The organism is Pelagicoccus sp. SDUM812005, assembly GCF_031127875.1.
Taxonomy (GTDB): domain Bacteria; phylum Verrucomicrobiota; class Verrucomicrobiia; order Opitutales; family Opitutaceae; genus Pelagicoccus.
Window position 1 is genome coordinate 1 of the sequence record NZ_JARXIA010000031.1, and the last position, 48,147, is coordinate 48,147.

The 48,147-nt window shown below is 58.9% G+C and carries 39 protein-coding genes and 1 tRNA gene; 19 read left to right on the forward strand and 21 right to left on the reverse strand.

Features of this window, described 5'->3' with window-relative positions:
* The 3 genes from QEH57_RS23220 to QEH57_RS23230 all read left to right on the forward strand — a co-directional run.
* The coding region (locus tag QEH57_RS23220; RefSeq protein WP_309009194.1) for a hypothetical protein at nt 1-216 on the forward strand (216 nt) is incomplete at its 5' end.
* A gap of 369 nt (nt 217-585) precedes the next feature.
* Nucleotides 586-1,947, forward strand: a complete 1,362-nt coding sequence (locus tag QEH57_RS23225; RefSeq protein WP_309009195.1) for a replication-associated recombination protein A — start codon at nt 586-588, stop codon at nt 1,945-1,947.
* Between the two features lie 241 nt (nt 1,948-2,188).
* Nucleotides 2,189-2,665 (forward strand): YhcH/YjgK/YiaL family protein, encoded by a 477-nt coding sequence (locus tag QEH57_RS23230; RefSeq protein WP_309009196.1) that lies wholly within the window; start codon nt 2,189-2,191, stop codon nt 2,663-2,665.
* A 237-nt stretch (nt 2,666-2,902) separates the two neighbouring features.
* Here QEH57_RS23230 and QEH57_RS23235 read toward each other — a convergent pair whose 3' ends face one another.
* The 5 genes from QEH57_RS23235 to QEH57_RS23255 form a co-directional block, all read right to left on the reverse strand.
* Nucleotides 2,903-3,649: an FkbM family methyltransferase gene (locus QEH57_RS23235; RefSeq protein WP_309009197.1), complete on the reverse strand. Its 747-nt coding sequence runs from the start codon at nt 3,647-3,649 to the stop codon at nt 2,903-2,905.
* A gap of 334 nt (nt 3,650-3,983) precedes the next feature.
* Complete coding sequence (locus tag QEH57_RS23240) at nt 3,984-6,014, reverse strand: TonB-dependent receptor (protein WP_309009198.1); 2,031 nt, start codon at nt 6,012-6,014, stop codon at nt 3,984-3,986.
* Between the two features lie 103 nt (nt 6,015-6,117).
* Nucleotides 6,118-6,927 (reverse strand): fibronectin type III domain-containing protein, encoded by an 810-nt coding sequence (locus QEH57_RS23245; RefSeq protein WP_309009199.1) that lies wholly within the window; start codon nt 6,925-6,927, stop codon nt 6,118-6,120.
* 281 nt (nt 6,928-7,208) lie between these two features.
* Nucleotides 7,209-8,399 (reverse strand): pyridoxal phosphate-dependent aminotransferase, encoded by a 1,191-nt coding sequence (locus tag QEH57_RS23250; protein WP_309009200.1) that lies wholly within the window; start codon nt 8,397-8,399, stop codon nt 7,209-7,211.
* A gap of 114 nt (nt 8,400-8,513) precedes the next feature.
* Nucleotides 8,514-9,062 carry a peroxiredoxin-like family protein gene (locus QEH57_RS23255; RefSeq protein ID WP_309009201.1) on the reverse strand — a complete coding sequence of 183 codons (549 nt, stop codon included), beginning with the start codon at nt 9,060-9,062 and terminating at the stop codon, nt 8,514-8,516.
* A 366-nt stretch (nt 9,063-9,428) separates the two neighbouring features.
* Between QEH57_RS23255 and QEH57_RS23260 the strand changes: the two genes are divergently transcribed.
* The 3 genes from QEH57_RS23260 to QEH57_RS23270 all read left to right on the forward strand — a co-directional run bounded on the left by QEH57_RS23260 (nt 9,429) and on the right by QEH57_RS23270 (nt 13,075).
* Nucleotides 9,429-10,637, forward strand: a complete 1,209-nt coding sequence (locus QEH57_RS23260) for a methyl-accepting chemotaxis protein (protein WP_309009202.1) — start codon at nt 9,429-9,431, stop codon at nt 10,635-10,637.
* Nucleotides 10,638-10,813: 176 nt separating this feature from the next.
* Nucleotides 10,814-12,343, forward strand: a complete 1,530-nt coding sequence (locus QEH57_RS23265) for a cryptochrome/photolyase family protein (RefSeq protein ID WP_309009203.1) — start codon at nt 10,814-10,816, stop codon at nt 12,341-12,343.
* Between the two features lie 234 nt (nt 12,344-12,577).
* Nucleotides 12,578-13,075 (forward strand): glutathione peroxidase, encoded by a 498-nt coding sequence (locus QEH57_RS23270; protein WP_343224836.1) that lies wholly within the window; start codon nt 12,578-12,580, stop codon nt 13,073-13,075.
* 64 nt (nt 13,076-13,139) lie between these two features.
* Here QEH57_RS23270 and QEH57_RS23275 read toward each other — a convergent pair whose 3' ends face one another.
* The 8 genes from QEH57_RS23275 to QEH57_RS23310 form a co-directional block, all read right to left on the reverse strand.
* Nucleotides 13,140-13,439: a hypothetical protein gene (locus tag QEH57_RS23275; RefSeq protein WP_309009205.1), complete on the reverse strand. Its 300-nt coding sequence runs from the start codon at nt 13,437-13,439 to the stop codon at nt 13,140-13,142.
* A gap of 44 nt (nt 13,440-13,483) precedes the next feature.
* Entirely contained in the window at nt 13,484-14,998 is a 1,515-nt protein-coding gene (locus QEH57_RS23280) for a hypothetical protein (RefSeq protein WP_309009206.1), read from the reverse strand.
* A gap of 18 nt (nt 14,999-15,016) precedes the next feature.
* On the reverse strand, nt 15,017-15,691 hold the full coding sequence (locus QEH57_RS23285) for a DUF1080 domain-containing protein (protein ID WP_309009207.1): 675 nt from the start codon (nt 15,689-15,691) through the stop codon (nt 15,017-15,019).
* A gap of 37 nt (nt 15,692-15,728) precedes the next feature.
* Nucleotides 15,729-17,015 carry a Gfo/Idh/MocA family oxidoreductase gene (locus QEH57_RS23290; RefSeq protein ID WP_309009208.1) on the reverse strand — a complete coding sequence of 429 codons (1,287 nt, stop codon included), beginning with the start codon at nt 17,013-17,015 and terminating at the stop codon, nt 15,729-15,731.
* A 205-nt stretch (nt 17,016-17,220) separates the two neighbouring features.
* Nucleotides 17,221-17,619 carry a VOC family protein gene (locus QEH57_RS23295; protein WP_309009209.1) on the reverse strand — a complete coding sequence of 133 codons (399 nt, stop codon included), beginning with the start codon at nt 17,617-17,619 and terminating at the stop codon, nt 17,221-17,223.
* A 112-nt stretch (nt 17,620-17,731) separates the two neighbouring features.
* On the reverse strand, nt 17,732-17,980 hold the full coding sequence (locus QEH57_RS23300) for a hypothetical protein (protein WP_309009210.1): 249 nt from the start codon (nt 17,978-17,980) through the stop codon (nt 17,732-17,734).
* 755 nt (nt 17,981-18,735) lie between these two features.
* Nucleotides 18,736-19,374, reverse strand: a complete 639-nt coding sequence (locus tag QEH57_RS23305) for an RloB family protein (RefSeq protein WP_309009211.1) — start codon at nt 19,372-19,374, stop codon at nt 18,736-18,738.
* An 8-nt stretch (nt 19,375-19,382) separates the two neighbouring features.
* On the reverse strand, nt 19,383-20,654 hold the full coding sequence (locus tag QEH57_RS23310) for an ATP-binding protein (protein ID WP_309009212.1): 1,272 nt from the start codon (nt 20,652-20,654) through the stop codon (nt 19,383-19,385).
* 417 nt (nt 20,655-21,071) lie between these two features.
* Between QEH57_RS23310 and QEH57_RS23315 the strand changes: the two genes are divergently transcribed.
* From QEH57_RS23315 to QEH57_RS23325, 3 genes are all read left to right on the forward strand, one after another.
* Nucleotides 21,072-21,776 (forward strand): hypothetical protein, encoded by a 705-nt coding sequence (locus QEH57_RS23315; RefSeq protein ID WP_309009213.1) that lies wholly within the window; start codon nt 21,072-21,074, stop codon nt 21,774-21,776.
* 210 nt (nt 21,777-21,986) lie between these two features.
* A complete protein-coding gene (locus QEH57_RS23320; protein WP_309009214.1) occupies nt 21,987-23,579 on the forward strand; it encodes a hypothetical protein in 1,593 nt (530 codons plus the stop codon).
* Nucleotides 23,580-23,786: 207 nt separating this feature from the next.
* Nucleotides 23,787-27,176: an error-prone DNA polymerase gene (locus tag QEH57_RS23325; RefSeq protein ID WP_309009215.1), complete on the forward strand. Its 3,390-nt coding sequence runs from the start codon at nt 23,787-23,789 to the stop codon at nt 27,174-27,176.
* Between the two features lie 242 nt (nt 27,177-27,418).
* On the opposite strand, the gene QEH57_RS23330 is transcribed toward QEH57_RS23325, so the two are convergent.
* From QEH57_RS23330 to QEH57_RS23345, 4 genes are all read right to left on the reverse strand, one after another.
* Nucleotides 27,419-28,090, reverse strand: coding sequence for a spermine synthase (locus QEH57_RS23330; protein WP_309009216.1), 672 nt, complete (start codon nt 28,088-28,090; stop codon nt 27,419-27,421).
* A gap of 273 nt (nt 28,091-28,363) precedes the next feature.
* Complete coding sequence (locus tag QEH57_RS23335) at nt 28,364-29,437, reverse strand: Gfo/Idh/MocA family oxidoreductase (protein ID WP_309009217.1); 1,074 nt, start codon at nt 29,435-29,437, stop codon at nt 28,364-28,366.
* 104 nt (nt 29,438-29,541) lie between these two features.
* Nucleotides 29,542-31,221, reverse strand: coding sequence for a divalent metal cation transporter (locus tag QEH57_RS23340; protein WP_309009218.1), 1,680 nt, complete (start codon nt 31,219-31,221; stop codon nt 29,542-29,544).
* Nucleotides 31,222-31,502: 281 nt separating this feature from the next.
* On the reverse strand, nt 31,503-32,510 hold the full coding sequence (locus QEH57_RS23345; RefSeq protein WP_309009219.1) for a helix-turn-helix domain-containing protein: 1,008 nt from the start codon (nt 32,508-32,510) through the stop codon (nt 31,503-31,505).
* A 106-nt stretch (nt 32,511-32,616) separates the two neighbouring features.
* Here QEH57_RS23345 and QEH57_RS23350 point away from each other — a divergent pair, with 106 nt between their 5' ends.
* Genes QEH57_RS23350 through QEH57_RS23365 form a run of 4 tightly spaced genes read left to right on the forward strand, consistent with a single transcriptional unit; the run spans nt 32,617 to nt 36,205 of the window.
* Nucleotides 32,617-33,996, forward strand: coding sequence for an outer membrane protein transport protein (locus QEH57_RS23350; RefSeq protein ID WP_309009220.1), 1,380 nt, complete (start codon nt 32,617-32,619; stop codon nt 33,994-33,996).
* 40 nt (nt 33,997-34,036) lie between these two features.
* Nucleotides 34,037-35,302, forward strand: a complete 1,266-nt coding sequence (locus QEH57_RS23355; RefSeq protein ID WP_309009221.1) for an FAD/NAD(P)-binding oxidoreductase — start codon at nt 34,037-34,039, stop codon at nt 35,300-35,302.
* Between the two features lie 44 nt (nt 35,303-35,346).
* Nucleotides 35,347-35,664 carry a TusE/DsrC/DsvC family sulfur relay protein gene (locus QEH57_RS23360; RefSeq protein ID WP_309009222.1) on the forward strand — a complete coding sequence of 106 codons (318 nt, stop codon included), beginning with the start codon at nt 35,347-35,349 and terminating at the stop codon, nt 35,662-35,664.
* Between the two features lie 28 nt (nt 35,665-35,692).
* The gene (locus QEH57_RS23365; RefSeq protein ID WP_309009223.1) at nt 35,693-36,205 is read left to right on the forward strand and encodes a DsrE/DsrF/DrsH-like family protein; all 513 of its coding nucleotides are present in this window, start codon (nt 35,693-35,695) and stop codon (nt 36,203-36,205) included.
* 187 nt (nt 36,206-36,392) lie between these two features.
* Here QEH57_RS23365 and QEH57_RS23370 read toward each other — a convergent pair whose 3' ends face one another.
* Genes QEH57_RS23370 through mnmA form a run of 3 tightly spaced genes read right to left on the reverse strand, consistent with a single transcriptional unit; the run spans nt 36,393 to nt 40,123 of the window.
* Nucleotides 36,393-38,102, reverse strand: coding sequence for a GAF domain-containing protein (locus QEH57_RS23370; RefSeq protein WP_309009224.1), 1,710 nt, complete (start codon nt 38,100-38,102; stop codon nt 36,393-36,395).
* 48 nt (nt 38,103-38,150) lie between these two features.
* Entirely contained in the window at nt 38,151-39,005 is an 855-nt protein-coding gene (locus QEH57_RS23375; RefSeq protein WP_309009232.1) for a zinc-dependent peptidase, read from the reverse strand.
* Between the two features lie 35 nt (nt 39,006-39,040).
* The gene (mnmA, locus tag QEH57_RS23380; RefSeq protein ID WP_309009225.1) at nt 39,041-40,123 is read right to left on the reverse strand and encodes a tRNA 2-thiouridine(34) synthase MnmA; all 1,083 of its coding nucleotides are present in this window, start codon (nt 40,121-40,123) and stop codon (nt 39,041-39,043) included.
* Between the two features lie 174 nt (nt 40,124-40,297).
* Between mnmA and QEH57_RS23385 the strand changes: the two genes are divergently transcribed.
* The 5 genes from QEH57_RS23385 to tpiA all read left to right on the forward strand — a co-directional run bounded on the left by QEH57_RS23385 (nt 40,298) and on the right by tpiA (nt 46,949).
* Nucleotides 40,298-41,014 carry a hypothetical protein gene (locus QEH57_RS23385; RefSeq protein WP_309009226.1) on the forward strand — a complete coding sequence of 239 codons (717 nt, stop codon included), beginning with the start codon at nt 40,298-40,300 and terminating at the stop codon, nt 41,012-41,014.
* Nucleotides 41,015-41,137: 123 nt separating this feature from the next.
* On the forward strand, nt 41,138-43,582 hold the full coding sequence (locus QEH57_RS23390; protein ID WP_309009227.1) for an alpha-amylase family glycosyl hydrolase: 2,445 nt from the start codon (nt 41,138-41,140) through the stop codon (nt 43,580-43,582).
* Nucleotides 43,583-43,727: 145 nt separating this feature from the next.
* A complete protein-coding gene (gap, locus tag QEH57_RS23395) occupies nt 43,728-44,750 on the forward strand; it encodes a type I glyceraldehyde-3-phosphate dehydrogenase (protein WP_309009228.1) in 1,023 nt (340 codons plus the stop codon).
* Nucleotides 44,751-44,924: 174 nt separating this feature from the next.
* Complete coding sequence (locus QEH57_RS23400) at nt 44,925-46,127, forward strand: phosphoglycerate kinase (RefSeq protein WP_309009229.1); 1,203 nt, start codon at nt 44,925-44,927, stop codon at nt 46,125-46,127.
* 54 nt (nt 46,128-46,181) lie between these two features.
* Nucleotides 46,182-46,949 (forward strand): triose-phosphate isomerase, encoded by a 768-nt coding sequence (tpiA, locus tag QEH57_RS23405; RefSeq protein WP_309009230.1) that lies wholly within the window; start codon nt 46,182-46,184, stop codon nt 46,947-46,949.
* 258 nt (nt 46,950-47,207) lie between these two features.
* Here tpiA and QEH57_RS23410 read toward each other — a convergent pair whose 3' ends face one another.
* Complete coding sequence (locus tag QEH57_RS23410; protein WP_309009231.1) at nt 47,208-47,795, reverse strand: response regulator; 588 nt, start codon at nt 47,793-47,795, stop codon at nt 47,208-47,210.
* 272 nt (nt 47,796-48,067) lie between these two features.
* On the opposite strand from QEH57_RS23410, the gene QEH57_RS23415 reads away from it, so the two are divergent.
* Nucleotides 48,068-48,144, forward strand: a tRNA-Asp gene (locus tag QEH57_RS23415).
* Nucleotides 48,145-48,147 lie beyond the last annotated feature (3 nt).

Here is a 48,147-nt window from a genome sequence, read left to right on the forward strand (position 1 = left end):
TACGCGACCCCTGCCGGAGCAGGAGCTCAGAGCTCTGACCCCAGCCAACTGGAAGAAGTCAAGATCGGCCTAGGGGCAGATTTTGCACCGCTTACCAAGCATGGTACGCGGCCAGCGGAAGAGCAGGAGAGTGGGAGCAACAATCTCCTTATCCACCTATTGATCGCTTGCATCCTTACGCGTGCGTTTGTGCTGATCATGGTCAAGAAACGCTAATTCATTACGGTCTTGCCGAAGCCCCTCCCCAAAAACGAGGGGCTTCTTGCTCTCAAGCGACGAGCACACTCGCACAACACTTAGAGCTGGGACATAAGATGGGTTCTCTCCACAATTGACAACACGCTATTAAATGAAGCTAACACGCCAACCGGTTAGCGAACTATGTAGCAACTCCGAGGTCTGTCTTCCCTTATTCTTTGTCAGGGTATCTGGAGAAGGATTGAAGGCCGTGGGGGCCTCGGCTGAGGAAGCTAAAGGTTGTTGGTGAATGTCTGGGGAGCTCGGGGAGATGTTGCGTCCCTCTACCTCGATTTGCGGGCGATCTTGGTTTTGACGCGGGCGGAGGCGTCGCGCTAGTTCTGGACGATGGATGATCAGGCAAATTTGTTTGGCGGGGAGGAAGAGGTGTCGTTGCGGGAGGAGAGCAAGGATACGAGCTCGAGCAAGCGTCAGCCTTTGGCGGCTCGCTTGCGACCGCGTTCCCTGAGCGAAGTGGTGGGGCAGGAGCACATCTTGGCGCCGGGCAAGTTGCTGCCGCGCCTGGTGGAGGCGAACACTTTTGGCAGCTTGCTTTTCTACGGGCCTCCGGGCTGCGGCAAGACGAGCATGGCGGAGGCGATCGCGGGGGAGACCAAGAGCCGCTTCGTGCGGATCAACGCGGTGATGTCCAACGTGGCGGAGCTGCGGGAAATCCTGTCGATCGCTCGCCGTATGGAGGATAAGGATACGGTGCTTTTCATCGACGAGATCCATCGTTTCAACAAGTCGCAGCAGGACTTGCTGTTGCCGGACGTGGAGGCGGGCAACATTCGCTTGATTGGGGCCACGACCCATAATCCGGGCTTTTATGTGAACGCTCCGCTGCTTAGCCGCAGCCATTTGTTTCGCTTGAATCCCCATACGGTGGATACGACGGCGTCGACCTTGCAGCGCGCGTTGGAGGATGCGGAGCGCGGTTTGGGCGAGCGGAAGCATACGGCGGAGGAGGGGGTGCTGCGCGGCTTGGCCAAGCTGTGCGACGGGGACTTGCGGCGGGCCTTGAACGCTTTGGAGGTGATCGCCATGGGCTTGGACGAGGGCGGCGCGATCACGGAGGAGGCGATTGGCGTATTCGCTGCGGAACGACAGATCCGCTACGATGCGGACGAGGACGAGCACTACGATACGATTTCGGCGTTCATCAAGAGCATGCGGGGCGGCAATCCGGATGCGGCCTTGTACTGGCTGGCCAAGATGTTGGCGGGCGGGGAGGACCCGCGTTTTATCGCGCGGCGCTTGGTGATCTTCGCCTCGGAGGACGTGGGGCTGGCGGATTCGCAGGCCTTGCCGCTGGCGGTGGCGACGCAGCAGGCTTGCGAGTTCGTGGGCATGCCGGAGTGTCGCATCAACTTGGGGCATTGCGTGAGCTACCTGGCGGCGGCGCCGAAAAGCAATTCGGCGTATACGGCGATCAACGCGGCTCTGGCTTCGATCAAGCAGGGGCCGCTGCAGGAGGTGCCGCTTTGGCTGCGGGACAGCGGGGGCAAGGCCTCGAAGCAGCTGGGCAACGCCCAGGACTACGAGTACAGCCACAGCTTTCCGGAGAACATTTCGGGGCAGGAGTTCATGGAAAAGCCGATTCGGTTTTTGGAGCCGAAGAGCGTGGGCGAGGAGACGGAGATCGCGAAGCGTCTGGCTCGCTGGGAAAAGCTGAAGGCGGAGCGGCGGAAGAAGGGAGAGGTTCGGTGACGAGGGACAGCGGATGTTGTTCTTTTTTGCCCACGAAGGACACGAAGGTTCACTAAGTGGGTTTGCTTGTTCTTTTGTTTAATTGTGAGAGGGGCGGAGATTGGGGGGTGGGGAAATCGCGTGACTAGCACGCTCCCACGAAAGAACAGTTTGATCGCGGCACAAGGCGACTTCCCGCAATGAAGGTTGCTCGGGATTTCGGGATTGGAATCTTGGGTGAGTTGGGTGAGTTTGTGGAGCTATGATCGTAGACCACATCGACAATTGGAATCGGTACTCGCTGGGCGAGGCTTGGGAAAAGGCCTTTGGCTTTTTGGAATCTCTCTCTGCGGATGCGGAGGAGAAGGAGTATCCAATCGATGGGGACGCGATCTTTGCTCGCGTGATGAGCTACGCCACGGAGAAAGAATCGAAGCCGGGCAAGATCTTGGAGGCGCATCGCAAGTACGCCGATATCCAGATGGCCATGATCGATTCGGAGCGGATCGGGGTGTACCCGACGCATTCGCTCGAAAGCAAGGGTCCGTATGCGGACGATCGCGACGTGGAGTTTTTTGAATACAAGGAGCCGGCTCAGCTGCAGCTGTCGATGTATCCGGGTACCTTTGCCTTGCTGCTGCCGCAGGACGCTCACATGCCGGGCTTGTTCACGGAAGCGGAGGGAGCGATGGTGAAAAAGGTGGTGGTGAAGGTGCTGCTGGAGCGCTTGAAGCTTTAGTGGCGATGCCTTGGCGGGGGGCGCCTGGCGGGCGTTTGATCCTGCAACGCGGTCGCGGGCTTCCGCCTACGCTGAAGCTCCTTCCTTCGCTTTTCGCCAAGGCTTCGGCGGACGGGGGAGCTCCGCGCTACGTTTTAGAGCGTTTTTCGTTTAGTTAGTCGTACTGTGTGATGAGGGAGACGCGGCGTGCCCGGCGGTCCCGCCCTACCTTATGCGAATGATCAAACGAAAAATTCTCTAGTTGGCTCCGAAGTCGGAGTAGCGGAAGAGGTGCAGGTGGGAGCGTTCGTCGTGCTTGCTGGAGCAGATCTTCTGGTAGTAGTGGGGCAGGCCGGGGAGGTTGACGTTGGTGGATTGCGTTCGCACCAGCAGGAAGGTCGGCTTGTAGCGGTCGAAGTCCATGCCGTCGAGGGCGCGGTCTTCGTAGCCGGTGAGGTTGAAGACCATGAGTTCGAATTGCTTGTCGAAGTTGGCTCGGTCGAGGATGCCGGCGATGGAGTTGGTGCTGACGTAGTGGACTTTCTTGGGCTTGGCCTGGCCGGGAATGGGGGCTGCGATGGGGCGGCCCTGGAGGCGCTCCTCGGCTTCTTGGATCAAGGTCTTGCGCACGGAGGCGGCGGGCGGCTTGCCGACGATTTCGATATAGGAGTCGCGCAGGAGCTTTTCGGAGGCGGCGACGTTGAGGGTGACGGAGGTTTTGCGGTTCTTGCGGCAGCGTTGGAAGAGGTGGGGCCAGGGCTCGATGAGCAGGCCTTTCCAGTCGAGGGCCTTTTCGAGGTAGGGGGTGAGGGAACCTTTGAGGCCGTCGCGAGCGCCGATTTCCACGAATTTGCCGCCGGGGGAGTCGAGGTGGGGGAGGATGCTGTCCACGTGGGGACGCAGGGCTCCCAGGGTGAAGGCCCGGTGGTAGGCTCGGGTCAGGAAGTTTTTTCGTTTGGTCTGTTGCTTGCTTGCCACGGTCGAGGTGTTCTCTTGTTTGCTCATTCGACTGAACGGGGCGTCGGTTAAGCCGGAATGCGGGAAAAGCGCCTAACGGGGCGGTTTTCGGGCTAGGAAGCGCACTCTAGGGGATTAGAGAAGGCCCTTTTCGCGTTTGAGCCCGATTTACAGCAGGCGGGCGGGCGCGCTATTCTTGGCGGCGCAGGGTCGGTGGGAGCCGTCGCTGACTTTTAGAAGAAGAGAATTTCTCCAAGCAACAGTGGAACCCGTAGCCGAGAGGCTGCGGGTTCTTTGCGTGTGGAGGGGAAAAAAGGGGTGGGGACGTTTTCTGTGAAAACTGGGGGTTGGCGCTAGGCTGCGAGGGGGCGCCAGCGGGGAGCTACCATTCGAAGCTGTAGTCGAGGCTGAGGCTGCGGCCGGGGTTGGGAACGCCGCCGAGGATGATGGATTGGCTGGCGGTGTAGTATTCTTCGTCGAAGGCGTTGGTAAGGCGGAGGCTTGCGGTGTGGCCGGTGGCGATTTGGTAGCTGAGTTTGGCGTTCGCGGTCCAGTATGCGGGGAGCTTCTGGAGCTGGCTGGGGTCTGGCGTGGGGGTGCGTTGGCTGGAGTGGTAGAGGGCGCTGGCGTTGAAGTTCCAGCGGTCGGAGCTTTGGTTGATGGAGAGGGCGGCGAGCGATCGGGAGTCTCGGAAGCTGCTTTGCGGGAGGTCGAAGAAGTGGGTGGCACTGAGGCGGAGCTTCGTTTGCTCGCCGAGCTGGAGGATCATTTCCGCTTCGAGCCCGCTGCTGCTTTCTTGGGGCGCGTTTTGGAAGGTGCGCAGGTCGTTCACGAAGGCTTGCACGATGGAGTCGCGAAAGGTGTTTTCGAAGAGGCTGACGCTGGCGTAGAGCTCGCTCCAGTTTCCGCCGAAGACGAGTTCGGTGGTGGTCACGGTCTCGGGCTTGAGGGATGGGTTTCCGACTTGTAGGTTATTTGTCGATACGCTGCGTTCGGACAGGGCCGGGGCTCGGTAGGACTCTCCCCAGATGAGCTTTAGGAAGGCGGTATCGAAGAGGGGATGTACGTAGGCGATGCGGGGGCTGAGGCGGCTGGAGGCGTAGGAGAAGGTGTCGTAGCGGAGGCCGAGGGTGAGGGTGTCGTCGTCGAACCTGTTCTCGAATTGGAAGTAGGCTCCGAAGATGTCGTCGCTTTGTTTGGTGGTGGGGCCGGTGGGGCGGAATTCGCCCGCGAAGTAGGTAACGGGGAATTGGGATTGGGCGAGGGCGTTGAGATCGTAGTTGGCGAGCAGTGGGCTTGGCTCGAGCTCGGGGCTTCTGTATTCGATTCCGAATACGATGTCGTAGCTTGCGGAGGAGCGGTAGCTGCCGTCGAGCTTGAGCCAGGGCTCGTATTCGACGACGTCGGCGCGGAGGAGGACGGGGGTGTCGCTGCTGGGTTGGCTGATGGGGGCGAGGGCGCCGATGGGGCTGGTTTGGGCTTGGATGGTGAATTGGCGTCGTTTGATTCCGCCGGAGAGGTCGAGGCTTGCTAAGGCGTCGTGCTCGAGCGAGTGGGTGAAGGCGAGCTGGGAGAATTGGTTGCGGGATTGGTTGTACTGGGGGCTTAGGTTGCCGAGCACGAGGTAGGCGTCGCTTTCGCGGTCGGTGTGGAGGAGGGAGAGGGCGCTGCGCTCCGACGAGAGCCTCAGGTCGAGGTCGAGCTTTTGGTAGGGGGCGCGGGCGGAGGCCTCGCTTTGGGCGAAAGTGTCGTAGACGCGGAGCTTTTCTCCGTGGCTCTCTTCGCGGCGGGCGTGGACGTCGATGGCGAGGCCGTGGCGGTTGCTTTGGGAGAAGTTCGCTTCGGCGGCGATGGTTTGGTGGGAGCCGTAGGAGATGCGCAGGTCGTTTCTTTGTCTGCGACTGGTGAGGTTGATGACTCCGAGGAACGCGTTCGATCCGTAGAGGGCGGAGGCGGGGCCGCGCAGGAATTCGACGGTTTCGATATTTGCGAGCGAGAGGCTGGGGATGCTGGTCGATTGTCCGCCGGAGACCGCGTTGTCGATCCTGCGTCCGTCGAGCAGGACGATGACTTCGGTGGTCGAGGTGCCGATGGCTCTTCCCCTGGCGGAGTAGGGGGTGCCGAGGGAGCTGTCGCCGCGTTTGGCGGACTGGTAGCCCGGGGCGAAGTTGACGAGCTCCTCGAGGCTGGAGACTCCTAGGTTTTGGATTTCGCCGGCGGTGAAGACGGTGACGGATCCGGGGGTGGAGTTCAGCTTTTTAGGGGAGATGCTTGCCGAGACGACTTCGATCTCGAGCAGTTCGTCGAGGGAGAGTTCGAAAAGGTCGGCCGCTTGCTTTGCTGAGGTCGTGGCGACGCTTGCGACCGAGAGGGAGAGGCTCGCGCCGGCCAGAAGGTTTCGGATGGGGGACATGTCCTATGAGTTGGGCCTACTTGCTCAGTGGGGAGCAGGTGTAACCCTAGTCAAATTTGACGTGATTTCAACGCGTCTGGTTCGGTCTGCCGAGACGGTGGGCTCAGTGGCTCTGTTGGGATGCCAAGGAGACTTTGAGGCGATAGAAGCGAGTTTGGCCGTCTCGGGGAAGTTCGATCGCCTCCCAGCGGTGCAGGGAGCTTTCCCGGGTCACGGTTTTCTTGAGTGGGAGGTTGCTCCAGGTCTTGAAGTCGGAGGAGCCCTGCAGGGTGGTTTCGACTCCGACGGAATACTTGAAGACGGCTCGCTCGATGCAGGGGACCTTGCTTCCGTCGATCACGGTGTAGGAAGGCTTGGCGAGCAGGGTGTAGTCGGGGGCGAAGGGGTTGATGCCGTGGGCGTAGCAGAGCAGGTTGGGGATTTGGGAGCCGCTGAGCGTTTCCTGAGGGGCGAGGCCTGCCACGGAGACTTTTGGGGTCGTGTCGGCCGCGAGGCTTAGGATCTCGGCGGGCGGAGGTGGAAGCGGAAGGTCGAGAGGGATTTGCTCGCTGAGAAATTGAGCGATCCAGTCTTCGTACTTGATGAGGATCGGTAGCTCGAAAAGGGAAATGTTGGTGTAGCCCGATACTCCGAAGGAGTTAAAGGCTTGGACGCGATAGCGATAGCGGACGCCCGCTTGGGTGTCGGAGTCTTCGAAGGTGGTGGTATTGGCTGGCAGGGTGGCGATTCTTTCGAAGCTGCCTCCGTTTTTGGACCGTTCTATATAGAAGCCGTCTTCGTTGTCGGAATTGTCCTGCCATGTCAGCTTGGCATTTGCATGCGAGTTTGCGGTGAATGCTAGGAACGCTCCGAACAGGAGCGCGAGCATCACTATACTGTTGCCGGAGGAGGAACGGCAGGCACGTGAGGACATCGTCTTAATAGGCGATCTAGGAAAAAGGAAGGAAGGCTGACTATAATGGAACGCCTGATGCTTCAGGCAGGGTGAGAGCTAGTGGCTGCATCGCTCACGTCCACCCCAAAATATCCATTTTCCCGGATAAATTGTATTTTAACTTTCGATACGAGATGTCCTTAGGGGGATCCTATGCGAGGATTCCCGCAGGTGGACTACGCGGTTCCTGAATGTTTTTTTTCGGAACCTTTCGATGCTTTCGTGGTCGTGCCGTACCCAAGTTATGGGTACGGGGATTTCTAATCGCGTTCTAGGGCAAGGACTTCCTTCAGCCAAGCGGCGTCGGCGAGGCGGAGAAGCCTTTCTCCGGCGGCGTGCAGGGTCTCTTCTTTTTTGGCGAAGTGGAAGCGGATGAAGCGATGTTCCGGCTCGCGGAAGAAGCTGGAACCGGGTACTCCGGCCACGCCGACCTTTTTAGCGAACCAGGCAGCGGCTTCGGTATCGGTGGGAAATCCGAGGGAGGAGATGTCGACCATGACATAGTAGGCCCCTTGGGGCTCGGTGAAGGGGAGTCCGGTTTGGCGGAGGTAGCTTAGGAAGACGTCCCGCTTGCGCGCGTAGCTCGTTTGCAGTTCCGCGTAGTAGCTGTCGGGCAGTTCCAATCCCGCTACGGCCGCTTCCTGCAGGGGCGCGGCGGCGCCGACGGTGAGAAAGTCGTGCACCTTGCGGGCTTGGGCGATGACGGTGGCGGAGGCGAGCACGTAGCCAAGGCGCCAGCCGGTGATGGAATAGGTTTTGGAAAGGGAGTTGCAGGTGATGACGCGTTCGAAAGCGTCGGGCAAGGCGCAGGCGTAGGTGTGGACCTGGGGCTCGTAGACGATGTGTTCGTAGGGTTCGTCCGTGATGACGTAGGCGTCGTGTTTTTTAGCGAGCTCGAGAATTTCGAGGAGTTCGTCGCGGGTGAAGACTTTACCGGTCGGGTTCGAAGGATTGCAAACGATGATGGCCTTGGGCTTTTGCTCGAAGGCGGCTTCGAGCTCTGCGGAGTTGTATCCAAAATTTGGAGCATTGAGAGTGACGTAGATGGGCTCGGCTCCGGAGAGGATGGCGTCGGCGGCGTAGTTTTCGTAGAAGGGGGAGAAGACGATCACCTTGTCGCCCGGGTTGCAGGCGGTCATCATTGCCACCATCATGGCTTCGGTGCTGCCACAGGTGACGACCAGGTGCTGGTCGGGGTCGACGGCGAGGCCGGTGTCGCGATTGATCTTGTTGGCGAGGGCTTTGCGAAAGCGCGGAGCGCCCCAGGTCACGGCATATTGGTGATGAGGGCCGCGGGTGGCGGTTTCGAGGGCGGCGAGCACTGCTTCGGGGGGATCGAAGTCGGGGAAGCCTTGGGAGAGGTTGATGGCCCCGCAGCTGTTGGCGAGGCGGGTCATGCTGCGGATAACGGATTCGGAAAACTGGGCGAGGCGGTTAGCGGGAGAGGGCATGGATAAGTGGCGATAGGAAGGTTTGTGCTATCACGCGACTTATGGGGAGGATTTGCGGGAGGTCGAGGCTGGGATTGATCGCCGGATCCCGGGGAGCGGCGAGAGCCCGATGCCTTATTCGAAAGAGGGCTCGTTTTCCTGCTGGACGAGTTGCAGGACTTGGTCGAGGGACCACTGGTCGAAGGCGTGGGTGCCGTATTTGGCGGCGACGATGGTCCCAGTCGAACCGACGAGGAAGTCGGCGGGCAGGCCGAGGGGGCCGTTTTTCAGCGATAGGCCGAGCCCTTTGCGCAGGGTTCCGCGAAGGCCTTGCCAGATGGCTTGCGGGTGGAGCACGCTCAGCAGGGAGGCTTCCACTCCGAAGGCTCGGTAGTGGACCTTGTGGGGATCGGCGACCACGGAGAAGGGCAGTTTAGCATTGTGCTTGAGCAAGGCGGCTTGGCTGGAGTGGAAGAAGACGACTTCCTGAATCCCGTTTTCCTCGAGGGTGTCCGCTCTGGCGGCGAACTGCTGCAGGTGGATGTCGCAGATCGGGCAGCCGGCGAAGCGCCGAAATTGCAGGTGGGTGAAGCGGTGGCGCGGCGAAGGGACCTGGACAGTGGTTCCATCGATGCTCTCGACTTGGAAGGAAGGGAGGGGCGTGGGGGCAACGAATTTAGGCATAAGCCTGGGAGTCCTTGGGCGGCGCGATTATTCCACAAACAGGAAAAGCGGCTCGTTTTTTGCGAGTTCCTATGCGTTGAGCGCTTCAGAGAAGCTTGGTGGGCGCTGCCCAGCCGTACCCGGACTTTATCAAAATTTGATTAAGCCGCTGCTCGGGTTTTACGGTATCCATAAAAAAATCTATACATCCGAATCGAAATGATGACCTGCATTCATGCGAGGCCGATTTTGGTGCTTAATTGTGAGCGATAAGATTTTGTAAAGTGCACTATTGTAAGCACTTGCTGCTGATATTTATGCAATATTTCGATTCCTTCAGAAAGCCTTAAAGGCAGAGGGGAGGGGGTCGTTAGCTTCCTCGTCGTTATGGATTTATTTGATGTAAAGGATAAGCAGTTAGCAGAGCGCTCTGCTGGTAACAAAGGGGTAAGCGTTTCCGATGAGGAAGCGGATATGAGCCTGGACCGCATTTCGGATTTGGCCCGGGACCTGAACAGCAGTATCGGGCAGGCGATCGATTTGATCACCAACGTCAACGTGCAAACGCGTTTGCTGTCCTTTAACGCCCAGATCGAAGCTGCCCGCGCCGGAGGATCGTCGGGCGCGGCTTTTGCCGTCGTGGCGCAGGCGATTCAGGAACTGTCGGACCGGACTTCAAAGGTCGCGAAGGACATGAGCGAAGAGACTCAGGGCACGATCGAGGAGGTGGACCACATTTCCGAGGTGATGGCTTACCGCATGTTGGGGACGCGTTTGCGGGACCTCGCTTTGAACAATATCGATTTGATCGACCGTAACCTTTACGAGCGTACCTGCGACGTGCGTTGGTGGGCGACGGATTCTTCGCTCGTAGACGCTTTGACCAACCGAAGTCGCGAAGGCCTCGAGTATGCTTCGCGTCGACTTGGAATCATCCTTTCCGCCTACACGGTTTATTACGACCTAGTCCTGACGGATCTCAACGGCACGGTGGTCGCGAACGGACTTCCAGACCGCTACCGCAGCCAAGGCACCGACGTTTCCGGTAGCCAATGGTTCCGCTCCGCTCGCGCCACCAGCAGCGGCGACGAATACGGATTTGAAACCTGTCATCGCTCCTCGCTGGTAGGTGGCCAGCGCGTATTGGCCTATTCTTGCGTGGTTCGAGAAGGTGGCGAATCCAATGGGAAGCCACTGGGCGTTTTGGGTATCCTTTTCAACTGGGACGAACTTGCGCAAGTGATCGTAGAGCGTACGCCTCTGCCGCAAGAGGAGTGGAGCCGCTCGCGCGTTTGCATTGTCGATCAGGATGGAAAGATCTTGGCTGACACCAAGGACCCAGACTGTAAAGGGACTTTGGATACGGAGTACACGTCGCTATTCCTGGAAGACCGCAACTACGCCTTGCTCACCAACAACGGAAAATCGTCAGTGGTCGCTCATGCGGCTGCTCCAGGCTACGAAACGTACAGTACGGGCTGGCACTCAATCATTATTCAGGAACGTCCGGAAACGGGCACAGGCAAGAGCAAGGCCAGAGCTCGAAGTCGTTCCATGGATACGAATCTTTCCAGCACTCGAACCAGCTTCGTCTAGATGGCGTGATGGCGCTTCGCGAAGCGCTTCAAGTCGTCTGTTTACGCTCTCGGGAAAGTAGCTGCCCTCCTTGCGCATTTGCGGCTGCTGCTGTTTCGTAGGATCTGTTCCCGAGCGGTTGGATTTTTCAGTTCCGAGGATAACAGGGACGCGATCGCTTGGGCATGCTTCCCAAAATGCCTCAATCAGATCGTACCCTTCTTGTCGTGCTCGGAGATCAGCTTTCCGACCGTCTCAAAGCTTTCTCCGGTTTCGATGCAGTGTGGATGGCGGAGGTCGCTGGGGAGTCGACGCATGTTTGGTCGTCGAAGGTTCGCACGGCGCTTTTCCTATCTGCGATGCGGCATTTCGCGGCACAGCTTCAGGAAAGGAGAACGGCGCTGCACTACCGCAAGCTTGGTGAGGGGCCACAAGTGGAATCGCTCGAAGAGGCGCTAGGCACGTTTCTGGAACGAAACGATTTCGGAAAAGTAAAGCTGACTCGCCCCGGCGACTATCGAGTGCTTGAGTCGCTCAAATCCGCCTGTCGCGCCTGCAATGTGGAGTTGGAGATCGTTGAGGACGATTCCTTCTATTCGAGCCCGAAGGATTTCCAGCAGCATGCCGCGGGCCGCAAGCAGCTGCGCATGGAGTACTTCTATCGCGAGATGCGGAAAAAGCACGACGTCTTGATGAACGATGGGGAACCGGCTGCGGGCAAATGGAACTTTGACGCCAGCAATCGCAAGTCCTTTGGCAAGGACGGACCCGAGCGTCTTTTTCCGCGGAAGCGCTTTTCGCCAGACGAGATCACCAAGGAGGTGATCCAAGAAGTGGATACGCGATTCGATGGTCACCCAGGGAACTTGAAGCATTTTGATTGGCCGGTGACGCGTAGCGAAGCTTTGGAAGCTCTCGATCGTTTTATCGAAAGCGAGCTTCCTCAGTTCGGAACCTATCAAGACGCGATGTGGACGGGCGAGCCTTACCTGAGCCACTCCTTGCTCGCCTCTTCCATTAACCTGAAGCTGATCGATGCCAAGGAAGTCGTGGATGCAGCGGAGAAGGCTTACCGGGACGGGAAGGTTCCGATCGAATCGGCGGAAGGTTTTATCCGGCAGATCATCGGCTGGCGCGAGTATGTGAGAGGAATCTATTGGATGCACATGCCAGATTACGTCGATCGCAACGCTTTGGAAGCGAAGGAGCCATTGCCGCAATTCTATTGGGATGGAAGGACCGAGATGAATTGTATTCGTGAAGTGGTTACGCAGACGATGGAGCACGGTTATGCTCACCACATCCAGCGCTTGATGGTGACGGGGCTCTACGCGCTGCTGCACGGCGTCGATCCGAAAGAGTTGCACGAGTGGTACCTTGCGGTCTATGTGGACGCGGTGGAGTGGGTGGAGCTTCCCAACACGCTTGGCATGTCGCAGTATGCGGACGGAGGCGTGATGGCTTCGAAACCTTATGTGGCGACTGGCAAGTACATCAAGCGCATGAGCAACTACTGCGATGGGTGCCGCTTCAATCCTGATAATCGAACGGGCGAGGAGGCCTGTCCGTTCACTGTCTTGTATTGGGATTTCCTCAACCGTCACCAAGGCTCGCTCAAGGGGAACCCGCGCATGGGTATGCAGCTGCGCAATTTGGAGCGGGTTTCAGGGGAGGAGCTCGATGCGATCTCGAAACGGGCTGACTCGATCCGGGCCAAGCATAGGTAGCCTTGCCCGGTGGGAGGTCGCCCTTTAATCGCGTGGCTTCTCGGGGGGCGATGGTTGATTGGTCGTTCGCAGGCAAAGGTTAACGGGGTTGCTAAAAGCGGATTCCTGCCGCTTCGACGCAATCGTTGCCGGAAGCGAACGTTTTCCAGTTAGATCAATCGTTGTAGCTCCAACAAGAACGACATGAAACAGATAGCTTTTTTCTCAGCTCTACTCTTTGCCCTCGCGAACGCTATGCATGCTGACACCTCCATTTACGACATTCCGCTCGTCGATATCGACGGGAACGAGACGACCTTGGCGAAGTACAAGGGCAAGACGCTCCTGATCGTCAACGTGGCTTCCAAGTGCGGCTACACCCGCCAGTACAAAGGCCTGGAAGCGCTCAACGAGCAGTACGCGGAGCGGGGCTTGGTGGTGCTGGGCTTTCCGTGCAACCAGTTTGGCGGGCAGGAGCCTGGCTCGGAGGAGGACATCAAGGAGTTTTGCTCGCTCACCTACGGCGTGAGTTTTCCGATGTTTTCCAAGATCGAGGTCAACGGAGAGAACCGCCACCCGCTTTTCGAATTGCTGGCGGGGGAGGAATCTCCCTTTCCGGGGCGGATCGGCTGGAACTTCAGCAAGTTCCTAGTGAACGGCGAGGGGAAGATCGTGGGCCGCTTCAGTTCTGCGGTAGCTCCTCGTTCCGAGAAGCTGGTTTCCGCGATCGAGGCCTCGCTGGGCGGTTCCTGAGCCGCCGGGCGGAAGGTGAATCCGGGCCTCCGCCTGAGGCGGGAGCGGTAGGGGGAAGGCGCCCTTAGTCTTCCTGGAATCCGGGGTGGCTGGTGTTGGGGATCTTTCCCTGCAGGAGGGCTTCGTTCTTTTGCTCGGGATTGAGCTCGTCCCAGTGGATGTAGAATCCGTCGCTACCGGCGGGCGGCGTTGCGAGAGAGAAGTCCGGTCCCTGGTGGGTCGAAAGCAGGCCGGTGGTGGTGCCGTCTTCGTAGGCGACCCATACGCTGAGACGCGTGAAGCGGTGCGGGGTGCGTCGGTCTTCGCTCTCTTGGCAGAAGAACCAGTTGTCGGCTTGGGTGATGGCTGCGATTTTCTTGTTCATGGTTGGATTTCCGGTGCGAGTCGAACGGGCTGCGGAGCGCGTCGCTAGGGCTTTTTGGTCCTGACGCGATTTGCGCGTGTATTTTGGATACGGACGCCGCCGTTGGGCATGAAGGTCACGTTTTCCATGTCGCTGGAGAATTGCTCGAGGATCCCGTCTACGGCGGCGACTTGATCTTGGCTGGCCTGGGTGCCGAGGCTGTCGAGGCTGCGCTTGAGGCCGATGAGGGCGCGGCGGCGGTCGTTGGCGTCTTCCAGCTGGCTGATGGCCTGGGCGTAGGGGTCGAGGCTGCCTCCTTCCTGCATGCGATTGCGCGACAGGGTGGTGAGCATGTTGGCTTGGGCTTGGGTGTCTTCGAGGCTGAAGACGTAGCTTTCGGCGCTGTCGAGGTCGTTGCGGCTCCAGTTGTAGATGGCTTTGCCGAGCGTGCGCTGGCGGAGGCGATCGTCCTCGATTTCATGAACCATAGCGAGGGTCGTTTCGGGATCGGCGGCTACGAGGTCGCTGGCGAGGTCGTAGATGGTCTTGTCGCGGTCCGGGAGGGCGTCGAGGGCATCGAAGACTTCGTTGACTTCGAAGGCGGATGAATTGCGTAACCAACTTTTGGTTACGGCGGTGAGGGTGCCGGCTACGTTGGGGTCGCCTTGGTTTTCGAGGGCGTAGGCGAAGGCTTCGCTACCGTCGCGCTGGGCCCAGCTGCGTAGCAGGCCGTGCATGGAGCTCTTGGCGAGGCTGGGGTCGGGCAGGCTGTTGATGGCGTCCAGGGAGCTGTCGAAGTCGAAGTCGGACCAAGCGTCGAAGAGGGAGGCCATGCTGCGTTCGCGAAACTTGTCGTCGGGGATTTCCAGGGAGATATCGAGCATGGCTTGGAAGTTTTCGGTGGACCTCAGGTTGTTGGCGAGAGTCTTGAACTCGCGGTCGCGCCGGGCGCCTTGCAGGTCATTGATCATCTGCACGGCGCTGCCGATATCGGTTTGGGCGACTTCGGCGATGACGGAGCGCAGGTTGATGCCTTGGATGGCTCCGTTGTTGGAGGCGGCAAGCAGGGCGGCCCAGGCGGCGTCGGGTTCGTTGCGGGCCCAGCCGGCGGCGAGGTGGCCGAGGCTTTTGGAGGCGTTGGGGCTGTCGTCGGACAGCATGGCGATGAAGGCGGCTTCGCCGTGGAACTGGCCGAAGGCTTTGAGGAAGGTCTCGCGTTGCTCCCGTTTGACGGGGCCATCGGGCAGGGCCTCGATTTCGGACCAGAGTCGTAGGGCGTTGTCGATGGAGGTGGAGGGGCTGAACTGGGCGATCTTGCGGGCGATGGCCTGGGACTCCGGGGAGAGCTCGACGGCTGGGGACGCGGGGGCGGTGGCTGCTCCGGGGGCGGATTGTTCCGCGGGGGAGTGGGTGGGCGTGGCTTGTCCGGGAGTTCGCTGGGAGCTGGGGGCGTCGCCTGGCGGTGCCGCGGCTTGGGCGCTTTCCGCTCCGGCGGCGAAGCCTCGCTTGTAGACGTAGGGCAGGGCGCTGAGCAGGGCGACGATAAGGATGGAGGCGAGGTAGGTAAAAGTGGATTTCATGGGAAAAGGGGGGCCGGTCTAGTGGGGCGCGATTCGGATGGATCGATATTCTACGTCGGCCTTTTCGGCTTGGAAGCAGATACTGCCGGCCCGGCCGCTCGCGTTCCAGCCTTTGTTGACGAGTTCGCCGTTGATGAAGACGGTCACGTTTCCGTTGTCGGAAACGATGCGGGCATGGTTCCATTCGCCGGCGGGCTTTTCGGAGCCGTCGGTGAGGTTGTGGCGCAGGCGCACTCGCCAGTCGTTTTCACGGGCGGGATCGACCTTGGCTATTTGGGCCTCGGTGACGTCGATCGTTTCGCCGATGAAGATCAGGTCGCCGGCGTTGCCGTGGCCCAGTTGGACTTCGAGGGACTTGGGCCAGATGTTGAGGTAGCGGGGTTCGGTGCAGTAGATGAGGCAGCCGCTGTTGCCGGGCTTGCCGGGCCAGCGCCATTCGAATTCGAGCTCGAAGTTGGAGAATACCTCGCGGGTTCGCATCACTGCCACGTCCTTGCCGGCTCCGTTTACGGAGAGGATTCCGTCCTTTACGGAGTAGATGCTTTCGGGCGGGGATCCGTCCTTGATGTCGTAGGTCCAGTTGGAGAGGTCGTTGTCGTGCAGGAGGGAGGTCCACCGCGTTTCCGAGTCGGCGCAGCTGGCGAAGAGGGAGGCTGCAGCGAGGCTTAGGGCTGCGAGTGTTTTGGGGAGCATTCTGTTTCCTTTTGGGGGTGGGGGCGGGAGTCGCGGCTTATTTCCGGCGGATTTCAGCTCCGTCGCCGGGAAGGGGGACGACGTTTTCCGGTGGGAGGACGACGCTGCCGTTTTCGAAGTCTTCGGCTTGAACGCTGACCTTGAGGTCGTAGTATTGGGATTTTGGATTCGCCATCAGGTCGCTGAAGCGGACGAAGTCGCCGGTGTAGGCTGCGTAGCGCCCCATGATGGCGACGGCGGTGGACTCGGCTATCTGCCGCGCTTCGTTGAGGGTCGAGTCGGTGCGGGCTGCCCGTATCCAGTTTATCAATCCTTGCACGTTGCCGTCCTTGTCTTCGAAGGGGATTTCGGGGATGGAGACGTCCTTGCCTTTGAGCTTTCCGCCGCCGAGGACTTCCCCTTCGGTGCCGCGGAAGAATTCGCTGACGCGGGTGTAGGTGCCGCTGATCTGGCGGCATTGGCTGTGGATGTGCACGCCGTCGCCGTAATCGAGGTCGAGGCTGAAGAAGTCGTAGTTGTTGCCGGTTTCGCGTCGAGCCCGTCCGCCGAAGCCGACTGCGGATTGGGGGAGGCGTCCGAGGTACCAGTTGGCGACGTCGATGTTGTGCACATGCTGCTCGCCGAGGTGGTCGCCGGACATTTCCGACCAGTTGAGCCAGTTGCGTCCCAGGTAGTCGGCGTCGGACCAGTCGGGCTGGCGTTCCTTGATCCAGGGGACGGTGCCGTTCCAGCTCACGGTGCCGCCGAGGATTTCGCCGATGGCGCCGGCTTTGATCTTGGCGGCGTTTTCGAGGTAGCCGAAGGTGTGGCGGCGTTGGGTGCCGGAGAGGACGGAGAGGCCCTTTTGCTGGGCGATTTCGCCGGCGGCGATGATGCGGCGGCATCCGGGGGCGTCGACGGCTACCGGCTTTTGCATGAGCACATGCTTGCCGGCGGCCACCATGGCCTCGAAGTGAAGGGGGCGGAAATTGGGCGGGGTGATGAGCATGACGAACTCCGCGTCCGACTCGGCTACCTTTTTATAGGCGTCCCAGCCGACGATGCACTTGCTGCGCTCGACGCCGAGATTGTCGGCCAGCTCGAAGGCTTGGTCCTCGAAGGCGTCGGCGAGGGCGACCCATTTCGCTTCGAGCCCCAGCATTTCGCAGGCTTTCTGGAAATTGGCGCTGTCGCGCCGGGAGCGTCCCCCGCAGCCGACGATGGCGACTTTCGCTTTCTTGCGGCCGAGGGGGCGGGTAGCGGCGGAGAGGTTGCTGAGGACGGCGTTGGTAGCGACGAGCGTGCCTGCGGCCGAGGCAACGAATTTGCGACGAGATAGGTTCATCTGTTTTTTTGGGGGGGTGGGATTGGAAGATAGCCGCTAGGCGGCAGGATTCGATCGGCAGACTGGCAGGCTTTGGCAGTGGCGCCAAGCCTCTGTTTGCGGCGCTGTCGCCTTTGCAGGCTCGGGGGCGCCGCGTATGCTATCCGCTAATACGCGCTGGTGGGGGCGTGATGGCGGAGCGAAGGAGAGTTGAGTGGCGGGCTGCTCAATCGACGAGCTGGCCGAATCCGATGTCGTGTCCGTCGAGATCTTGGGTGCCGAACTCGCGGCATCCGTAGGGTTGCTGGCAGGGGCCGTAGTCGATGGTGGCTCCTCTGGCCACGAACTCGGCGTGGAGGGCGTCGACATCGGAGACCCAAAAGTAGATGTTCCAGAGCTTGTCGGCGACGGTCCAATGCGGCACCACGTGCTTGGGGTCGTCCGCTTGGCGGAGCATTACGTGCAATCCGTCGCGCTGCAGGATGACGAAATTGGGCGGCTCGCCCCAGAAGCGCTCGTACTGGAATCCCATGGCGTCTCGGTAGTGGTTCGCTGCTGCTACGACGTCCTTCACTAGCAGGACGGGCGAGGAGGCTGTGAGCTGGGCTTTGGGTTCGATTTTCATTTTCGTGTCGCGCTGGCGTTCGCCGGTGAAGGGTGGTCGCTTGGGGCTTGTCGTTTCTGTATTGGATTGTAACTACAAAGCAGGACGCCGTTGTCTTGGTCGACGAGGGTGTCTAAATTTCGGATTCGATGAGCAGGTTGCTCAGGAGGGTGTCGCCGGTTTTCCAGGCGGATTCCCATTCGCTCTCAGGGGCTTCGAAGATGTAGTACCAGAGGGTGCCGGTCTGGTCGTTGGCGATGAAGAGGTTGTGAACGATGACGTCAGGCAGCTTGGGTTGCGAGTCGAGGTGCCTCAGGGTGAACGCTTGGAAGGGGCCGGCGTTGCGGGAATCGGCGAGCAGCACCTTTTTGCTCTTTTGCATCTGCGCGATAATGGCTAGCGAGTACTGGCTGGGGGGCTAGGCCGGTGCTGCGCTCGACTTGTCTTATCACGTTCAGGGAAAGTCCGGTTTCAAACTTTCCCTCTGTGTCGATGTTTTCCTTGGATACGAAGAATCCGTCGGTGTTCTTTCCGTGCTGGGACTTGAAATGCCAACCTGCGGGGACGAGGAGGGCGGATTGCTCGTCGAGGATTTGCTTCCAGGTGTATCCGCTGGGTGGATTCGGAAGCTCGGTTCCTAGGGCGAAAGGAATCGTGAGGAGAGTGAGCAAGAGGAGGATTCGAGGCATGGCTTTGTTAGGGGACATTGATTGGAGGAGGGGAGCTGTATTGTTTTTTCGGTTTGATGAAAAGCTACCTCTTTGGCGGTTTGAGCAACCAGCACTTCGCAGAGGAGCTGCGCGTCCCTTTAGTCAGAGGTGTTTGTTGAGCGTGAATCGACCTCGGTGTGGTAGGCTCCTGTTTCTAGTTGGCTGTGCACTGTGTGGGAAGGGAGTGGGACGAGCTCGGGGGTGGGGCTGCGCTCGTGGGCATGGCGAAGCTTGTGTAGAGAACGGCGATCAATCGGAGTCGGTTTGTCATGGATAAGAACGTTGCGTTGTGTTTGTGTATCCGACGCATACTGACGGGTGGCTTATAAGCGATCGATTCGAAAGTCGGTTAACCCTAGTCGCTTGGGGGCTTGTAGAGACCTTTTATTCTTGCTTCTTGGGAGTGTGCATCGGACTAATAAACCTATTAGAGATCGTTTAGATCCCGCAACTTTAGCACCAGCTCTTGAATGTTTGTAGATGGGTTTTCGTCCCAAAAACGTTGTGGAGAACGTTTCTTTGCCTCGTATAGCAGTTTGCTTGCATTGTTGATCGCGGCGTCCAACTTATCTACTAGCTCGTTGTATAGTTGATCGTCGTTTTTTTGGTAAACATGGCCGAGCCGGTTCTTTGTTTTAAGGCGGTTCATCAAATCATGCCTCCCAATGCCTGTATCATGGTAGGCGAAGTGTAGAAGGTACCATAATTCGAAGCACTCGTTCGCCCATACTGCAGTCAAATCGGTGTGTTGGTTCTCCAATTCGAATGCTTGTTGGTAACGTTGAATAGGGAAATTGTCGCGGTCGAAGACACAGTAAACGTGAATAAAAGGATTACCTTCTTTTTTGGCTATCTCTTGAAGCTCAACTCCTCTCTGAACTACGCTAATTGTATTGCCCGCACCACCCTCTGGGACTACCTCAACTCGTGTTTTATCGACTGGAAACGATAGGAAGTAGTCCAAGCTACTTTTCGAATCTTCCGAAACGATCAAGTAGCGCTTTAGCTTACGCGTTCTTGTGCGGCGGGCAGGGCTGCGTTTCTTTCGGTATTGATGTGGGGGCATAGAGGACGTTATACCGCAAACTCTTCTAGGGCGATACGAGGAACTGCCCCAAAAATTCCCTGTAGGTATTGACGATTAAACTTTGTGGTGTTTCGCACGTCCTGTTTGTCGAATTCGTCGAGGCAAAACAAGGTGGTTGCCCCTTGTTCATCTTTGTCACAAAACCAAATTTGGTCACGTCTCATTAGTTCTGGTGTCATCAATCCTGTATCGTGCGTAGCAAAGACGATTTGTGCACCCTTTCGGTTTTGCGGTCCTTGGAACCATTGCAAAATTGATTTCGTGAGGTTGGGGTGTAAGCGTGCTTCAAACTCATCGATCAACAATATAGAACCCTCTTCTATTGTGTGAAGGATTGGTCCTGCTAAAGCAACGAATTTTCGGGTACCTTCTGACTCATCCTTTTTGAGGTCAAATTCTTCTGTTGCGACGATTTTTCCACTGTTGTCGAAAACGCTATGGCTGGTTAGTATATCACTTTTGGATACAGAGCTTGATAGGAGCTTTTTTCTTATTTCAGATGAGAGAATTGGCGGTATGTCTTCATCGGTTAATGGGCCAAGCTCGCTGCGTATATCGCAGATATTGAAATCAGCCTTACGGATGAATTCTAGAAGTTCTTCTCTATGGGATTCTTTACTTATGCGTTTAGCTGTGTAACGAACGAACCCTTCGTCGCTAAGACCGGAAATATTTCTAAACCTTCTTAGCCAATTCATTATTTCTTCGGCGAATGAGAAGTTGAATTCGGCACATACTTTGAGGAATAGTGTGTTCGGGCGTGTTCGTTCAGCGAAGGGCTTTAATCCCTTTTCTTGGGATGTGTTCGTTTTTATTTCCTGCTTTTGTCGCGAAAAGATTTCTGCGGGTTTGCTTTTCGGTCTCTTGCGGAAAAGCCATTCTTCTTGCACTCCGTTTGTGTTCACGGCGAAACCGTAACGATAAAGAATCTCACCCACGAGAAATTCGATTTCAAAAACCGATGGCTTTTTCACCGATGATCTTTGTAACCGGAATGGCTCGACTGGTATCTCGGGTGATTCAACCTTCTCGGAGATCGCCTCGACTATGAATCGCTTCATCCAAATCATCGCATTGATGACATTGGACTTACCAGAGGCGTTCGCTCCATAGATAGCGGCTGTTTTCAGAATGCTGTTACCAGCTTTTTCCACGACATGGCTATGGGCGAGGTGGTTGTCGCCTTTGGCTGCATGCATTATGAGGGATTGCCGGTCACGAATAGAGCGAAAATTCTCAACTGAAAAAGAAATGAGCATGTTTTGTTTGGTTTATGCAGAAAAAATGCAGAAACAAGCATAAAAACCAATAGTTATGGTTGTTCTTGTTGATTTGGTGATAGCGATCTTTGTATGGATAGCTTGTGGAATTGTGCAGATGATAAGTTTTTTCCAATTAACAACGCCCGTTTCTAGCCAAGATCCTTCCGCTTCGCTGCAGTAAGGCATGGGAGGTTTCGTCTGTAGAGGCCTTTTCTCGCTGGGGCAACGAGCACAGCCTTCTGTTGGGTTTGCTTTGGGCCTTGGACGGCGGATGTCCGAGGGGGTGGTGTAGCTTGGGGGGAGATGGCGGAAGCGGGCGAAGTGATTTTTTTTGAGGGGCAAATTATTGGGGATGAGGAGCCTAGGAATTTGGCGGATTCGGGGGCGTTGGCGGGCGTTGACGCGGGCCCTGGGATGCAGTGGAATGATGGCATGGCGACCGCTCGTGCAGATGTGGAGTCGGCCAGTCTGGAGGAAGCCTTTGATGGGCTGGGAGTTGAGCGCGTGGCGCCGGCTGAATCGGAAACTCTAGGGACTGGTGTCGACTCGTTGGACGAAGCCCTGGATGGGGGCTTGCGCTCGGGGCTGCTCACGGAGCTGGCGGAGAGCGGGGCGAGTTCGGGCGGTCAGGTGCTGCTGTTGCACTTGCTGGCGGGGATGCGTCGGGAGCAGAAGTTTGCGGCTTTGGTGGACGGGGCGGACGGCTTCGACCCGGAGTCGGCGCCGAGGGAGCTGCTGGAGCACTTGCTGTGGGCGCGTTGCCGCTCGGCGGGGGAGGCCATGAAGGTGGCGGACGCGTTGCTGCGGGACGAGAATTTGGGCATGGTCTTGGTGGATGTGCGGGGCTGCGGGGAGCGGGAGTTGCGTGGAGTGAAGGCGGCGGACTGGTATCGGCTGCAGCGTTTGGCGGAGCGCTCGGGGGCTTTCGTGTGCGTGTTTACGCCGCGTCCTTTTATTCCGAGCGCCCAGGTGCGGGTGCGGCTGCAAGGGCGAATGAGTATTGAAAATATGGATATGAGCGTGAGCGAGCTGGGCGGTGGCCTGGAGTTCGAGGTGTTGAGGAAGCGTGTGCGTGAGCGCGAGGGCTTTGCCCAGCTGGTGAGGAGAGCGGTGGGGTGATTTGTTTGCCCATGGAGTTCACGAAGGGGTGCGAAGGTTGGGGGAGGAGATGCTTGATAACTTTTTTAACCACTGATGTCACTGATTTACACAGATGATTTGGGAGTGGGGAATTTAACCACAGAAAGCGCAGAAGCCACAAAAGGAATGCCGCCTGCTTTGTGTCTTGTGTGCTTCTTGTGCTTAAAAAATAGATACGGAGGTATATAGATGTTCGCGGTGTTGCAAATTCCTAGGCTGGCGCTGCAGGCGGTTTTGAGAGGGGATGTTGGCGGCGACCTTCGAGAGGATCGGGTTGAGGGGACGCGGGCTGAAGCTCCGCGCTACGGGGATCGGCTTGAGGGGCATTGCGGCGTGGCGCGAGCGCCAGCCCTACTGGTGGTAGTGGATGCGGAGGCGCGCAAGCCGGTGGTGCTGGAGATGACCGAGGGGGCGGAGCGGGAGGGCGTGCATGCAGGGCTGTCGGTACCGCAGGCTTTGGCGCGTTGTCCGGGGCTGGTGGTGAGGCATCGCTCGCCGCAGGCGGAGGCGTCGCTGGAGGAGTTGTTGTTCGCCTTGGCCTATTCGCTGTCGCCGCGGGTGGAGCGGGAGGGCACGGGCGAGGTGCTGGTGGATTTGCGGGGGGCGAAGCTGGAGGAGTCGCTGCAGCGTTGCGAGCGGATCGTGGCGGAGCTGGCGGGACTGAGTGTGGGCGTGGGCGTCGGCGTGGCGGAGAGCTGCGTGGTGGCGGGGCTGGCGGCGAGAACGGTGTCTGAGACGGGAGGGGGAGTGTTGCTGGTGGGCTCTGCTTCTTGGCAGGGGGCTGCATGCGTTCGAAGTGTGGGCTTGGAAGCGTTCATGGATGAGATGCCGATTGGGAATGTCGGGGGCTCGGATCGCTTGTTGGATGTGTTGGGAAAGTGGGGGGTGCGGACGGTGTCGGCTTTTGCGAAGCTGAGGCGCTCGGCGGTGGGGGCGCGGCTGGGCGTGGAGGGTTTGACGCTTTGGGATCGGGTGACGGGGCGCGAGCAGCGGGTAGTGGCGTTGGCGGAGCTGCCGGCGGAGTTTGAGGAGTCTTGGGAATTTGAATACGACGTGGATTCGGTGGATCCGTTGTTGTTCTTGTTGAGGCGTTTCTTGGATACCTTGTGCGTGAGGATGCGGATGGCGCACAAGGTGGCGGCCTTTGCTCGGGTGGATTTGGGCTTGGCGTATGGGGAGCCGATCGTGGTGGAGCAGAAGCTGCCGGAGCCGACGGCGGATGGTGCGGCTTTGTTTTCGCTTTTGGCGTCGCGGCTGGAGGCGGTGGAAACGGATTCGCCGGTGGCGCGGATGGCCTTGTATTTGGAGGTGGTGGACTTCAAGCAGCGTCAGCTGGGCTTGTTCGAGAGCAGCTTGAAGAATCCGTATCGCTTTACCCAGACTTTGTCGCGGGTGGCGGGCATCGTAGGGGAGGACCGGGTGGGGCGTCCGGCGCTGGAGGAGGAGGGGCGTCCGGATGGAGTGCGGCTGGAACCGCTGCCGGCCTCGGTGCCGCCGGTGGGGGAGCTGGATTTGGGGCGGATGTTCGGTCTGCCGCTAAGGCGGTATCGGCCGGGGCTGAGGGCGTCGGTGGAGTTTCAGGGGCGTCAGCCGATCTGGATACAATGCGAAAAGGTGTCGGGCTTTGTGAAGGCGGCGCGGGGGCCATGGCTGCACTCCGGGCATTGGTGGGAAGAGGCGGGCAGTTGGAATCGCGTGGAGTGGGACGTGGAACTGAACAAGGGAGGCGTGTATCGGATTTGTAAGGACGAACAGGGATGGAGCGTGGATGGGGAGTATTGAGGCTGTGTTGTTTCTTGCCCGCAGATGGACGCAGATGGACGCAGATGATTTGGAGAGGATGAAGGATTGGATGGGTAATGTTGTTTTAACCGCAGGAGGCGCAGAAGTCACAAAGGGGGGGCTGCTTGTTTTGTGCTTTGGGTTTCTTTGTTTGTCGGAGTTTTGCATCTGGCTCCGTGTTCGCGAGCAAGGTCGCTCCTACCTGCTATGAGTGAGGGGTATGTGGAGTTGCATGGGCGGTCGGCGTTTTCGTTTTTGAGGGGGGCGTCGCAGCCGGACGAATTGGCGGAGGCTTGCGCGGATCGGGGCGTGGGGGCGATGGCTCTTTGCGATCGGGGCGGAGTTTATGGTTCGGCGCGCTTTCATGCGGCGTGCCGCGAGCTGGGCGTGAAGGGGATAGTGGGCTGCGAGCTTCCGATGGCGGATGGCACGGCTTTGCCGGTCATCGTTAAGTCGCGGGTGGGGTATCAGAATCTTTGTCGTTTGTTGACGGATACACATTTGGGCGATCTGGATGATCGGGTTGGTGCGGCGTGGCGCGAGCACCAGCCCTACAGGGATGGGCTTATTGAGGATCGGGTTGGGGGATCGCGTGACTCCAGCCGCCGCTCTTCGAGCTATGGCGGACTTGCGAAGCACGCTCCCACAAAAGGCTTGAAGAAGGGGGAGGGGCGTGTGGCTTGGGAGGACTTGGCCGGACGAGTCGAGGGACTGTTGGCTTTGACGGGGGACGAGGAAGGGGTGTTGCGTCCGTATTGGGAACGTGGAGACAGGGCAGGGATGTGGGAGCGAGTGACGGAGCTAAAGGGGCTGTTTGGGTCGGGGAACGTTTTCGTGGAGCTGCAGCGGCGGCATGAGCGGGGCGAGGATCGGCTAGTGGCGGGCTTGCGGGACCTGGCGGCGGCGGAGGGGGTGTCGGTGGTGGCCACGAACGGAGTGAGCTATGCGCGGCCGCAGGGACGGGCTTTGATGGATGTGTTTACCTGCTTGCGGGAGAAGGTGACCTTGGATGGGGCGGGGGGCTTGTTGAGTCGGAATGGCCAGCGTTTCGTGAAGGTGCCGGAGGCGATGCGGCATTTGTTTCGGGATATTCCGGAGGCTTTGGACAATACGTTGCGGATTGCGGAGCGGGTGGAGTTTGGCTTGGAGAACTTGGGTTACGAGTTTCCGAGCTATGACGTGCCGCGTGGTGAGTCGATGGATACGTTTTTGAGAAAGGTGGTTTGGGAGGGAGCCCGGAAGCGGTACCGCGGGGAGCCGAACGAGAAGACGCGGCGGCAGATGGAGCATGAGCTGGCGGTGATCGCGAAGCTGGGCTTTTCGGGCTACTTTTTGATCGTTTGGGATTTGGTGAACTTTTGTCGGGAGCAGGGGATCATGGCTCAGGGGCGGGGCAGCGCGGCGAATAGCGTGGTGTGCTTTTGTTTGGAGATCACGCCGGTGGATCCGGTGGGGGCGGGCTTGTTGTTCGAGCGGTTTTTGAACGAGGAGCGGCGGAGCTGGCCGGATATCGATATCGACTTGCCGAGCGGGGAGCGGCGGGAGCGGGTGATCCAGGAGGTGTATCGTCGCTACGGGCGGCATGGGGCGGCCATGACGGCGAACGTGATCACGTATCGGCGCAAGAGCGCGGCCCGGGAGGTGGGGAAGGTGCTGGGCTTCGAGGAGGAGTTCTTGGGGCGCTTTTCGTCGCTGTTTGGCAGCCATAACTCTGCGCATGGGGTGGACTTCGAGGAGCAGTTGGAGAAGTCGGGTATCGAGAAGGAGCATCCGCGGGCTCGGGCTTTGGCGAAGTTGAGCTCCCAGGTATTGGGCTTGCCGCGGCATTTGGGGCAGCATTCGGGGGGCATGGTTATTTGTCAGGGAGCGTTGGATACGGTGGTGCCGCTGGAGCCGGCGTCGATGCCGGGGAGGTCGGTGTGCCAGTGGGACAAGAACGATTGCGAGGATTTGGGGATCGTGAAGGTGGACTTGCTGGGACTGGGGATGATGGCGGTGTTGCAGGACACGATCGAGACCTTGAATCGGAAGGGCGTGGATATCGATATGGCTCGTATCCCGAAGGATGATACGGCGACCTTTGAGATGATGCAGCGGGCGGATACGGTGGGGGTCTTCCAAATCGAGAGTCGGGCCCAGATCGCGACCCTACCGCGCATGAAGCCGAAATGCTTTTATGACGTGGTGGTGGAGGTGGGGATCATTCGCCCGGGGCCGATCCAGGGGAAGATGGTGCATCCTTATTTGGAGCGGCGGGAGGATCCGAGCAAGATCGAGTACATCGACGAGCGTTTGGTGGAGGTGCTGGAGCGGACGCTGGGGGTGGCGCTTTTTCAGGAGCAGATCTTGAAGGTGGCGATGGTGATGGCGGGCTTCAGCGGGGCGGAGGCGGAGGAGCTGAGGCGGGCGGTGAGCACCTTTAGCACGAACGAGAAGCGGATGAACAAGGTGCTGGGGAAGCTGGTGAAGGCGATGCGGGATCGAGGCGTTGAGGAGCATAAGGTGAAGAGCGTGGTGCAATCGGTGTCGAGCTTCGCTCACTATGGGTTTCCGGAGAGCCATGCGATTTCGTTCGGTCTGCTCGCTTACGTGAGCACGTATTTGAAGTGTCACTACGCGGAGGAGTTTTATGTGGGGCTGCTGAATAATCAGCCGATGGGTTTCTATGCTCCGGCGACCTTGATCCAGGACGCGAAGCGGCGGGGGATTCGGGTGAGGGCGGTTTGCGTGATGGAGTCGCGCTGGGAGTGTGTTGCCGCCGCTGGTGCGGCGAAGGGTGAAATTGGAAGAGTGAAGAGTGAAGGGCTGAGTGCCCACGAAGGACACGAAGATTCACGAAGGGGAGATGATAGGGATCGGGTTGGGGTGTCTGCTGGGACGGCGGACGCTACCGGTCTAGGGGAGATTCGCTTGGGGCTGGTGATGGTGAAGGGGCTTTCGCGGGAAAAGGGGAAGGCGTTGGTGGCGGAGCGAGACAAGCGGCCGTTTCGCTCGCTGAAGGATTTTCGCTTTCGGACGAAGTTCAATAAGGAGGAGTTGCGGCAGCTGGCTTCGATCGGGGCCTTGAATTGCTTTTGCGGGGATCGGCGCAAGGCGTTGTGGGAGGTTGAGTCGTTGTTGGACGAGGATGACTTGTTCGCGTTCGTGGAGGAACCGGAGGATGAGCTGAGCCCGCTGGAGGTGATGACGCATCTGGAGCGTTTGCAGGCTGACTACGCGGGGGTGGGCGTGACGGTGGGCAAGCATCCGATGGCGTCGCTGCGCAGCGAGTTGGCCGGCGTGTGGCGCGCTTGCGATTTGGATACGACCCCGAATGGAAGTCGGGTGAAGGTGGCGGGGCAGGTGATTTGCCGTCAGCGGCCGGGCACGGCGAAGGGCTTCGTGTTTATCTCGATGGAGGACGAAACGGGCATTTCGAACTCGATCGTGTTGCCGCAGCTTTTCGAGAAGTATCGCCTGACGATTACGCAGGAGAAGTTTTTAGTGATCTCGGGCGCGCTGCAGCGACACAAGGGGGTGACGCATGTGAAGGCGGATCGGATCGAGGCCTTGGTGGCCGGGGACACTCCGGCGGCGCGGAGCTATGATTTTCACTAGAGGGGGGTGAGGGGGGGGTGCCCACGAAGGGCACGAAGGGAGCACGAAGTGTGGCGTTCGGTTTTTTTGCCCTGCAGATTACTCAGATTGTTGGGTGGATCTGGGGGAGTAGGGAGAACGCTGCAATGCGGCGTGGCGCGAGTGCCAGCCCTATGGAATGGCTGGGTGATCCTGCAGCGTGGTCGCGGGCTTCCACCTTCGCCAAGGCTTCGGCGGACATGAAAGCTCAGCGCTACGGGGACTTACTTGGTGGCTTGGTAGAGGACGTAGGCGGCTCGTTTGGCGCCTTCGTGGACTTTGGCGGGGATGGCTTTGACTTGGAAGCCGGCTTGCTTGAGGCGGAGGGCGAACTTTTCGTCGGGGCCGGCAGACCAGAAGATGGCGGAGCCGCCGGGCTTGAGCACGGACTTGATGGTGCGGACTCCGGATTTTGAATACAGGTTGGCATTGCCTTTTTGCACCATGGCGACGGGGCCGTTGTCGATGTCGAGCAGGATGCAGTCGTAGCTTTCGGGCTCGGCTTTGCGGAGGACGACGGTGGCGTCGGCGACTTGGAGCTGCACGCGGGGGTCGTCGATGCACTTGCCGTTGAGCTCTTGCAGGTGTTCGCGGTTCCAGTCGATGACTTCGGGGGCGAGCTCGAGCACTTCGAGGGTGGCGTCGGGCCCGCAGTGGGCGAGGGCTTGCTGGAGGGTGAAGCCGAGGCCGAGGCCGCCGATGAGCATGCGGCTGGGCTGGTCTTTGGGAAGGGATTCGCCGCCGAGCTTGCCGAGGAGCTTTTCTGAGGCGGAGGCCTTGGAGTGCATGAGCTCTTGGCCGCTGAAGTTGATGGAGTAGGCTCCGTCTTGCTCGTAGAGGGCGAGGATGCCTCCGGTGGCGGGATGGGTTTCGGCGAGTTTGTTGCGTGGCTTCAAGTGTTTTGGTTCCGGGTGCTGGGTTCTGGGCGCTGAGTTTCGGAACTTGGGATGGACGCAGATGGGGAGGGATTTGGCGAGGGTTTGTTTTTTGAGCCTGCAATGCGGCGTGGCGCGAGTGTTTAGCCCTACGGATCAAGGCTCGGTTTGGGATCTTGCAATGCGGTCGCTGGCTGAAGCGCAGCGCTACGGGATCGGGTTGTGGGATAGCGTGGCCCAGCCGTCGCTCTTCGAGCTATGGCGGACTTGCGAAGCACGCTCCTACGTCTCTGCTTAGAGGGTGACGGGTTTGCCGTCTTGGCGGGCGGAGGTGTAGATGGCTTCGATGAGGGCGATGGCGCGGCGGGATTCGGGGCCGTCGAGGGTGGGCTCGCGTCCCTCTGTAAGGGCCGCGGTGAATTCTTGGAAGTTACGCAGGTGCTGGCGGTAGTCGATGGAGCCGGGATCGGCCGCTCCGGCTCCGCCTTTGGGAGCGTTGGCTCCATATTTGGCGAGGATTTCTGCGTCTTCGGGGAGTTCTGTTTCGAAGTCCCAGACGGTGAGGGTTTCGTCGGTGAGGAAGATGGAACCGGTGGAGCCGCAGAGTTGGACTTGGGCGGGGTGTCCGGTTTTTGAATACGCGGTGGTGGTGCCTTCGATGGTGCCGAGGGCGCCGTTCTTGAACTTGAGGGTGGCGACGGCGAGGTCTTCGACTTCGATGCCTTGGTGGGTGGCGGTCTTCATGTAGGCGGAGACGGATTCGACGTCGCCGGCGAAATGGAGCAGCATGTCGATGGTGTGGATCGACTGGTTCATGAGGGCTCCGCCGCCGGAGAGGGACCAGATGCGGCGCCAGATGTCGGCGTCGTAGTACTCTTGGGTGCGGAACCACTTGATGTAGGCGGAGGCGAGGGTCAGCTGGCCGAGGCGTCCGGCGTCGACGGCTTTTTTGGTGGCTTCGACGGCGGGGGTGAAGCGGCGGGGGAAGATGCCGCAGATCTTGACGCCGTGCTTTTGGCAGGCGGCGAGGGCGGCGTCGGTGCGGGCGACGGTGGCTTCGATGGGCTTCTCGCAGAGGATGTGCTTGCCGGCTGCGGCTGCGGCTTCGATGGGCTCGAGGTGGTAGCCGCTGGGGGTGGCGATGGCGACGATGTCGAGCTCGGGGTTGGCGAGGAAGTCGTCGTAGTTTGAATACGCGTCGCAGGGATGCTGGGTGGCGAAGGCGTCGGCCTTGTCTTGGGAGCGGCTGTAGCAGGCGACGAGTTTGGCGTCGGCCATGTCGGCGATGGCTTTGGCGTGGAACTGGGCGATCATGCCGAGTCCGACGATTCCTATTCCGTAGGGTTGGGATGCTTTTTCTTTAACCACAGATTTCTCGGATGTTGAGGGATGTTGGGTGATCGGGTTGTCGTTTGCTTGGCGCGGCGTGGCCCGAGGGCCAGCACTATGGATCGGGCTGGCGCGGTCGCTGGCTAACGCTCAGCGCTACGGTTTTTGTTTTTTAGGTAGAAGTGGCCGATGACGATGGCGATGCCGAAGCTGATGAGGAAGACCTTGCCGATGGGGAAGCCGCTGAGGCTTTTGCTCCAGGCTGTGGCGACGGAGGCGGCGCCGGTGACTACGAGGCTGGTGCCCATGAGGATATTCCAGATGAGGCGGGCCCGGCCGGTGGGGCGGGCGTCGCCGAGCAGCTTTTTGGAGTTCATCATGAGGAAGAAGGCGAGGAAGGCGACGGGGAGCAGGGTGTATCCAAATACTGAGGTCGGCACCGCGAGGTAGGCTTTGGACGTTCCGCTCCAGAGGAAGGGCCAGAGGATGCCGACGGCCCCGGCGAGGGTGCCGAGCTTGTGGTGGATGCCGCCGTGGGGGAATTTGAACATCTCGCAGATGACGAAGCCGGAGATGAGCATGAGGATGGAGATGGTGGAGAGGGCCATGGCGAAGACGCCGAAGCCGAAGACGATGTGGGCCATGGTGGGGCCGACGAGGGGCTCGAGGGCGGTGGCGAATTGCATGTTGCTGCGGTTGAGCAGCATGGCGGCGATTTGCAGCTCGCCGTTTTCGATGGGGGCGGCTGCGAGCTCGCCGGTGGAGCGGGCGTCGAGCATGCCTTGGATCTGGGCGGCCTGGCCGGCGAGGGCGGCGTCTTGGGTGATGGCGAGGGAGCCGTTTTCTTCGACGAGCACGCCTTCGTAGGGTTGGGCGTGGAAGAGGGCGCCGGAGGCGATGACGATACAGGCGGTGGCGATGAGGAAGGGCACGACCATGCCGGTGGAGAGGTCGAAGATGGCGAGGCCGCGGTGGGTCTTGCCCCAGCCCTTGGCTCGCATTGAGAAGGGGAGGAGGAAGGTCATGTTGATGCCGACGGCGGCGGAGGCGGCGGCGACGATGACGTCGCGTTGCTTGGAGAGGACGGTGTCGGTCCAGAATTGTTGGGCGGCGGGGTTGGCGATGCTGTCGATGAATTCGCGGTAGCCGGCGCTGGGCTCGAAGATGAGGGAGGGGTTGGGGATGAAGCCGAGGAGGATTTCGCCGAGCGGCAGGCCGTCTTCGGCGAGGGCGAGCTTGATGGCGACTCCGATGAAGGAGAAGACGATGATGCCGACGATGACTTTGAGGATGGTCTCGTAGATTCGGATGCCGATGCCTTTGCCGCCGTAGAGGAAGGTGACTCCGACCACGGGCAGGAGGAGGACGATGGAGAAGAGGAGCTTGGTGCTGGTGGCTTCGGCGTTGCCGATGAGTCCGGGGGCGATGTTCTCGGTGATGGCGCCGTAGGCGAGGGAGAACTGGGGAAGGGCCCAGACCATGTTGGCGGCGAGGGTGGCGAGGATCCAGCCCCAGGCGAGCACGGGGTTGATCTGGGTGCGCATGCCGTGGAAGACGCTGTCCTTGATGGAGAGGGAGACGTAGCTGATGGCGGCCAGCATGATGACGCCCATGGCGAGGGCGCACCACTGGACCCAAAGCATGGAGTAGCCGCCGACCACGCCGAGGAAGAGGGCTCCGGCGAGGGAGCCGCCGCCGAGGGTGATGGCGCTTTGCAGCCAGCCGGGGCCGGAGAGGCTGAGGTAGGTCTTGAGAGTGGCGAGGGTGCCTTGGGCTTGGGCGTCGGCGATGCGCTGGGCGGTGTTGTCAGGATCGTGGGTCATGGGGAGAGGGGGTGCTGTTTGGGGGTTGATGCCGCTCCTCGATCGGGGTGGGCGGCTTGGGTAGGTGGTTCTCGTTTCGGCTTAAAAAAGGAGAACAGCTGCCGCTTGGCAACTGTTTGTTTAGTTTCTATACTTATTAGTGGCGCAGAGGGATTGAGGTTCCAGGTTTTTGGGCTGACGGCTGCGGGCGGGGTGGAAGCCCACCCTACTGCCTTGAAAAGGCCCTTAGTGTTACGACGTGCACCTTTGCTTGTAATGGGTGGTGCGAATGGAGGGCGCTGCTAATCGGAGTCGCCCAGGGTTTTGCGGTACTGCCTGGGGGACTCTTTCTCGAACTTTTTCCAGGCGCGGCTGAAGGAGGCCATGGACTGGAAGCCGCACTCGAAGGCGGCTTCCGTTATCGAGCGATTGGGGTTCCAGAGCAGCTTCTTGCATTGCTGGACGCGAAGGCGGGAAAGGTATTCGGCGAAACCAATTCCTACCGTTTCCTTGAAGCGTTTGCTAAAGTGGAAGGGGCTAATGCCAGCTGCGTTTGCCACTTCGTGCAGGGTGATGGCCTGCTGGTAATTTTCCGCCAGATACGCTTTTGCTTTGCGGATGGCGATGGGCTCTTGGTTGTCCAGCTCGGTGAGGATACGTTCGCTGGCGATAGAGAGCTGACGGGCGTAGTTTTTAAGTAGCGTGGTCATGGCCCGGTACTTTTCGGGCGGCACGATCGGGGTGGAAAAATAGGCTTTTTCGAGAGCTGCGACCTCCTGTTCGGGTTTGTGCTCGCTCAGTTTTGACATGGCCCGGCGAAAATTGTCGCGACTGGGTTCTTTGACCATGACCTGTCCCGTTTTGAGGAAAGCGAACAGTTGGTTGCCCGCTTTGACCGGAACCATGGTCTCACAGAGTCCCGCGAAGCACTCGAAAGTGCGGGGTGCGTCCCCGAAAGCGCTGGAGACGGCGTTAACGCTTTCGGGGGACTTTTCGGTGAGCGTGGTCCCACTGGCGGCGCTTTGTTCGTGGGAGTCGGATTCGTCGATGCCCATTTCTCTTTCGATTCCACGGTGGAGGGCTTGGCAGGTGCTGCAGCTGTGGCCTGCCTTGTTCATCAGGGAGCAGAAGCTGGTGCGGCTCTGATGTTTGGAACAGAGGGCGAGGGTGAGCCGACTGGCCGGCTCAAGCGTTAAGGGCAGCCCCGTCGCGTCCTGAAAGGCGGTTTCGTATTCCCGGTAGTCTTCGGTGCTCATGAGCTTGGAGATCACGGTTTCGAAGTAGGCGGCATTTTCGAGGGTGAAGGGCATTCTTGACGAAAAATAGGGGAAAAGGCGGAGATTCGCAACGAGTGAGGTACAGTTCGCAATTAGCGAGGAGAACTAATCTTGTGCTTGTGGTAAATTAGTAATCGTTATGAAAAAGACCCCTTACCTCGTTTCACTCACCCTAGGGCTCGTCGTTTCGGCGGGAACCCTATTCGGCACTAACGGTATGAATATGGAGGGGTACGGCGCGAGATCAACAGCTCTCGGCGGAGCGGGTGCCGCCATTGATACCGGAACGGCTGCGCCGGTCAATAACCCTGCAACTCTTTTATTGCAGAAGCGAGATGCTCGTTTGGATCTGGCCTTGGGGCGCTTGGGACCGGATGTTTCGGCAGCAATGTCCGGCTTCGGTTCGGTAGACTCGGCTGCAGATGCGTTTTATATGCCGGCTTTGGGATACACCCGACGCAATGGTAAACAAGTCTACGGAGTTGCTCTTTATGGCCAAGGCGGAATGGGAACCGAGTACACGGGCAGTTCTTTTCTCGGGTTGGGCCGCGGTCTCGACAACATGACTGAAGTATCGGTGGGGCGTTTGATGATTCCCTACGCGTATCAGGTCAATGAGCACGTGGCGGTTGGTGGTTCTGTCGATTTTGTTTGGGCAGGGATGGATCTCTGCATGGCGATGTCGGGACAGCAACTCATGGACTTGGCGAATCCGATGAGTCAGATTTCGGGAAAAGCGTCGGGCTCTTTGCTTCAAGCAATGGAAGGAGCGATGCCGGAATTCGCGTACTTCGATTTCGCAAATGGAAACCCCTACTTTGGCGAAGCCAAGGGAGAAGGGTACGCAGCAAACCTGGGAGTGCTCTATGAAGTGAATCCGGAACTGCGAATTGGTGCAGTTTACCACTCGTCCACTAAGCTGAGCGATTTGACCACCAGCGATGCAAGGGTATCGGTCGGCGCCACGAGCCCCATGGGTTACATGGAAATGGGCTTGGTGGGAGACGTTGCAATCAGTGACTTTCAATGGCCCGCAACCTATGCGGTCGGCGTGATGTATCGTCCTGCCAACAGTTGGAGCGTGGTCGCCGATGTGAAGCAAGTGGAATGGTCCTCTGTTATGGATTCGTTCCGCATGAGCTTCGTCGCCAACGATGCGGCTAGCAACGGACCTATGGCGGGGATGAATTTGAACGCGGAACTGTATCAACGCTGGCATGACCAAACGGTTTACTCGATAGGCCTTGAGTATGCACCGCGCGAGTATAGCGCATTTCGGATCGGCTTTAATCATGCGTCTAGCCCAATCCCTACGCGCTACTTGAATCCGCTATTCCCCGCGACCGTGGAAGACCACATCACTTTCGGGGCAGAACATAAGGCAGGTCGCAAGGGGACCTTCAGCTGGTCAGCCTCGCTGGGTCTTAAGAATAAGGTTACGAACGAGGCCTTCGGAGTCGTTTCCAGCCACGAGCAACTGAACTTCCAAATCATGTATTCGAAGTTCTGGGGAGAGTAGGAACTACAGGAAATATCGTTTGAAAAAGGAGAATGGAACGATGAAGAAACTTTTAATACTAGGAGCTGGCACAGCTGGCACGATCATTGCCAACAAGATGGCACGTAAACTGCCTGCGAAGGAGTGGAGTATTCAGATTGTGGATCAAGATCCGCTACACTACTATCAACCAGGGTTTCTCTTCATGCCTTTTGGCGTGTATTCGGAAAAGGATGTCGTGAAGCCGAAGTCCCGCTTTCTGTCGCAGAAGGTCGACTTGGTGATGGGAGCGATTGACCGTATCGACCCTGAGGCCAACAAGGTCCTGCTCGAGGGCGGATCGAAACTTGACTACGATTTGCTCGTTGTCGCCACAGGTGCGACTCCACGTCCTGAAGAAACGGAGGGGATGGAAGGAGAGGATTGGGGGCGTGACGTCCATGAATTCTATACCTTCGAAGGAGCGGGAAAGTTGGCCCGTCGTTTAAAGCACTGGCGGGGCGGACGCTTGGTAATAAACGTTGCGGAAATGCCAATCAAGTGTCCGGTCGCTCCGCTGGAGTTTGCTTTCCTTGCCGATTGGTGGTTGAGCAAAAACGGATTGCGCGACAAGACGGAGGTCCAGTACGTGACGCCACTTTCGGGTGCGTTTACAAAGCCTGTCGCCACTGAGCGACTACAGCATATGCTCTCCGATCGGCGCATCCACGTGGAAACGGATTTTGCGATCGGGTCGGTGGATAATTCGAACAAGCGCATCGTGTCTTGGGATGATCGTACCGTGGGTTACGATTTACTGGTCACGGTTCCAACTAACATGGGAAGCGATGCGATCGAGCGTTCCGGATTGGGCGACGAGTTGAATTTCGTTCCAACCAATAAGGAGACGCTGCAAGCAGAAGCCTACGAGAATATCTTCGTGATCGGAGATGCTGCCGATGTACCTGCTTCCAAGGCAGGTTCGGTAGCCCATTTCGAAGCGGAGATCCTCGAGGAAAACCTACTCGCTGCAGCCGCAGGAAAGGATCTCGAAGCAAGGTTCGATGGGCACTCCAACTGCTTTGTCGAGACGGGCTTTGGCAAGGGGATGCTGATCGATTTCAATTACGAAACCGAGCCGCTTCCCGGTACCTTTCCGTTCGCGAAGGTCGGCCCCATGCCTCTGTTGGCCGAGTCGCGAATGAACCACTGGGGGAAGTTGATGTTCCGCCACGTTTACTGGCACGCCCTGCTCAAAGGGTGGCCATTGGGATTTGGTTCGGCGATGTCCCTGAAGGGGAAACGCGTCGACCTGCTTAAGCAACCAGAACTAGCCCACGTGGGCTGAAAAGATAACTGTATTTAAACCGCAATTACACGAACCGTATAAAGATGAAAGAAAGAGAAGTAGCAGGAAAGGTCGTCGCCTTTGACGATGAAAATTTCATGGTAAATTACAAAGACTGGGACCTTGATGTGGCGACAGCCTTGGCAGAGGAGGAGGGACTCCAATCGCTGAATGACAGGCACTTTACGGTGTTGGAATTTCTGCGTAGGACCTATGAAGAAAAGGGTACGGGTCCGACCATTCGTCGACTGACCAAGGAAAGCGGCGTTCCCACGAAGGAGTTGTACGCTCTATTCCCTGGAGCTCCAGCGAAGAAGGCTGCCCGTATCGCTGGGATTCCCAAGCCAAAAGGCTGTATTTAACGATAACGATTAACTGGAGAGCTGAAAAATGAGTACTGCAATTTTGGAAGAAGAAAACGCCTTGAAGACCAAGGCCTCCGAGCCGGTAAAACGTGTATCCATAATCATATCCAAGGGGACGCTTGATGGTGTTTATCCCGGGCTGATCATGGCGAATGGTGCCCGCATGGAAGGGATCGAAGCGACTGTCTTTTTCACCTTCTTCGGGATGAACGCCATCTTGAAAAAGAAGATGGATAAGCTGAAGGTCGCAACGGTAGGGAATCCTGCCATGGGAATGCCCACTTTGCTTGGGGCTATACCGGGCATGTCCTCCTTCGCGACTCATATGATGAAGAAGGAAATGGATAGGCTGGATATACCGCCAGTCAGCGAGTTCATAGAAATGATCGAGGATGCGGGGGGGGAGATCTATGGCTGTAAGGCGGCCTTCGAAATGTTTCACCTGAAGGAGGAAGACCTCTGTGCGCAGGTTAAGGAAATCATTACGGTGGGTGATTTCTATGAAAAGAGCGCAGGGGCTCAGATAATCTTCACCTGATTGGAGCCAAGGGTATCGTTATCGTTTGCAAACGGGGCTATTGGTATGGCCCCGTTTCTTCGTATTTTAACAGACTGTCCAATTGTTCCCGTTTCTACGGGAACTCGCGCTCTTCGGTCCAAAATCTCGTTTTGCTCCTTCGAAACCGACCGATGGGACAACCGATAGGGTTGAATGCCGCTTTGGGTTACCGATGGATGGGGAGTTCGATGCGCATGGTGGTCCCGGTGGGGCCGGTCTTGGATACGGAGATGTCGCCGTGGTGGCTGCGGAGGATGCGCTTGACGATGGAGAGGCCGAGGCCGGTGCCTTCGGGTTTGTCGGTGAGGAAGGAGTCGAAGACGCGTTCGACGAGGTTTGCGGGGATGCCGGTGCCGGTGTCTTCTATGAAGAGGACGGCGTGCTTGCCTTTGTCGGTGGTTTCGGCGCGGGTGGAGATGGTGAGGCGTCCGCCGTCAGGCATGGCGTCGGAGGCGTTTATGATGAGGTTGAGCAGGACTTGCTGGAGCTGGCCTTTGTTGCCGTTGACTTTGAGGCGGCTGTCGGCGGGCTGGTGCTCGAGGTCGATCTTGAGCTGGCGCATCTTGTGGCGGACGAGCAGGCAGGTGTCGGCTACGAGTTCGTCGATGTTCCATATGGTGAAGATGCCTTCGGGGGCTTTGCCGAAGGAGAGCACTTTGGAGACGATCTCTTCGAGCTGGTTGAACTTTTCCTTGATGACTTGTTTGTCTTTGTGGCGGGGGTCGCTCTCGGGGTAGTCGAGGCCGAGGGAACCGAAGAGGAGCTTGATGACGGTGAGGGGGTTGCGGATCTCGTGGGCGATTTCGGCGGAGAGGAGGCCGAGGGTGGTGAGGCGCTCGGACTTGCGGAGGCGTTCTTCGGAATTGAAGACGCGGGTGTAGAGCTCGGCGTTTTGGGCGGCCACGGCGGCGAGGTCTGCGAAGGCTTGCAGGAGGCGTCGTTCGCTGTTGGGGAAGCGGTGTCTTACTTTCGTGAATACGTTGAGGATGCCGGTGACCTTGCCTTCGTAGATCATGGGGGTAGAGAGGCAGGAGGTGACTTCGGAGTCGACGGGTACGTCCTTGAGGTCGAGGTAATCGGGGGTGGTGATGTTGGTGAATTCGACTTGCCGCTTGGTGCGGATGGCGGAACCGGCGAGGCTTTCGGAGAGGTCGAGTTCGCCGACTTGCTGGGTGTATTCGTTGTTGAGGGGGCGGGCGGTGAGGAGCTTGACCTTTTGGGTTTTGGAGTCGAAGAGCTGGAGGGTGCAGAGTCGGGCTCGGGTGAGCTCCATGGCCGCTTCGGTGACGGTTTCCCAGAGGGAGTGTGTTTCGAAGTTGGATACGATGTTTTGGCCGACTTCGATGAGGGCGTTGAGCTGTTCGGACTGGTTGGCGAGCTGGCGGCGATGCCAGACGGATTGGAGGACTTGGGAGGATTCGTGGGCGAGGAGCACGAGCTGGTCGAGCTCGGCTTGGGTGAAGGCGTTGACCTTGTCGCGGCTGACGCTGAGGACTCCGATGATGTGGCCGTTGGAGATCATGGGGGCGATGATCTTGGAGCGGACGCCTTCGCAGAGCTTGACGTAGCGGGGGTCGTTTAGGACGTCGCTGCAGAGCATGGGATCGCCGTTGAAGGCGACGCGGCCTTCGAGCCCTTTGCCTGGGTGGATGGAGAGCTCGCTGGTATTGGTAGGGTAGCCGAGGGCGTACTCGATCTCGAGCAGGCTTGTATTGGGATTTATGAGACTGATGGCGGTGGCGTGCGGAGCGTAGAGGCGCTGGAGTTCTCCGGTGATGACGGTGTAGGCGTCGCGGGGCGAGTAGGCTCCGCTGGCGGCTTGGCTGATGCGGTAGAGGGAGAGAAGGGTCTCGGGCTGTTCGGTAAGTGGCGTCACGGCGTGGGAAAGGGAGTGAAGTTTTTAAAGTGGTTGGGTGGCGAGCTTCTACCAGCTGACGGGGTCGAGGCGGTAGTAGTTTTTGAGTATCTTGTAGATCTCGGGGCGCTTGCGCTTGAGTTGCTTAGGCTTCTCGAAGAAGGCTTCGGTGGAGACGGCGAAGAATTCTGCGTAGTTGGTGGCTCCGTAGTGGTCGAGCACGCTGCGGCGCCCCTTGGTGGCTTTCTTGACCTGGATTTCGTATTCCTTGGTGAATACCTGGGACCAAGCGGTGAAGGCTGATTGTGATTGGAAAATGGGTACGCCGTCCCCGACTCCGTCTTCTTGGTCGAGCTGGTGGGCGAATTCGTGCAGGGCGACGTTGCGGCCGTCGTGGATGTTGATGGCCCCGCGTTTCGTGGAGTCCCAGGCAAGGATGACGGTGCCGGTGGTCCAAGACTCGCCGAGGCGGTAGGTGGGGTTGTCGGGATCGAAATTGGGAGCTCGCGGGGAGTCGGTGAAGGCGGAGGGGTAGATGATGACGTTTTTGAGGCGGGGGTAGCGCTTGTCTTCGCGGCCGACGGTGAGCAGGCAGGCTTGGGCGGCGACGGTGACGCGGATTTCGTCGGTGATCTGGACGCCGCCTTGTCCCTCGAAGCTGACTTCGGCGAGGAAGAGCTTGATGTTGGTTTCGAGGCGTTGGCGAAAGTGTGAGGGGAGTTTGGATACGAGGGGTACGTTGCTCAGGAGGATGGCGTTCCAGGTGTCGGGAAAGTCGGCGGTGACGACGGCTTGCTTCTTGGCTCGGTAGCGTCGGGCGAAAAGGTATTGCCCGCCAAAGAGGAGGGCGGGGATGCCGAGGAAGACAAAGAGGAGGACGTACGTGGAGGAGGTAATGGGTGTTGGCTTGTTGGTTCTGAGGATAGGAGGGAATCGCGGCGCAGGGCCGCTTCGCGTGCTTAGTCGATCTTGGTGTAGACGCCGCCGCCGAGGAGTTTGGGGCCGTCGTAGAGGGCGATGATTTGGCCGAGGGCGAGGGCGCGCTGGGGCTGGTCGAAGGTGATCTCGACTGTTTTTTCGTCGAGGCGTTTGTAGTGGACGGGGACGCGGGGGTCGCGGTAGCGGACCTTGACCTCGAGGCGGCAGTCGTCGGCGGGAGGCTGGCCGGTGAAGCTGAGCTCGGAGACTTCGCAGCGGCTGGAGTAGAGGCCGGGCGCGGTGGGGGCTTCGAAGGAGACGAGCAGGGCGTTGCGTTGTATGTCTTTTCCGACTACGACGTAGAAGTTGTTGTCGGAGTTGGAGGGTACGCCGATGCCGCGGCGTTGGCCGATGGTGAAGTAGTGGAGGCCGGGGTGCTCGCCGAGCGTCTTGTCGTCGTCGGCGCGGATGATGGGGCCGGGGCGGTCGGGCACGTATTCGCGGAGGAAGTCGGACATCTTGATGTTGCCGATGAAGCAGATGCCTTGGGAGTCCTTTTTGGCGGCGTTGGGAAGCTGGTGCTTTTGGGCGAGCTCGCGGAGCTGGGGCTTGAGCAGGTGTCCGACGGGGAAGTGGGCGCGGGCGACCTGCTCGGGCCGCATCATGGCGAGGAAGTAGGTTTGGTCCTTGTTGGGGTCGGCTCCTTCGATGATGGAGCGGGGCTGGCCTTCGGTTTCGCGGATTTGGGCGTAGTGTCCGGTGGCGACTTCGTGGAATCCGTTTTCGAGGGCGTAGTCGAGGAAGACGCCGAACTTGATCTCGCGGTTGCACATGACGTCTGGGTTGGGCGTGATGCCGGACTGGTAGCCGGAGAGCAGGTAGTCGACGATGCGGGTGCGGTACTCGTGCATGAGGTTGACCACGCGGAAGGGGATGTCGAGGGCTTGGGCGACGGCGGAGGCGTCCTCGATGTCCTGCTGCCAGGGGCAGTCGCCGAGGATCTCGTCTTCGTTGATCCAGTTTTTCATGTAGGCGCCTTCGATGGCGTAGCCTTGCTCTTTGAGGAGCAGGGTGGCTACGGCGGAGTCGACGCCTCCGGACATGGCGACTAGGATCTTCTTCATGGCGGGGAGTGAAAGATGAAATGTGGAGGGTGAAAAGTGAAATGTGGGACGGGGGCGCTTGGGGCTGCCGGCGAGAGGGGGAGGCGGGCGAGGGGGAGGTTGATTTCGGGCTGGCGTTTTGCGCGTGGAAGCGCGAGTAAGGGTTTCCCCAATCTATTCTCTATGAAGAGCTTGATGACTGCTGAGACATTTACCGAAGGGCTGAAAGCGGCCTTGGGCGACCGCTTGTCGATGGTGGCCCTTTTTGGCTCGGCGGCGGTGGGGGATACGGCGGAGCGTTTCTCGGACGTGAACATTATGGTGGTGTGCACGCGCTTGGGGGTGGGGGAGCTGGACGCGATCGCGAAGCTGTCGCGGGAGTGGTCGAAGCTGGGCAATCCGCCGCCCTTGATGTTCGCCTTGGACCGGCTGATGAATTCGTCGCACGTTTTCCCGATCGAGCTTCTAGATATAAAGGAGAACCATCGGGTGCTGTTTGGCCGCGACGTCTTGCGGGACCTGCCGATCAGCCAGGCGAACTTGCGGTTTCAGTTGGAGCACGAGCTGAAGGGGAAGCTGATCCAGCTGCGGGAGGGGTACATGCTGGCGGCTCAGGACGGCGAGGCTTTGGTGGACCTGATGCTGCGTTCGCTTTCCAATTTCCAGATCATGCTGAAGGCGGCGCTACGCTTCTATGCGGTGAGCGTGCCGGCGAAGAAGCGGGAGGCGGTGCGGGAGCTTTCGCGGCACGTGCCTTACGACCTTTCGGTTTTCGAGGAGTTGCAGGGGATCAAGGAGGGGACGAGCTTGCCGCCGTTTAGTCGCGACGCGGCGCGGGAGTTGTTCGAGCGGTACTTGGAGGCGATCGAGCGTTCGGCGGATTTGATCGCGGCCTTGAGTCGCCGCGATTAGTTCGCTTCTTTTCTTTGGATCGAGTGGCTTTTTGCTGCATTCAGGTTAATTCTCGAACTTCCAGCCCGATTTTCTTGCTTTGGCGCGGATCGTGTTTGGTTGATGGTCCTCTCACCCACAGACATGTCACCCTCTCTCGAAAGTAGACACATACGAAAAGCTTACCTGACCTCGATTACCGGGGGCGTAGTGGAGCTAAACCGGGATTGGCGCGCGTTGCGTTTGCCTCCCATCAGCATGGAAGGGCATGCCTTTGCGCATTTGCAATTGCGCACTTTGCCGCCGATCGACTATGCGAAACGCAGCGGCTACTACGTGAGCAAGAGCGGTAAGGTTGTTTTCGTCTTCTATCCGCAGAAGTATTCGAAAATCGAGTACACGGGCGTTTCGGTCTACGTCGCCGGCAGCTTCAACGGCTGGCAGAGCGCGATCGGCGACCCGGAGTGGGAGCTCGTTCCGGAAACGATTGGCGGGAAGCGAGTGCTGATCTTGCGCAAGGAACTCGACATCTTCACTGGCGACACGGTGTGCCAGTTCAAGTTCGTGACGGATAAGCACCATTGGTTCTTGCCGGAGCAGGAGGCGCCGAACCTCGCCTCGGACGGGATGGGCAATGCGAACTACGTTTTCCAGCCGAAGCGCACGGGCAAGCATCGCCTCGCCTTCACGCTCAAGAAGCCGATCGAGTTTTCGAATACGAACGTGCTACTCTACCACACTCGCAAGGGAGTGGAGCGTACGGAGCTTTCCTTGGGCAAGTTTTTCCTGAGCCTCAAGTCGGACAAGCCCTTGGGGGCGGTCGTAGGCAAGAAGTCGGTGACGTTTCGCCTGTTCGCTCCGCGGGCGAAGTGGGTGAAGGTCGGCTTCTTCTCGGACCTCGACGAACCTAAGAAAGCGAACTGGCTGCTGATGAAGCGGGACAAGGATTTCGTTTGGGAGGCGACGGTCGACGAGGATCTGGCGGGGTACTACTATTGGTTCCGTCTCGACGGGCCCGACGAACATAACAGCCTCTTCGATCCGGACTTCAACGTGCTTGATCCCTACGCGAAGGCGACGGTCGGTCGCGAGGGGCCGGGGATCATCGTGGACGAGTCCGCCTACGGAAAGCCGGTTCGGACCTTTACTCCGCCGCAGTGGCAGAACCTCGTCTTGCTCGAGGGGCACGTGCGCGACTTCGTCGCCAAGCTGCCGGGGATCCAGCGCGACGACGAGCGTCCGCTCGGTTTCGCCGACCTGGCACGCTATGCGAGGCGGAAGGACTTTTATCCTAAGCGTCTCGGGGTGAATGCCATCGAGCTGCAGCCGATCCAGGAAAACGACAGCCAAAGCTACGGCGAGTACCATTGGGGCTACATGACGGCGAACTACTTCGCTCCGCATTCTGGATACGGGAGCGATCCGAAGAAGGGCTCGCAGGTACGTGAGTTCAGGGAGCTTGTGGATACCTTGCACGAGGAAGGTTTCGCGGTGATTCTCGATGTCGTTTACAATCACGTGGGCGAGCCGGCCCACCTGATGTTCGTGGACAAGCACTATTATTTCCATGCTTCTTCGGACGGAGAGCTGAGCAATTGGAGCGGCTGCGGCAACGACCTGCGCTGCGAGGCGCCGATGGCGAAGCGGCTGATCATCGACAGCTTGAAGCACCTGATGGAGTTCTACGGAGTCGACGGGTTCCGCTTCGACCTGGCGGACTTGGTTGGAAAGCCGGTGCTCAAGGAGGTGGAGAAGGAGCTCAAGAAGGTGCGTTCCGACGTGATCTTGATCGCGGAGCCATGGAGCTTTCGCGGGCACATCGGTCCGGATTTGCGAGACACTGGATTTGCGTCATGGAATGATGGATACCGCGAATTTCTCAAGGACTACGTTCGCTGCGAGGCCAGCGTGGATACGGCTCGCTATTTCATGGAAGGCTCGGTCGGGCACTATGCGACTTGGCCGTCGCAGACCGTTAACTACGTGGAGTCGCATGACGACCGGGTTTGGATCGACGACATCACCGAGCACGCGAACTTCGACGGCACCTTGCCGACCCAGCGCGACATCGCCCGCACGCGGATGATGGTTGCGATGCTGATGATGTCGGTCGGCATGCCGATGCTGCACTCCGGCATGGACTTTCTCGGCACCAAGAACGGGGTGCGCAACACCTACCAGGACGGGCCCCGCAACGCCCTCGACTACGAGCGGGCTTTGGAGTTTTCCTCCTGTTCCAAGTACTTTTCGGATTGGGTTGCCTTTCGGCTTTCGGAGAAGGGGGGCCTCTTGCGTCACTACAATCGTGCTCCGGATGGTTTCTTCGCCTTTCTGCCGGCGGAGAGCGGCAATGCCTTCGCGTGCGTCTACAACGCTTCCGGCGAGTGGGGAGGGCGCAAGTTGCTCTTCGGCGCGAACCCTGGCCTCGGAGCGGTGCAGATTCCGCTCGGCGACTGGGGAGGGAAGGCTTGGCGGCAGATCGCCGACCACGAGCGTTTCCTCGAGCCGAAAGATCGCGCTTGGGCTAATCGTCCGGATAAGACCCTCTTTTTGCCTCGCTTGGCCTGCGGGCTTTGGGAGCTTGCGTAGGGGTGGCTCCCCTCGTGGCGCGGCTCAAAATCGAGCACTATAACTTCTTGATTTTCTCATAGGGGTGTCATGTACTCCCGCCTCGCGTGGCATTTTTGCCATGCGAACTCACTCAATACGTCAATATCGCAACACATAGATTACCATGGCTGTAAAAGTAGCTATCAATGGTTTCGGTCGTATCGGCCGCCTAGTATTCCGCGCGCTCGTGGACCAGGGCCTTCTCGGGTCTGAAGTCGACGTCGTCGCTGTAAACGACCTCGTTCCAGCGTCCAACCTCGCGTACCTCCTCAAGTATGACTCCACCCAGGGTCGTTTCAACGGTACCGTTGAGGCTGAAGGTGACGACACGCTCGTGGTCAACGGCCACAAGATCAAGTGCCTCGCGCTTCGCGAAATTCCAGCCAACCTTCCTTGGGCAGAGAACAACATCGATATCGTTATCGAGTCCACTGGTCTCTGGGTACAGGACGAGAAGGCTCAAGGCCACATCGACGCCGGCGCGAAGAAGGTTATCATCTCCGCTCCTGGTAAGGGCAACGTTAAGACTGTCGTACTCGGCGTTAACGACGACACGCTCACTGCGGAAGACACTTTGATCTCCAACGCGTCTTGCACGACTAACTGCTTGGCTCCGATCACCAAGGTCATCCTCGACAACTTCGGCATCGAAGAAGGTTTGATGACAACCGTTCACAGCTACACTGCTACGCAGAAGACTGTCGATGGCCCATCTCCTAAGGACATGAAGGGTGGACGCGCTGCGGCGATGAACATCATCCCCTCGACTACTGGCGCTGCCAAGGCTGTTGGCCTCGTGCTTCCAGAAGTTGCTGGCAAGCTCACTGGCATGGCGTTCCGCGTTCCGACTCCAACCGTTTCCGCGGTAGACCTCACGGTTAAGACTGTAAAGTCTACTTCCTACGAGGAAATCTGCCAAAAGATGAAGGAAGCTTCCGAGTCCGGTCCTCTCAAGGGAATCCTCGAGTACACCGAAGACGAAGTTGCATCTTCCGACTTCATCCACTGCCCAGCGTCCTCTATCTTCGACGCAGGTTCCGGCATGGGTCTCAACGACAAGTTCTTCAAGCTCGTTAGCTGGTACGACAACGAATGGGGTTACTCCAACCGCGTCGTTGACCTTCTCAAGAAGGTCGCCGCTCTCTAATCGAGTGAAGGCTTAGAACTTTTCAGCCCTTTGCTTGCGCCCGTAACTGCGCGGGCAAGGGGCTTTTCTATTTCCAGGGCTTGTATTCGCCGCAACCGCAGGCGAGGGCCCGCAAAGCATCCGAAATTTGGACGCCTCCGCAGAGGTCGTCCCACCTCCTTTTTATTCAAAGCTATGGCTACAAAGACCATCGAAGACATCGACCTCAAGGGTAAGAAAGCGCTCATCCGCGTGGACTTCAACGTACCGATCAAGGACGGCGAAGTCACTGACAAGACCCGTATCCTCGGCGCCTTGCCGACCATCAAGCACGTCATCGCCCAAGGCGGTACCGCAGTGCTCCTCAGCCACCTCGGTCGCCCCAAGGGAGAAGTGAACCCCAAGTTCACGCTCGAGCCAGTCGCCAAGGCCCTGGCCGCAGAGCTGGGTCAAGCGGTCGTTTTCGTTCCCGAGTCTCGCGGCGAAGTCGCCGAAAAGGCAGTTGCCGCCCTGGAGCCCGGGTCCGTGGCGCTTTTGGAAAACGTGCGTTTCCACGCTGGCGAGGAGAAGAACGACCCCGAGCTTTCCAAGGCTTTCGCCAAGCTCGGCGACGTGTACATCAACGACGCCTTCGGCACCGCTCACCGCGCCCACTCTTCGACGGCTGGCATCGCGGAGTTCCTCAAGCCGGCGGTTTGCGGATTCCTGATCCAGAAGGAGCTCGAATTCCTTGGCGACAAGACCGCCAACGCGGAGCGTCCTTTCACCGTGATCCTCGGTGGAGCGAAGGTATCCGACAAGCTCAAGGTCATCGACGCTCTGCTCGAGAAGGCCGACACTATCCTGATCGGCGGAGCGATGGCTTATACTTTCGCCCTTGCCAACGGCAAGACGGTAGGGGACAGCCTCAAGGAGGAGTCCATGGTCGAGATGACTGCGGAACTGCAGAAGAAGGCGGCTGCCAAGGGCGTGAAGCTCCTGCTCCCAGTGGACAACATTACGGTCGATTCCTTCGATTTCGGCGCCATGAAGGCCGGTAACCTCGGTACTTCCGACGAGAACGGCAACATCCCCGACGGTTGGGAAGGCGTGGACATCGGTCCCAAGACCGTAGAGCTCTACTGCGCGGAAGTGGCCAAGTCCAAGACGGTTCTCTGGAACGGTCCGATGGGAATTTTCGAGAGCGACGACTGCAACAAGGGTACCTTCGCGGTGGCCAAGGCGATCGCAGAAAACAAGGACGCGACCACTATCATCGGTGGCGGGGATTCCGTCACGGCGATCAACATGTCCGGCTACGGCGACCAAGTTTCCTTCAAGAGCACCGGCGGCGGAGCGAGCCTCGAGTTCCTCGAGGGCAAGGTGCTTCCCGGCGTGGACGCTCTCGACAAGAAGTAGTCGCCGTCCGCGAATCTCAGAAAGTCAGAAATTTAAAACTCAAATCTAACAAACATGTCCCGCAAATATCTCATCGCAGGTAACTGGAAAATGAACAAGAACCCGGCCGACGGCGCGGATCTCGCGAAGGAAATCGCGGCATTCGTTTCCAAGGACGAGTCTGTGGAAGTGGTCATCTGCCCTACGGCGGTGGCGCTTGATCGCGTTTCGACCGCTATCGAAGGATCTGCCGTAAAGCTCGGCGCTCAAAACCTCTACCCGAAGGCCAGCGGCGCCTACACTGGAGAAATCTCCGCTGAGATGATCCGCGCTGTATTCGGCAAGTACGTGATCCTCGGTCACAGCGAGCGTCGCGAGTACTTCAAGGAGTCTGACGCTTTCGTTAACGAAAAGGTTAAGTTTGCTCTGGAGAACAACCTCAACCCGATCCTCTGCATTGGCGAAACCCTCGAGCAGCGCGAAGCGGACGAAACGCTTGAAGTGAACAAGACTCAGCTGCTGGGCGGCCTCGAAGGCGTATCCGCCGAGGATATGCCGAAGGTCGTGATCGCTTACGAACCTGTTTGGGCGATCGGTACCGGCAAGACTGCTACTCCGGAAATGGCTCAGGAAGTTCACGCGGCGATCCGCGGAGAGCTCGCAGCCAAGTATGGCGAAGCGGTTGCCGAAAAGGTCCGCATCCTCTACGGCGGTTCCATGAAGCCAGCCAACGCGGACGAGCTTCTCGCCCAAAAGGACATCGACGGCGGCCTCATCGGCGGCGCGGCTCTCGATGCGAAGTCCTTCTTGGACCTGATCGCTTCTGCTCGCAAGGCAGACTAGTCGGTCCCGGATCAACGGAATTATTTGGTGGAAACGCTCTCGGCTGCCTAGCCGGGAGCGTTTTTGTTTTTCTAGCGGAGCTGACGCCTTGCGTCTAGGCCTGGCCTTGCCGGTTCCCGGAGCCTCGCGTTTCAGCTGGCGACCGTTGGGGCGAGATCCGTACTGGGCAGGGTAGCGCGGCGTCCCGCGGAGGGGATGTCCAGGATTTGGATACAAAAAAGCCGAGAGCTTTTCCAGTTCTCGGCGGATGGACTGCGGCTAGCTCTTGCGGCGAGTGCGGACTCGGGGCCAGCTGCGCAGGAGCTGGTCCTTGATAATGGAGGCGGTGATGGGCTTCTCGAGGTAGCCGTTCATGCCGACGCGGCGGCACTTGAGGCGCGTTTCAGGAGAGACGTTTGCGGTGACGGCGATGATCTCGGTTTTGCGTTCGCTGTCGGACTCCGCCTCGCGGATGGCTTGGGTGGTCTCTAGCCCGTCCATGTAGGGCATGTCGAGGTCCATGAAGATATAGTCGTAGTCGCCGCTCTGATACATCTTGAGGGCGTCCTCTCCGTTCTCCGCTTCGACGCAGGTGTAGCCCAGCTTTTGCAGGATGATGCGGATGATCTTACGGTTGATCTCGTTGTCGTCGGCCACGAGGATCTTGAGCGGTCGCCGCTCCGCGAAATTTTCGTCGAGGGCTTTGCTTGCGGCGGCGGGCTTGCGCGCGGTGCGGAGCTCCATGCCAGGGAGCTGGGCGCTCAATGCTTCGAGTTGGTCGCCAGTGAACAGCAGCTCCTGCGTGCTGGTTGCAGGAGGGGCACTGGTCCAAAATTCAAGCTGTCCTGGCGTGCTGCGTTTGCGCATTGGGTGTTTAAAGTCCGAAACGTGTCAAAAATTCTTCATTTTGCAAGTTTTACCGGCTCGGCCCTGAGTCCTCGGGCAGGGAAAGGCTTAGGGGACAAGGGGAAATTGGGGCTGGCGGGAGGACGGTGTCCTCGGCTGGGACTTGTTTGCGGGACGTGTGAAGGCGATGAAGAAGGGGCCTTCAAGGGGCGCGAAAAATGTGGCAAAAAAGTTCGAAACCGCACTTGACTTGGAAAGGGCGCTTCCTACTTTCAGCGTCTCTTTCACGCCACGGGGTAGTAGCTCAGTTGGTTAGAGCGCCTGCCTGTCACGCAGGAGGCCGCGGGTTCGAGTCCCGTCTATCCCGCCACCG

Bases quoted from the DNA above. Each gene is read 5' to 3' on its own strand.
- QEH57_RS23230 (WP_309009196.1), top strand. From the start codon at position 2,189: ATGATCGTAGACCACATCGACAATTGGAATCGGTACTCGCTGGGCGAG.
- QEH57_RS23275 (WP_309009205.1), bottom strand. From the start codon at position 13,439: ATGAACAAGAAAATCGCAGCCATCACCCAAGCCGACAACTGGTTCTTC.
- QEH57_RS23300 (WP_309009210.1), bottom strand. From the start codon at position 17,980: ATGCAAAAGAGCAAAAAGGTGCTGCTCGCCGATTCCCGCAACGCCGGC.
- QEH57_RS23320 (WP_309009214.1), top strand. From the start codon at position 21,987: ATGTTCGCGGTGTTGCAAATTCCTAGGCTGGCGCTGCAGGCGGTTTTG.
- QEH57_RS23365 (WP_309009223.1), top strand. From the start codon at position 35,693: ATGAGTACTGCAATTTTGGAAGAAGAAAACGCCTTGAAGACCAAGGCC.
- mnmA (WP_309009225.1), bottom strand. From the start codon at position 40,123: ATGAAGAAGATCCTAGTCGCCATGTCCGGAGGCGTCGACTCCGCCGTA.
- QEH57_RS23270 (WP_343224836.1), top strand. From the start codon at position 12,578: ATGCATGCTGACACCTCCATTTACGACATTCCGCTCGTCGATATCGAC.
- QEH57_RS23250 (WP_309009200.1), bottom strand. From the start codon at position 8,399: ATGCCCTCTCCCGCTAACCGCCTCGCCCAGTTTTCCGAATCCGTTATC.
- QEH57_RS23280 (WP_309009206.1), bottom strand. From the start codon at position 14,998: ATGAAATCCACTTTTACCTACCTCGCCTCCATCCTTATCGTCGCCCTG.
- QEH57_RS23360 (WP_309009222.1), top strand. From the start codon at position 35,347: ATGAAAGAAAGAGAAGTAGCAGGAAAGGTCGTCGCCTTTGACGATGAA.
- QEH57_RS23295 (WP_309009209.1), bottom strand. From the start codon at position 17,619: ATGAAAATCGAACCCAAAGCCCAGCTCACAGCCTCCTCGCCCGTCCTG.
- QEH57_RS23385 (WP_309009226.1), top strand. From the start codon at position 40,298: ATGACTGCTGAGACATTTACCGAAGGGCTGAAAGCGGCCTTGGGCGAC.
- QEH57_RS23355 (WP_309009221.1), top strand. From the start codon at position 34,037: ATGAAGAAACTTTTAATACTAGGAGCTGGCACAGCTGGCACGATCATT.
- QEH57_RS23310 (WP_309009212.1), bottom strand. From the start codon at position 20,654: ATGCTCATTTCTTTTTCAGTTGAGAATTTTCGCTCTATTCGTGACCGG.
- QEH57_RS23305 (WP_309009211.1), bottom strand. From the start codon at position 19,374: ATGCCCCCACATCAATACCGAAAGAAACGCAGCCCTGCCCGCCGCACA.
- QEH57_RS23325 (WP_309009215.1), top strand. From the start codon at position 23,787: ATGAGTGAGGGGTATGTGGAGTTGCATGGGCGGTCGGCGTTTTCGTTT.
- QEH57_RS23290 (WP_309009208.1), bottom strand. From the start codon at position 17,015: ATGAACCTATCTCGTCGCAAATTCGTTGCCTCGGCCGCAGGCACGCTC.
- QEH57_RS23400 (WP_309009229.1), top strand. From the start codon at position 44,925: ATGGCTACAAAGACCATCGAAGACATCGACCTCAAGGGTAAGAAAGCG.
- QEH57_RS23285 (WP_309009207.1), bottom strand. From the start codon at position 15,691: ATGCTCCCCAAAACACTCGCAGCCCTAAGCCTCGCTGCAGCCTCCCTC.
- QEH57_RS23340 (WP_309009218.1), bottom strand. From the start codon at position 31,221: ATGACCCACGATCCTGACAACACCGCCCAGCGCATCGCCGACGCCCAA.
- QEH57_RS23265 (WP_309009203.1), top strand. From the start codon at position 10,814: ATGCCTCAATCAGATCGTACCCTTCTTGTCGTGCTCGGAGATCAGCTT.
- QEH57_RS23315 (WP_309009213.1), top strand. From the start codon at position 21,072: ATGCAGTGGAATGATGGCATGGCGACCGCTCGTGCAGATGTGGAGTCG.
- QEH57_RS23235 (WP_309009197.1), bottom strand. From the start codon at position 3,649: ATGAGCAAACAAGAGAACACCTCGACCGTGGCAAGCAAGCAACAGACC.
- tpiA (WP_309009230.1), top strand. From the start codon at position 46,182: ATGTCCCGCAAATATCTCATCGCAGGTAACTGGAAAATGAACAAGAAC.
- gap (WP_309009228.1), top strand. From the start codon at position 43,728: ATGGCTGTAAAAGTAGCTATCAATGGTTTCGGTCGTATCGGCCGCCTA.
- QEH57_RS23225 (WP_309009195.1), top strand. From the start codon at position 586: ATGGATGATCAGGCAAATTTGTTTGGCGGGGAGGAAGAGGTGTCGTTG.
- QEH57_RS23390 (WP_309009227.1), top strand. From the start codon at position 41,138: ATGTCACCCTCTCTCGAAAGTAGACACATACGAAAAGCTTACCTGACC.
- QEH57_RS23245 (WP_309009199.1), bottom strand. From the start codon at position 6,927: ATGTCCTCACGTGCCTGCCGTTCCTCCTCCGGCAACAGTATAGTGATG.
- QEH57_RS23255 (WP_309009201.1), bottom strand. From the start codon at position 9,062: ATGCCTAAATTCGTTGCCCCCACGCCCCTCCCTTCCTTCCAAGTCGAG.
- QEH57_RS23345 (WP_309009219.1), bottom strand. From the start codon at position 32,510: ATGCCCTTCACCCTCGAAAATGCCGCCTACTTCGAAACCGTGATCTCC.
- QEH57_RS23240 (WP_309009198.1), bottom strand. From the start codon at position 6,014: ATGTCCCCCATCCGAAACCTTCTGGCCGGCGCGAGCCTCTCCCTCTCG.
- QEH57_RS23260 (WP_309009202.1), top strand. From the start codon at position 9,429: ATGGATTTATTTGATGTAAAGGATAAGCAGTTAGCAGAGCGCTCTGCT.
- QEH57_RS23350 (WP_309009220.1), top strand. From the start codon at position 32,617: ATGAAAAAGACCCCTTACCTCGTTTCACTCACCCTAGGGCTCGTCGTT.
- QEH57_RS23410 (WP_309009231.1), bottom strand. From the start codon at position 47,795: ATGCGCAAACGCAGCACGCCAGGACAGCTTGAATTTTGGACCAGTGCC.